The following is a 56,491-nucleotide window of genomic DNA, read 5'->3' as shown; positions in this document are numbered from 1 at the left end:
AGGCAAGCCCCAGGCTGTTGAGGAGAATGGGGTCATTCGGCGTGATTTTCTCTGCTTCGATGAACTCGATAAGGGCGCGGGTCGTATCGTGTTCGCCCAGATGGGACAACCCCATCTGATAGTGGTAGGACGCCTGGTTGCGGGAGGCGTCATTCGCGGCGCAGGCGGCCACGAGTAAGCAGAGAACCATGGGGAGTATGTGCGTGAATCTCACAGGCAACCTCGGAACCGTCAGTGAGTGTCCAAACGGGGCCGGTGCATCGCCAAAAGGCGCTCCACACGGCCCCGCACACCCTGAACCCTACCAGAGTCGACGGTTATTGTCAACGCAGGCGCCGTCAGGCAGGAGCCAGAGCCCCCCCGCGCCCATCGGCGATCCCCTCGAAATGGGTCAGCGATTTGAAACTCCGGTACCGCTCCTCGATCTCGCGGTAACCAAGACCCTTCAGGCGATTCAGGCTGAAATCCTCCACATTGAACGATGCCATGACGCTTCCGAAGATGATGGCCTGGCGAAGGTCCGCCTCGGAGGTATCCCCGGTGTTGGCCAAGTATCCCATAAAGCCGCCCGCAAAAGTATCTCCGGCGCCGGTGGGATCGAACACCCCTTCCAGAGGATATGCGGGTGCGGCAAAGACCGAGTTGTCGCTGAACATGAGGACGCCATATTCTCCGCGCTTGATGATCAGCGTCTTGACCCCCATATCGAGGATCTGGCGCGCAGCCTTGACGAGATTCGCCTGCCCCGTGAACTGACGGGCTTCTCCCTCGTTGATGATGAAAATATCGACCTTCGCAACGACCCGCCGAAGCGCCTCGGGCTTGGAGGATATCCAAAAATTCATCGTGTCGCACGCCACGACGCGAGGACGTTCCACCTGGTTGAGCACCTCCATCTGCAGTTCGGGATCGATGTTGGCGAGGAACAGATACTCGGCATCACGGTATGCATCGGGAATACGGGGTCTGAAGCTCTCGAAGACGTTCAGATGTGTCTCCAGGGTCTGCGCCTCGTTCAGGTCGTAGCCATACGTTCCCTTCCAGTGAAAGGTCTTCCCCTGTTCGCGGGAAAGCCCGCGAAGATCCACGTTTCGCGACCGGAGAAACGCCACGTGCTCTTCCGGGAAATCCTCGCCCACTACCGCCACCAGGCTGACATCGGTGAAAAAGCTGGCCGAGGTCGAGAAGTAGGTGGCTGAGCCGCCCAGTACATGATCTCCCTTGCCGAAAGGGGTTTCAACCGAATCGAATGCAACCGAACCCACAACGAGAATGCCCATGTATCCCTCCCTAGACGTACGAGCCGATGATGAGATCGAGCCGCTCCCTCGTCTCGTCAGGAATCGCGGCCTTGTCGGTGATGATGGCATAGCGGAGCGCCGACGCACAGGGGCAATCCCGCTCCCGGCCAATCCGGCGGACCGCATTGCGGATGATCGACTTGGCCATGGCCACGTTCTGCTTGATGATGGCAATAATGGCATCCACGGACACGTCATCATGGGACTCGTGCCAGCAGTCGTAATCGGTGGCCAGGGCGATGACGCCGTAGCAGATCTCCGCCTCACGGGCAAGCTTTGCTTCGGGGATGTTGGTCATGCCGATGACCGATACGCCGAAAGAGCGGTAGAGGTTTGACTCCGCCCGGGTGGAAAAGGCCGGCCCTTCCATGCAGATATAGGTCCCGCCCCGGTGGACCGTTGCCCCTGCCTCCTGCGCCGCCGCATAGAGATCGGCGGAAAGGTCGGCGCAGACCGGGTCGGCAAATTGTATGTGCGCAACCACCCCGTTGCCGAAGAACGTACTTGCCCTGGTGGCATTGGTCCGGTCGATGAACTGGTCCGGGATCACGATATGCCCCGGCACGATCTCCTCCCGCATGCTGCCCACGGCGGAAACGGAAATGATCCGGGTGACGCCGAGCTTCTTCATGCCGTAGATGTTTGCCCGGTAGTTGACCTCAGTCGGCAGGAGCCGATGGCCCCGGCCGTGGCGCGGAAGGAACACCATGGGCACACCGTCCAGCACGCCGGTCACGAACTCATCCGAGGGTGCGCCGAAGGGGGTTTCAACGACAATGCTCCGAACGTCCTGAAGCCCTTCCATCTCGTAGAGCCCGCTTCCGCCGATAACGCCGATTACCTGTTCCATGTCATGTCACCTCGTTAGTGGAGTCTGCACCTTCTATCTGTCTGCCTGCGCCGGACGGCTTCATGGCGTCCAGCTTGCCCTTGAGCTGACCGCAGGCGGCCGAAATATCGGCACCACGGCTGGAGCGCGTTATGACCGTGAAATGCTTGTCCAGCAGATATTTGTGAAAACGGTCGATCGCATCCTGGCTGGGGCTCCGGTAGGAGCACCCCCCATGCTCGTTAAACGGGATCAGGTTGATCTTAGAGGGAATGTCGCTCAACAGCCTGACCAGCCGTTTGGCATCATCGAGGGTGTCGTTCACCCCGCCGAGCAGTACGTACTCGATCGTTATCTTCCGGCGGCCCGGCAGCGGGAACCTCCGGCAGGCGTCAAGGAGCACGGCAAGGGGATATTTCCGGTTGATCGGCATGATCCGGTCACGCAACTCGTCCGTGGTGGCATTGAGCGAAACCGCAAGGTTCACCGTTACCGATCGGCCGAGCCGCTCCATTTCCGGCACCAAACCGGCGGTCGAAACGGTTATGCGACGGCTTGAGAACTGAAGACCGTCATCGTGCAGCATGATCTGCAGCGCTCTGATCACGTTGTCGAGATTGGCCAGAGGTTCTCCCATGCCCATGAAGACGATATTGCGAACGGGCACATCCCTCTGAACCGCACAGACCTGGTTTACGATCTCGGCGGTGGTCAGGTTGCGCGTCAGCCGGAACGTTCCCGTGAGACAGAACTCACAGGCCATGGCACACCCCACCTGACTCGAAATACAGAGGGTATTCCTGTCCTCTTCGGGGATGAGCACCGACTCCACCGAGCACCCGTCATCGAGGCGGAAGAGGTATTTCCGCGTCCCATCCCGGGAAATCTCCAGGGCCTCGGGGGAAAGCGTGCTGATGCGTGCCGTCTCCTCCAGGTCCCGACGCAGTTCCTTTGCCAGGTCAGTCATCTCGGCAAAGGATGTGGCACCCCGTTGATACAGCCACTTGAATATCTGGCGTGCCCGGTAACGCTCCTTTCCTTTTCCCATAAGGAAACGTTCCAGATCGTCGATGCTCAGTCCCTTGATGTCAATCATTGTATCCATGGCAACATGCTATAAAAAAAGCCCTTCACGGGAGAAGGGCTTTGCTGGCACAGGCGCATTCAGCGTCAGAGCAGCTCGAGTTGGCTGAAGAAATACGGGATCTCGAAGGCGGCCGACTCGGGGGAGTCGGATCCGTGCACGGAATTCTCCTCAATGCTCAGGCCGAAATCCTTGCGAATGGTGCCTGCTTCGGCGTTGGCCGGGTTTGTGGCCCCCATCACTTCGCGCCAGGCGCTGATGGCGTTATCACGCTCAAGCACCATGACCACCACCGGGCTGCGCGACATGAACGAACAGAGATCATTGAAGAAAGGCCGCTCCTTGTGCACATAGTAGAAGCCTTCGGCCTCGCACGTGGAAAGCAGGATCTTCTTCATGCCCACAATCCGGAAGCCGGCTGTTTCCACCTTTTCAAGTATCTTTCCGATGATGTTCCGTTCGACCGCATCAGGCTTGATAATCGCAAACGTTCTTTCCATCTCTACCTCCACATACACGCGTAAATAAAAAGACCGTATCGTTTACCACGTACGGAATTTGAAGTCAACACCTTTCATCAGACAAAAAAAGACCCATGAACAGAGTCCATGGGTCTTTTGGAGGAGAAAAAAGTACTAATTACTTTTTCTCAGCCGGAGCAGCTTGGTCAGCCGGAGCCGGAGCTTGGGCCGAAGTCATGGGGGCCTGGGCCGGAGCCGGGGCCGGAGCAGCCTGCTCGGCCGGAGCCGGAGCCGGAGCTTCTTCTTTCTTCTTGCAGCCAGCAGCAAAAGCCACGGCCATAGCAAGGCACAGTGTCAGAGAAAGCAGTTTTTTCATTGACGTTTTCACCTCTTTTCCTTTGGAGTTGCCATTCTCGCGCGGGGCGCATGGTTACTTAACACAACGGATGAGGAATATACTCGCTTTAGAGATAAAGTCAAGATTTTTTTATACTACATACGATTTTGTTTTTTCAGAAATTCAACAAGTTAGCGATATAGAACTTAAATCCATTCTTATTTTCACAGGTTCAGGCACACAAATTTTATGTTTGTCATCTCCTCCATGGCGTAGCGAATGCCCTCACGCCCGAGACCACTCTGCTTGTTGCCGCCATAGGGCATATGATCGACCCTGAACGTCGGGACATCATTAATGATCACCCCTCCCACATCGAGGCGGCGGATGGCCTGGAACGCTTTATTGATGTCTCTGGTGTAAACCCCGGCCTGCAGACCATAGATCGAGTCATCGGCCATGTCGAGGGCCTGGTCGAAGGTTTCATAGGGGATCACGGATACTATCGGCGCAAACACCTCGGAGCAAACCACCTTCATGTCAGGAGTTACACCGCTCAGAATTGCCGGGGTGAGACAGTTGCCGACAACCGTACCCCCGGTTTCAAGCCTCGCCCCCAGAGACGTGGCCTCCTCCAGCCACTCCACGGCACGCTGCAGTTCATCGCGGGAAATCATCGGTCCGATATCGCAGTCACGGTCCATGGGATCACCGACCTTGAGCTTTTGGGTCGCGGCTACGAACTTGTCGACAAATTCGCGATAACGCCGCTGGTGTACAAAAATACGCTGAACAGAGATACAGACCTGCCCCGAGTTGGCGAAACTGCCCACTACACAGCGGGCGACCGCCGCATCCACGTCACCATCGTCTTCAATAATGGTGGGCGAATTGGACCCGAGCTCGAGCGTTACCCTCTTGAGCCCGCTCCGCTCCTTGATTTGAACGCCAACAGGCGGGCTTCCGGTGAACGTCACCATTGCCAGGCGATCATCCTCTACCAGGCGGTTGCCAACCGTCCGCCCGCTCCCGATGACCAGATTGAGCGCGCCGGCAGGGAGCCCCGCTTCCACCATGAGCTCCGCAAGCTTTATGGACGAAAGGGGGGTCTTTGTGGCGGGTTTCAGCACGAGCGCGTTGCCGGCCGCTATGGCGGGCGCCACCTTGTGCGCTACCAGATTAAGAGGAAAGTTGAAGGGTGCGATGGCTCCGATCACGCCGATGGGGGTTCGGATGTAGAACCCGAAGCGACCCGCCGACACAGGAGACGCGTCCATGGGGACAAGCTCACCATGGGCATTGCGCGCCTCCAGTGAGGCGAAGCGGAAGGTTTCCGCGCTTCTATCCGCTTCCGCAAGGGCAAATTTCCACGACTTGCCCGCTTCGCGCGCTATTATTTCGGCGATCTCCTCCCGGTCTCGCGTGATCAGCTCCGAAGTACGCTCAAGTATGTCGGAACGTCGATGCGCCGGAAGAGCGGCCATTTCGGCGAAGCCCGCCTGTGCTGCATGTATGGCGCGATCCACATCCTCGTTCGTCGCCTCGGGCACAACGCCTATGACCGAGCCGTCGTAGGGGTTTACGACCTCGATACCCGGCCGGTCGTCCCCTGTCCACTCACCACCAACAAGAACCTTATAGCGCTTTGCCATGGATACTCCCTCTCTAGCACGCAAATGCTCTTTTTCCTGAAGGACGTTCATAGTATAGTTCACAAGACGTCACTGCATGGGCAGGTTCGTTCGCAACCGTACCGCCATCAACCCGATGCTCCAACTGAAGGAGAGACATGCCGAAACTAAGCGACGACGACAAGAAACTCTTACTCGCACTAGCCAGGGAAGCCATAGTTACCTATGTCAGGGAGGGTGTTATTCCGACCTCGGAGCTCTCCGTACCAAGTCTGCGCGATCACTATGGTTGTTTTGTCTGCATCAAAAAAGACGGGAAATTGCGCGGCTGCATCGGCAATTTCACGTCCAGCCAGCCACTGTACCAACTGGTCAGGGAGATGGCTGTGTCCGCCGCAACCCGTGATCCGCGCTTTTATCCGATGACCAGCAAAGACATCGCAAATTTTTCTCTGGAAATTTCCGTTTTGAGCCCCTTGGAAAAAATAACCTCACCAGAACAGATTATAGTGGGAACCCACGGCATCTACATCGAGAAAAATGTCTGTCGGGGGATACTCCTGCCCCAGGTCGCCACGGAATACGGCTGGGACCGCGATACGTTCCTCATGCAAACCTGTGTTAAGGCCGGTCTCAAGCCTGACGATTGGCGGGATGGGGCTGACATTTACATTTTCAGCGCAGAGGTGTTCAACTGATCTCGACAGCCGAGACACCTGAAGCGGGAACGTTTAGAAAAAATGGGGAGATGCGGTGACATCTCCCCATTTTCTATTTACTTGCAGCAAAGGTGCCGGGGACGTCATCCCCGGCACCTGTACGGCTAAAACTTGCGGCCGCCTTCTTCAGCCCACTTCTCGAGCATCGGAGTGGTGACGGACTTGGGACGCTCGATGGCGTAACCGAGGCCACGGTCCCACGTGATGTTCGCCATGCAGCCGAGCGCACGGCCCACACCGAAGAGAACGGTGTAGAAGTCCCACTCTTTGACGCCGTAGTACCACTGAATGACACCGGACTGGGCATCGACGTTGGGCCAGGGGTTCTTGGCCTTGCCGTGCTCCATGAGTACGCCCGGGGCGACTTCGAAGATCATGGCAACCAGCTTGAACAGCGGATCATCCTTGAGCCCCGGAGTCTTGAGACAGAACTCGCGCTGCGAGGTGTACCGCGGGTCGGTCTTGCGGAGAACGGCGTGGCCGTAGCCCGGAATGACCTGACCGGAGTTGAGCGTATCCCACAGGGCCTTGGTGACCAGTTCCTTGGTGGGCTCAACATCCTTGCAGTACTTCTCCTGGAACTTGATGGTCCAGTCGAGAACTTCCTGGTTGGCAAGGCCGTGCAGCGGACCGGCGAGGCCGTTCAGACCGGCGGAGTAGGCATAGTAGGGGTCGGACAGGGCCGAGTGCACCAAGTGGGTGGTGTGGGCCGACACGTTGCCGGACTCGTGGTCGGAGTGAAGGATGAAGTACATCCGGGCAACATCCTCGTACTCCTTGCACTGACCGATCATGCGGGCGAAGTTCGCGCCGCAGTCAGCGCCCTTGTCGATGCCAATCTGCTTGTCACCCCTGTACTTGAGGTTGTAGATGAATGCGGCAATGACCGGGATACGGGCGACGAGATCATAGGCATCTTCGTAGACGTATTCCCAGGCGTTCATTTTGTTGAATTTGCCCGAATTGTAGAACCCGCAGAACTTGGAGTCCTTCTGGAGGGCAAGGATGCCGACGGAGAGCATGACCATGGGGTGGCTTTCCTTCGGCAGGGCACGGATGGCGTCAAACACGTACTGGGGAACTTCCTGGCGGACCTTCCACTCGGCAACCACTTCGTCAACCTGGGCCTGGGTCGGAACTTCTCCGGTCAGGAGGAAGTACCAGAAGGATTCAACGGTCGGATAGTCTGAACCGGGAGCCTTGGGGAGGGCCTCAAAGGTCTCGGGAATGGTCTTGCCGCGGAACCGGATCCCTTCCTGGGGGTCGAGATAGGAGATGTCGGTTACCAGGCAGCGGATGTCACGGGCACCGCCGATGCATTGATCAATGGTCACCTGGTCGATGATGACCTTGCCGAACTCTTTCACGAGCCGGGTGGTGCGGGGACGGTGCTCCTCAATTTTCTGCTTAAGGGTTTCCTTGAGTGCCATGTTACGTGCTCTCCTTTCCAAGCTGTGATGTTTTAATAAACAAAAACAAACTATCAACCTCGCCTGCCTTCTTCCCCCCTCCTTTCCGCTGGTGGTGTCACGGTACTGGAAATTTCAGTCGGTTATACCTCCGATACCACAAAATACGGCATAAAATCGAGGTACCGATCATCGTGAAAACGGCAGAAATCTCTTTTTAGTATACTGTATACAATTTTACTGTAAAGCCTTATACCATTCAATCTGATTAAACTCAACAAAATTTTACATGATAACGGGCAACAAGGGGCGCGGCGGCCGGCGTGAATCCGGAGGTGTGGAGCGGGACGTTTCACCTCGGTCAAGGCGACGTCCCGCCGGAGGGGTGAGTGGCTGCGGTCAGAGAATGACCAGTTCCTGGTCCGAGAATGTCAGTTGCTTGAGCCCTTCATAGTTTGAGATGTAAAAGGTATTTTCGATCCCGATGGCCCCTTCGCCCGGGAAGACGACCTTCGGCTCGAACGCGAACACCATGCCCGGCTCAAGGACCATCTCGGTGAAGCCGCGCGCAATGAACGGATACTCGTCGATCTCGATGCCGATGCCGTGGCCGATAAAGGAAACCTGGGCGCCGCGGGCGCCCATGAAACTGTCGGCGTATCCCAGTTCTTCGGCCAGGGCACGGCATCCCTCATAGACATCGCCCCACGGCGTGCCGGGAAGAGCCAGTTCGGTCATCCGCTCCTGAACCCTGATCATGTCGTCATAGGCACGACGCAACCGATCGGAAATCCCCCCGATGGCCAGGACGCGTGTCTGGTCCACCAGGTAGCCGTCAACGCAACCCGCGAAATCGACGATGATCGGCTCGTTGCGCTCGATCCGCTTGAGCCCGGCTCCCTGACCGAACGAGGGATTGAGCCCCAGGCCCCCAAGGGGGGTATCCACATAGGCAGGGACCGCCGTATCGGCTCCGGAGAAGATATGGGCATAAAACAGCTCGGAGTTGAAGGAGCGCATCCGGACGAGCCCCTGGTGGCCTTCCTTCCGGGCAGTGAACTCCAACTCCGCCGCCAGCGCCAGGTCGGTCATTCCCTCACGGATGACCGACCTGGCGCGGCGGTGGACCTTGTCGACCTGGACTGCGGCATCCTGAAGGAGATGGATCTCGTACTTGCTCTTGATCATCCTGACCCGCCGGATGAGAGGCGTTGCATCGCTGAAGTCGGCGGCGGGAAAGACGGCGCGGTAGCGCTCGAAGAAGGCTACCGGCACCACATCGAGCTCCATGCCGATCCGGGCGGGCAGAGAATAGCCGTGGTCCGCCAGGATTCCGGGGATGTTCTTCATGGAGGAAAACGGGACGACCAACTTGAGCCCCGACTCCATCCGCGCCCGGGAATGCTCTTTGCGGACCATGTAGATGGGGTCGCCCTCAATGGGCACATAGAGGTTGCCGCTCTGGATGGTGCCGGTGAAATAAAACAAGTCGGCATTCTGAACGATGATGACCGCATCGAGGCCGGCCCCGGCCATGTATGTCTGAAGCCGGGAAATGCGGTGGTCCAGCTCTTCCCTCGGAGTGATGCGCATGGAAACCTCTCTTTGTGTACGTGACCCGGGCGTCATTCTCCGCCGGATTGACGGCGAAGCCGCGCCTCCTTTTCCAGGCGCCGACGCTTGCGGCCCCCCAGGAAAGCCTCTTCGATGAAGATCGCCGCGAAACAGACGACGAACAACACCATGAGAACGCCGAGAATCTTTTCCCTCATGCCAGTGCTCCGGTCAGGCGGTTTCCCCCGGCCCTTCGAGGCCGAGTTCCTTGATGGCCATTTCCCGCAGCTTGAACTTCTGGATCTTGCCCGAGGCGGTCATGGGGTAGGAATCTACGAATTTGACATACTTGGGAATCTTGTAGTTGGCAATCTTGCCCCTGCAGAAATTCCGCACATCTTCCTCGGTCATGATCTCGCCCTTCTTGAGAATGACCGCGGCCATGACCTGCTCCCCGTACTTGCGGTCGGGGACGCCATAGATCTGAACATCCGATATTTTCGGGTGAGTATAGAGAAACTCCTCTATCTCGCGAGGATAGACATTCTCGCCGCCGCGAATGATCATGTTTTTGATCCGGCCGGTGATCTTGCAGTAGCCGTTCTCATCCATTACGGCCAGGTCACCCGTGTGGAGCCAGCCGTCGGCATCGATTGCCCGTGCGGTCTCCTCGGGCATCTTGTAGTACCCCTTCATGACCAGGTAGCCGCGGGTGCACAGCTCGCCCTGCTTGCCCGGCGGCAGCTCGGCACCGGTTTCGATGTCGACGATCTTGACCTCCACGTCGGGAAGCGCCCGGCCCACCGTGGCCACCCGAAGCTCGATGGCATCGTCGGTGCGGGTCTGGGTGATCACCGGCGACGATTCGGTCTGGCCGTAGGCGATGGTGATCTCGCTGGCGTGCATCTGGCTGATGACCTTTTTCATGACCTCGATGGGACAGTTGGAGCCGGCCATGATCCCGGTGCGGAGGCTCGTGAGATCGAACTTCGGGAAATCCGGGTGCTCCAGTTCCGCGATGAACATGGTGGGAACGCCGTGGACCGCGGTACAGCGCTCCTTCTCGATGGTGCGCAGCACCGCGAGGGGGTCGAAAATCTCAACCGGCACCATGGTCGTGCCATGGGTGACGCAGGCCATGACGGCGAGCACGCAACCGAAGCAGTGGAAAAAGGGGACTGGGATACAGAGACGGTCCTTCTCGGTGAACTTCATGCATTCGCCGATATTGAAGCCGTTGTTGACAATGTTGGAGTGGGTCAGCATGACCCCCTTGGGAAAGCCGGTGGTGCCCGAGGTGTACTGCATGTTGATGACGTCGTGGCGATCAAGGGTCCCCTCCACTGCCGCCAGTTCGTCGTCGGAGACATGCTCGCCCATGGCGGCGATGGCCTCGAAGTTGAGCATGCCGGCCGGAGTCTCGCTGCCGATGAAGACGACATTCCTGAGGAAGGGAAGTTTCGCGCTGGAAAGGGCGCCGGCTTCCGATCCGGCCAGTTCGGGCACCACCTCGTTCACGGTGGCCACATAATCGGTATCCTTGAACGACTTTACCAGAAAGAGCGTCGAGGAGTCGGACTGGTTGAGGATGTACTCCAGCTCCGCCGATTTGTAGTTGGTGTTGACCGTTACGAGCACCGCGCCGATCTTGGCCGTGGCGAACTGGAGGACCACCCATTCGGGCACATTGTATGCCCAGATGGCAACATGATCGCCCTTCTTTACCCCGAGCCGCAGCAGCCCCTTGGCCACCTTGCGGCAGACTTCGTTGAACTGGCGATAGGAGTAACGGAGACCGCGATCCACATAGACGAGAGCGTCATTGTCGGGATAGCGGGCCGCAATGTGATCGAGCAGTCCTCCCACCGTAAATTCAAGCAGTTGCGCCATGGACTCCCCCTGTGTGTTCCGTCAATTCAAACATGCGTTTCAGCTCGTTAACTCATTGAATCGATGAAGATTTACTGAACTAGCACGCCGCTCGGTACAAGTCAAGATGTTAGAACATGGTATGATTGGAGCGTGAGCAGGGCTGGTGCCGCGGCATGAACGTCATGGCCGGCATGAAACACGTCTGTTGCGAGACACGCACCGCAACGCGCGGTTATGCGACCCTGCTGACGATATAGTGATTTCAGCACGTTCCGACCTGCCCATTTCTTGGGCAATTTGCTATTTACATTTGTTTTAATATGCCTTTGCAAACGTGTTACGATCTTATCCACAAGGGTATCCACAATTTGTGTGGAAACGAGTTTCGCTGCCCGTTTTTACAGGTATTTTTCACAGTTGTAACATAAATGCAATAGTGTGACGCTACCCTCGCACGAGGGAGAGAATTTCATGAAAACGATTCTTATCATTGAAGACGAGCGTGACCTGGCCGATCTGGTGGCCTTCAACCTTGAGAAGGAGGGGTACCGGACCCTCACGGCACTGGATGGCGCGAACGGCCTGGAATTGGCCCGTAGCCAACCCCCCGACCTGATCCTGCTGGACCTGATGCTGCCGGGAATGATGGGGATGGAGGTCTGCAAAATCCTCAAGAAGTCGGAAAAGACCGCCCACATCCCGGTCATCATGCTGACGGCGCGCGGCGAGGAGATCGACCGTGTGGTCGGTTTCGAGGTCGGGGCCGACGATTACGTGGTAAAACCCTTCTCCACCCGCGAGTTGCTGCTCAGGGTGAAAGCGGTGCTACGCCGCTCCCTCCCCGACAAGCCGGAAGGAAAGGTCATCAATGTCGGGCCGGTGACGATCGACACGGAGCGGCACATGGTGGCCGTGGAGGGAGATGATGTCACCCTGACCACGACCGAGTTCAAGCTGCTGCTGAACCTTGCCGAACGGCTCGGCCGGGTCCAGAGCCGCGACCTCCTCCTCAAGAATGTGTGGGGGTATAATTACGTGGGAGACACCCGCACGGTGGATACCCACATCACCCGCCTGCGGACGAAGCTTGGACCGGCCGGAGAGTTGATCAAGACCGTTCGCGGCTTCGGCTACAAGATGGAGGAATAGTGAAGCTCACCATCCAGTGGAAGCTGATGGCTTCCTATCTATGCTTGCTCCTCTTTATCGGGGGAGCTTTTTTCGTCTACCTCAACCATACTCTCACCACGCACCTGGCCCACGAGATCCAGGAGAATCTCAAGAGCGAATCGCGGCTGGCGCGGATGGTTGCCGCCAGGGAGATTCGTGATATGCGGCGGGATGCGCCCGCAGCGGCAGCGGCCATTTCGCGCGAGACCCGGGCACGCGTGACCGTGGTCCTTGAGGGGGGCGAGGTGGTGGCCGACTCGGATATCGCCCCCCAGTACCTGGGGACCCTGGAAAACCACGCGAACCGCCCCGAAGTCCGGCAGGCGCTGGAACAGGGAGGGGGCGCCGCGGTCCGCTATTCAGCTACCATCAAGACCCCCATGCTCTACGTGGCAACCGTGCTCAACACCACGGAGGGAGAACGCGGCGTGCTGCGCCTGTCTCTCCCCCTCACTGCGGTGGAAAAGGCAAAACAGAGCATCCGGACCCTGCTGGGGGCATCTCTTGTGGTATCGCTGGTGGTGGCGCTGCTCCTGAGCTATCTGCTCTCGCGGTTCACGTCCCGTTCGCTGCGCACCATCACGACCCTGGCCACCCAACTGGGCCGGGGAGACTACGGCCGGCGGATCCCGGTCATCACCCGCGATGAAGTCGGCGAGCTCGCCCGCGTCATGAACGAGATGGCTTCGCAGATCGAACGGAACCTGGCGCGGATCTCGGCTGAGAAAAACCGGCTCGACACCATTCTGCGCGGAATGGGTGAGGGGCTCATGGTGAGCGATGCCGGTGGGACCGTGACGCTCGTGAATCCGGCCTTTCTTGAGCTCTTCGGTCTCACCCAGAGCGTGGAAGGGAGACAGATCATCGAAATCGCCCGGTTCCCCGAGCTGAACGAAACCTTCAGGGCCGTGGTGTCGTCCCGCAGCGAACACGTGGAGGAGATGACGCTCCCCCTGGGGGAGGGAAAAGAGGTGCTGACCCACTGGGTGCCGCTCATGGAAGAGGATGAACTGCGCGGCGTGGTGGCGGTGTTCCACGACATTTCGGACCTGAAACGCCTGGAGGTTGTCCGCCGGGACTTCGTGGCCAATGTATCCCATGAGCTCAGGACGCCGGTCACGGTCATCAAGGGATATGCCGAGGCCCTGGCCGGCGGGCTCGTGAAAGAAGACCCGGAACGGGCCGGACGGTTCCTGGAGATCATTTACAGCCACTCGGAACGGCTCGCTGATCTGATCCGCGATCTCCTCACCCTTTCGCAACTGGAATCGGGAGGACTCCAGCTGGAGCTGGCCCAGATCCATCTGGACCGTGCGGTCGCCCATGCGGCGGGACTGCTGGAGCAGAAGGCCGCAAAGAAGGAGATCGCCATCGACATGTCGGCCCTGGCTGGCGCCCCACCGGTGCTGGCCGACCCGGGGCGGCTGGAACAGGTCCTCATCAACCTCATGGACAATGCCCTCAAGTACACGCCGCCCGGAGGCGCCATCACCCTCAGCGCCGATGAAGCGGGCGGAATGGTGAGGGTGTCGGTTCACGACACCGGCATCGGCATCCCCCCCAGGGACCTGCCGCGCATCTTCGAGCGGTTCTACCGGGTGGATGCCGCCCGCAGCCGCGACGAGGGGGGGACTGGCCTCGGCCTTTCCATCGTGAAGCACATCATCCAGCTCCACGGCGGCGGCATCACTGTCGAGAGCGAGCACGGCAGAGGCACGACGTTCCGGTTCACCCTGCGCAAGGCCTGATCGATACGCACTACCAACCAAGGGGGGCGGTCAACGACCGTCCCCCTTGGTTGTGCGCGGATCACCCCGGTTAGTCCTGAAGCGTTCTGCAAAAGAGAAAGTTTCCTTCCCCTTACCTCCCCTTAACACACCTGTAGCCTTCCCATCCTATCCTCTTCCCGTAATCAGCACACAGAACGGGAGGTTCCATGTGGAAAGAGGATGTCATAGACCTGAAGCTCACGAAGTTTTTCGAGGTGTCGGCGCGGGTTCTTCTCAGCCTGCTCATCGTGGCCGTACTGCTGGCGATCCTGGGAGGGATCATCCGGACCTTCTACGACATGAGGCTGGTGGTTTTTCACGATTTCCACGAGGCGTTCAGGACCATCCTGGTGGATGTCCTGACCGTACTCGCCGTTGTGGAGGTACTGCGTACCGCCCTGGCCTATTTCTCTGAAGGACGCGTGAAAGTGACCTACATCATCGATACGGTGCTCGTCACGGTCCTCACCGAGATCATGGCATTCTGGTACCGGGACATGTCCTGGGACAAGGTGGCCATGGTGATCGCTCTGGTTCTGGCCCTGGCTGGCGTCAGGGTCGTGGCGGTGCGCTTTTCGCCCCGCCGCAGCCGCGAAGAGCTGTAACCGCCCGGGAATGTTACAGCAGGGGCACAGGCACATCGTCCTGCGCCCATGGATCCAATGTTCAGCGGATCTTTGCACAGCCGTAACTCGGACGTAACAAACCACTTCTATGATGACACCATGCGTTTGCAGGGCACAGATCACCAACTATCAAGGAGAATCAGCATGAAAAAACTCACGTTGGGCGGAAAGATCGGCCGGATTACCCCTGCCTTAGCTGCTGCCGTCATGGGCCTCACGATTGCGGCGAGTCCGGTCCTTGCGGCGGACAAGCTCGTGAAGATCGACGGATCAAGCACCGTCTACCCCATTACCGAGGCGGTTGCCGAGGAGTTCCAGAAGGCCAAGAGAGGCGCCGTCAAGGTAACGGTCGGCATCTCCGGCACCGGCGGCGGGTTCAAGAAGTTCTGCCGTGGCGAAATCGACCTGTCCGGAGCCTCCCGTCCCATCCTCAAGAAAGAGATGGAAGCGTGCAAGCAGGCGGGCATCCAGTACATCGAGCTGCCCGTGGCCTATGACGCCCTCACCGTGGTGGTGAACCCCCAGAACACCTGGGTCAAGAGCATGACCGTGGACGAGCTCAAGAAAATCTGGGAACCCGCAGCCCAAGGGAAGATCACAAAGTGGAACCAGGTCAACCCCGCCTGGCCGAACCAGCCCCTCAAGCTCTTCGGGCCGGGCGCGGACTCGGGCACCTTCGACTACTTCACCGAGGCGGTGGTGGGCAAGGCCAAATCCAGCCGCGGCGACTTCACCGCCAGCGAGGACGACAACGTGCTGGTGCAGGGCGTGTCCCGCGACAGGGGCGGCCTGGGCTACTTCGGCTATGCCTACTACGCCGAGAACAGCAAGAAGCTCAAGGCGGTTCCCATCGTGGAGAAGGCCGGCAAGCCGGCGGTCTCCCCGTCCGTTGACACCGTCAAGAACGGCAGCTACCAGCCCCTGTCCCGTCCCATCTTCATCTACGTGAACGCCAAGTCGGTGGACAAACCCGAGGTGAAGGAATTCGTGGACTTCTACCTGAATCAGGCGCCGAAACTCACCAAGGCGGTCAAGTACGTGCCGCTGCCCGACAAGGCCTATGCCCTTGCCAAGTCGAACTTCGCCAAGAAGAAGACCGGCACCGGCTTCGGCGGCGAGCCCGAGGTGGGCGTCTCGGTGGAGGAACTCCTCCAGCGTGAAGGGAAGCACTGATCCGACGGCCTGAGCTCCATCCGGGGGAGAGGCGCCGGGGCGGGGCCTCTCCCCTTTTATGTGCCCGGGCAATTGTTACAACCGTCAAACGGTTGCACCATCCGTATCGCGGTGGACCGAACCATGGATAACAAACACATGAACACTTCATCTCCCGACACGACCCTCAGCCTGACGGAGTGCGTCTCCTCCGCCGAGGCATCCAGACGACTCGCCCACAAGCGGAGCCGTCACCTGAAGGAGCGGCTGGTAGAGTTCATCCTCTTCCTGGCGGCCTTTTCCTCGGTGGCGACCACCTTCGCCATCGTGGCGATCCTGGTCTACGAGTCGATCCCGCTCTTCAAGCATGTCTCACTGGTGGAGTTTCTCACCGATCCCCAATGGACGCCGCTGTTCGACGATGCCCACTTCGGCATCATGCCGCTGGTTTCGGGCACCCTGGTGACGACCGGCGTGGCCCTGTCGGTCTGTATCCCCATGGGGACCATCATCGCCATCTACCTGAGCGAGTTCGCGCCCCACAAGGTCCGCGAGACGGTAAAGCCCTTTCTGGAACTCCTGGGAGCGGTACCGACGGTGGTCTTCGGTTACTTCGCCCTGATCGTGGTGACCCCCCTGCTCCAGAAGGTGATGCCCGACCTGCCCGGCTTCAACATGCTCTCGGCGGGCCTCGTCATGGGGATCATGATCATCCCCTACGTGAGCTCCGTGAGCGAGGATGCCATGCGGGCGGTGCCGATGCACCTGCGGGAAGGTTCCTACGCCATGGGGGCCACCCGGTTCCAGACCGCAGTGAGGGTGGTGGTGCCGAGCGCCTTCTCCGGCATAGCCGCGGCCTATATCCTGGGTATCTCCCGGGCCGTGGGCGAGACCATGATCGTGGCCATTGCCGCGGGCATGCAGCCGACCCTCACCTGGAAACCGACCGAGTCCGCCTCCACCATCAGCTCCTATATCGTGCAGGTGGCCCTGGGCGATCTTCCCCACGGCAGCATCGGCTACCAGTCGATCTTCGCCGCCGGACTCACCCTGATGGTGATGACCCTGGTCTTCAACATCATTGGCTACTGGCTCAAGAAGCGGTTCCGGGAGGTCTACTGATGCAGCAGTCCGTTACGGAAATAAGACGGCTCATCGCCCGCCACAAGTTCTGGGATTACGTGTTCGCCATCGTGGGCCTCATCTGCCTGCTGGTGGGGATTCTCACCCTCATGGGGCTGTTCGCCCAACTGGTGGCGGACGGCGCGCCGCGGCTGAAGCCCCACTTCTTCACCTCCTTTCCCTCGCGCTTTCCCGAAGAGGCGGGGATCCTCTCGGCCTGGGTCGGCACTATCCTGGTCATGCTGGTGACCGCCTTCGTGGCGGTGCCGCTGGGAGTCGCCGCCGGCGTCTACCTGGAAGAGTACGCTCCCAAGAACTGGCTCACGGCCATCATCGAGATCAACGTGACGAACCTGGCCGGGGTCCCCTCCATCGTCTTCGGCCTGCTGGCCCTCGGCCTCTTCGTCTATCAGTTGAACTTCGGCCAGAGCATCCTGTCCGCCGGACTCACCCTGGCGCTGCTGATCCTGCCGATCGTGATCGTGGCCACCCGGGAATCGCTGCGCGCCGTGCCCGGCAGCATCCGCGAGGCGGCCTACGCCCTGGGCGCAACCCGCTGGCAGATGGTTTCCAACCATGTGCTCCCCTACTCATCCTCCGGCATCCTCACCGGCGTGATCATCGGCCTGTCGCGGGCCATCGGCGAGACGGCGCCGGTCATCACCATCGGGGCGCTGACCTTCATCGCGTTCCTGCCCCATTCACCGGTTTCCGGCCAGTTTCCCTTCATCAGCTTCGAATGGCTCAAGGACCCGTTCACGGTCATGCCGATCCAGATGTTCAACTGGACCTCCCGACCGGAGGAGGAGTTCCAGCTCAACGCGGCGGCAGCCGGCGTGGTGCTCCTGGCCATGACCCTGGCCATGAACGCGGTGGCGATCTTTCTCCGCTACCATATCCGCAAGAAGGTCAAGTGGTGAACGGCCGGGACCGCCCAGAGCGCCTTTACCGTACTATAGATACCCAAGGAGCAACGATGTCAGCATCTGTACAGCCTGTGCTCAAGGCCGAATCGAAAAATCTGAACTTCTACTACGGCGACTTCAAGGCCCTGACGGGAATCTCCCTTCCGGTCCACGACAAGAAAATCACTGCCCTGATCGGTCCGTCCGGGTGCGGCAAGTCGACGTTTCTGCGGTGCTTCAACCGGATGCACGATCTCTACCCCGGCAACCGCTACGACGGTGAAATCACCCTCAACCCCGACGGGGTGAACATCCTCTCCCCCAAGGTGGACCCCATCGAGGTCAGGATGCGGATCAGCATGGTGTTCCAGAAGCCGAACCCGTTCCCCAAGTCGATCTTCGAGAACGTGGCCTACGGCCTGCGGGTGCGCGGCATCTCCAAGCGGAGCGTGCTGGAGGAGAAGGTGGAGGAGGCCCTCACCAACGCCGCCATCTGGAACGAGGTGAAGGACCGGCTGAACGACCTGGCCTTCAACCTTTCGGGGGGCCAGCAGCAGCGGCTCTGCATCGCCCGGGCACTGGCCATCGACCCGGAGATCATGCTGTTCGACGAGCCCACCTCGGCGCTGGACCCCATTGCCACGGCAAATATCGAAGAATTGATGGCCGAGCTCAAGAAGCGGTTCACGATCCTCATCGTGACCCACAACATGCAGCAGGCCGCCCGGGTATCCGATTACACCGCATTTCTGTACCTGGGAGAAGTCGTGGAATTCAACGACACGAAGAAGATCTTCACCACCCCCGACAATCCCCGCACCGAGGATTACATTACCGGACGGTTCGGATAGAGGGAACGACAGCTCACCAATGGGGATTTCAATGGAAAAAGAACATATCTTCAAGCAGTACGATGCAGAACTGAACGAGATCCGCACCCGCCTCCTGGAGATGGGGGGCAAGGTGGAGAAGATGATCACCGACGCCATGAAGGCCCTGGTGGACCGGGATTCCGACCTGGCGCGCCGGATCATCGTCATGGATCACGAGATCAATCACCTGGAAATGGACATCGACGAGAAGTGCCTCCAGGTCCTTGCCCGGCGCCAGCCGGCCGGCCGCGATCTCCGCTTCCTCACCCTGGCGCTCAAGATCGTCACGGACCTGGAGCGAATCGGCGACCAGTGCACCAACGTGGCCAAGCGGGCCGTGGAATTGAACGAGGAGCCGCCCCTCAAGCCCTACATCGACCTGCCCCGCATGGCCAACTGGGCCGGGGTGATGGTGAAGGAGTCGCTGGACGCCTTCGTGACCGGCGATGAAAAGCTGGCCATCAAGGTCTGCCGCGACGACGAATTCGTGGACGGCCTCAACGACCAAATCCAGCGGGAACTGCTCACCTTCATGATCGAGGATCCGACAACCATCAGCCGGGCCCTGAAGATCAGCCACATCTCCAGGTACCTGGAACGGATCGCCGACCACGCCACCAACGTGGCCGAGATGGTCATCTTCATGATCAAGGGGAAGGACATCCGCCACACGACGCCTCCCACGGCCCCCCAGTGACAGCAATCAAACCGGGGGGCTGCCCGGCCCCCCATACCCGCTTCCGTTTTCACCCTCAATTCACCCCCCTGTAACCCCTCGGCAATACTGGACTGCTACCATCCTGGCATAGACGAGTGACTGGCACTCCGGGAATCCCCCCGGTGGCCGTCTCGCCCACAGGAGGCAGCCCATGTCCCGATTCAATCTGCCGATCCCAGGCCTGGGAGAACTCGACCGCCAGATAGCCAAGATCAGGGAGCTGCGCGATGCGCTCCAGCGCCTGAACACGCCCGCTGCCGGACCTGCCCGCGGCGCAGCCTGAAACCTGGACGTATCACCGGAGGAACGAACCATGCTCACCAGCACCGTCATTCCCCTTGCTCAGCGAACTGTTGCCAGACACCCCGCGCTCCTCTCGGTGGCCTCTGCGGCCACGGGGCTCCTGCGGCACATGGCGATCAAACCCCACACCCCGTCATCCCGGCCGCGCGAGCTGGCCCTGCGCCGGCGCCTGCCCAGCGTTCACGCGGTGCGCAGCCAGATCTTCCGGGAAAAGGGAACGGGCACCCAGCCCACCATCGTGATCGGCGGGTTCGTCCCGGACGCCACTGAAGCGGTGGAGTTCCAGCGGGAACTGTTCCGCCGGCACGGTTCGGTCTACTATCTGAATTACGCGCGGCACGGCTTTTCCGTTGAGATGTTCTTTGCCCAACTGGCCGACCTGGTGGAAGATCTGAACCGGCGGGGCGAGAAACCGGTCATCTTTGCCATCAGCTTCGGCTGCTCGCTCCTCTCCCGGTTCCTGCGGGAGCGCTACTCCGACGAGGGCCTGACCGTGGGCGGCATCGTAATGACGAGCCCGGTCCTCTGCACCCAGGACTTGGTACGGCCCGAGCGGGAAAAGGGGGGCGGCGTCCGGATGCTGGAGAGCAGCCTCAGGCGCATCCTCAGGGCAGAGGCCACGAAGGAGGATGAACTCGAGCGCCAGATCGAGCGGGCCCGGCGCTGCTTCCAAGCCCTGTTCGAAGCCGGCGCCGTGAACCGCATCCTCTCCCACCGGCACCTTTCCATCCGCAAAAAAATCATGTCGGTGCTGCAGACCACGTCATGTCTCGGGGGATACGAGCGGGTGCTGGCGCTCAAGGATGCCGCGTTCACCGCGGTCGGGCCGCTGTTCGCCGGGCCGGCGCTGGTCATGCTCGCCGAGGACGAGGAGAACGTCCTGGCCCCCTCCTCCCCCACCCTGGCGGCCCTGCGCGACACCGGCGTCCGGGGAGAGCTCTTCCCCCGGGGCAAGGTCAGGACGGTGGCCTCGCCCATGAGCGGCGACACGGTTCCCCATGCCTCGCTCATCTTTCACCACCACTGCTACAACCCCCTGATCGAGGCATGGTACGACCGTCTGGCGTCCCCCCTGCTCATCGCGGTGGTTTCATGATCAGGTCAAGCATCGACCTGATGCTCAAGGCAGGGGCCGCGGCCCTGGCAAAGAACTTCGAAAGCAGGGACCCGATTGCCAGCCAGCGGGAAATCCTCGCCCGACTCGTGGTAACGGCCGCCGTCACCCGCTTCGGCCGCGACCATGGCTTCGCGGAACTGGCAGGAGAGCCCTTCGACCGTCTCTATGCGGAATTCCGGCGCCGGGTGCCGATCCGCACCTATGCCGACTTCTGGCGCGACTATTTCTCGGCGTGGCAGAGCGATGCCAACGGCAGCCAACGGCTCCTGCTGGAGGACGTGACCTGGCCCGGCCGGATTCCCTTTTTCTGCGAGACCTCCGGCACCACGGCACCCACCAAGTACATCCCCTTTTCCCGGGAGATGTTCGCCGCCAACAAGCGGGCCGCCCTGGATCTCACCGCCTGCTACCTGCACCGCACCCCCCGCAGCCGCCTGTTCCAGGGAAAGCTCCTCTACATGGCCGGCAATACCCGGCTCACCGATCTGGGCAACGGGGTGCAAAGCGGCGACATGAGCGGCATCACCCTGCGCCATCGCCCCTTTTACCTGCGCCCCTTCGTGGCGCCGGGCATGGCGGTGTCGGCCCTGCCCTGGGAAGAAAAAGTGGTGGAACTGGCGGGGCTTCTGTTGTCGGACCGCTCCATCCGGGGCATCTCCGGCGTTCCTCCCTGGATCATCCTCCTCCTGCAGCGGGTGGAAGAGATGGGGCACCGCCCCATTGCCGAGCTCCTTCCCAACCTGGAACTGATCATCCACGGGGGAACGAGCATGAAACCGTACCGCCGCGAATTCGACGGCCTCTTTCCCCGACGCCGGCCCCATTTCCTGGAGGTGCTCCCCTCCTCCGAGGCGTTCATGGCCTTCCAACTGCCGGGCGAGGACCGGATGCGGCTCGTGCCCCACTACGGCGCCTTCTTCGAGTTCATCCCCATCGAGGACCTCGACGAGGGGGGGACACCGGCTCCCGACGCGCCGGCGGTTCCCCTGGAGGCAGTGGAGACCGGCCGGCGCTACGCCGTGCTCCTCACCACCTGTGCGGGACTGTGGCGTTACCACATCGGCGACACCCTGCGTTTCACCGCCCTGTCCCCCCACTTCATCGAATTCACGGGACGGGACCGGTTTCTGGACCGGTTCGAGGAAAAGGTGACCCAGGGGGAGGTGGAGGAAGCGGTGGCCCGGCTCAACCAACTGGACGGGATCGAGGTAAGGGAGTTCATGGTGGGCCCCGATATCGGGGAGCGGCGCCACCTGTGGGTACTGGCGGTGGGCGAAATGAACGAGCGGAGCGACGACGTCCTGGGGAGACACCTGGACGCCACGCTCCGCTCGCTGAATGCCGATTACGCCACGTTCCGGAGCCAGGGACGGATCGCCGGGCCCCGGGTCGTGACGGTGAGCGGGGATGTCATTTACCGTTGGTCCAAAGAGGTGCGCGGCAAGCTGGGGGGACAGAGCAAGATCCCCCACGTGGACCCCACGGCGGAAGGTGAGATGGTGGCAAGCCTTGCGGCCTTTGCCGACGGTTTCAGGCCTGCTGGATTGCCGACAGCTTCCAGGAATTCGGCCCCACGGGACGGGTAAAGGTCCAGAACTCCTCGAACTTCACCGGCTCCCGGTCGCTGCCGGAGACAACCCGTCCCTCTTCGTCCGTGGTGTAGTCGAGAAGATTCGCCAGGAAACGGACCGTGATGAAATCACAGCCCTCCTCTTGCCAGGCCTCCACGATCTCCACCTGGCGCACGGCGATATTCTCCAGCCGATTCACCCGGCCCTGCGCCTTGAGTTCAGCCACGTCGTTCTGGAGCGCCCGCTCCATCTCGGAGGCGAGAACCTCCCGCGCCGACGAGAGGTCGCGCCGCGTCCACGCCCCCTGGACCCGAAAAAAGACATCCTGGGCCAGTTGACGGAACTGCTCCTCGCTGAACGATCCGTCCATCTGGCGGACGTGGGCCAGCCCCGAGTCGGCCCCGGCTGCGGGGACGGGTTCCGCGGGGTGCCCGTAGCGGTACTGCTGGGGCGCCACAGGCTCCTCACGCCCCCAATCGGGTGCGCGGCCAAGCGTGGCTGCGGCTTCACGGCGCCGGGACGCCACGAAACGATAGATCAGATAGAGAACGCCGCCGATCAGCAGGATATCGAAGAGCCCCACGCCGCCCGTACCGGGGCCCGCGAAACCGAGACTGCGGAAGAGCATCCCGCCGAGCAGGCCCCCCACGATACCGCCGGCCATGCTGCGGAGGAAACTGCCGCCCTGCCGCTGCTGGGGAAAAGTCTGGGGAACAGCGGGAGCCGGCTGGGGCCGGGAGGCGGGAGCCGGGTCCACCGTCCGGGCCGGAGGACGGTAGGTGCGCGTGCCGCGGCTGCCGAAGGAACGGCCGCCGCCCGCCCGTGCCTCGGCCTCGTAACAGGCAGCCGCCACCAGCGACAGGGCAAAGGCCACCGTAACCACTCGAACCATCATGCGTGAAATCATCATTGCCACCTTTTCTGGTATTGAATATGCCGGCCACTGTACTCCAAACCGGCGCCGTTTCCCAGAGGCGCGGAAAAAACCCAGCCACGGAGCCGGGTTGACCGGCATCGAGCGTTCCGTATCCCGGACACGAAACAGCCGGCTCCCCTCTCCGGGAAACCGGCAGTCATGGCACCCGGGGACCGGGTTCGGGCTCCGCTACCCCCGCCTGCGCAGATAGGCCAGAAACTCATCCCGCGACAGTTCTTTCTTCCTCACCAGGTGGTCCATCTGGCGGGACAGGGCCAGCCGTTCCCCCTCCTTCATGGCATCTTTCACAAGCACGAAGAACGGAACGTTGCGGACCTGCGGATAGAGCCGGAAGCGCTCGAGCAGCTCGAAGGCGTGCATATCCGGCAGCGTGACCGAACAAAAGATCATATAGGCGCGGCCCGTGGTGGCAAGGGCCACGGCCTCCTTGCCCGTGTAGGCGTTGACCACCTCGAAGCCGAGGGAGGTGATGGCCTTGGCAACGTTCTCCTCCCCCTTCTTGGAGACCACCATCACCTGGAGGTCCCAGGTATCCGCCTCATCGGTCAGCCCCAGGACCGTGAGCTTCTTCATGATGTAATCAGTCTCGATGGGGAGGGTGAAAAAGCCGGCGGCCGGGAAAACGCCCCCGATCTTCCCCTCCTGGCTCAGGTAGACCGGCAGGACCGGCACATCGCGGGTGGCCGGGTTGTTCTTGATATCCAGCAGGATCCCCCAGCCGTCGTGGGAGAACGGAGATACGTCGAGGACCACGCCAAGGGGCTTGGCGTCGCCGAAATCGTCCCTCCCCCTGCACACTACCGAGTAGCCCGCATGCCTGAGATAGTCGAGCACCGTGGCCGCGCGCTCTTCCTCACATCCCAATCCCATCAGCCAGAGTTCCGGCTGCTTCGCTGAATCACTCATGGCATCCCCCGATCTGTGGCGGCTGTTTTATTAATTAACAACATAACAAAATTTATCCCGACCGCAAGGAAAAGTTAGCAATAACTGGCTGTTGACGTTGAAAATGCCGCGCCCCTGTGCTAGCGTCCATCTCACCAACATTCACTACAAAGGAGATGCGTCATGCCGAGCACCGTTTACTTCAGCGACATGCGGGCGGGACACAAGGAAAACCTCTTCGCCAAGATCGGCAAGCTCATGATCCTGGCTGGCGCCAGGGAACGGATCGCCACGGGCGACCTGGTGGCGGTAAAGGTCCACTTCGGCGAGCGGGGAAATCATGCGTTCATCCGCCCCATTTTTATCCGGCGCGTGGTGGACGACATCAAGGGGTGCGGCGGAAAGCCCTTTCTCACCGACTCCTCCACCCTCTATCCGGGCGAGCGCAAGGAAGCGGTCTCCGCGCTGATCTGTGCCATCGAGAACGGCTTCGACTTTGCGGTTGCCGGCGCTCCCCTCGTCATGTGCGACGGACTCCGGGGCAACTCGGCCACTGTCGTTGAGGTGAACGGCGAACTGCTGAAAAAGGTCCCCATCGGCTCCGCCATCGTCGAGGCCGACGCACTGGTGGCCGTCTCCCACTTCAAGTGCCATGAGCTGACCGGCTTCGGCGGCGCCCTGAAGAACCTGGGCATGGGCTGCTCAAGCCGCGAGGGAAAGCTGACCCAGCACTCCACCGTGGCGCCAAAGGTGGCTGAAAAATACTGCACCGGCTGCGGGCTCTGCCTGAAGGCCTGTGCCCATGACGCCATCGCCATCATCGAGGGGAAGGCCAAAATCGACCCGAAGGCGTGCGCCGGCTGTAGCCGCTGCATCACCGTCTGCCCCACCAAGGCCATCACCATCCAGTGGAACGAGGCCGCCGACCTGGTCATGAAGAAGATGGCAGAATTCGCCAAGGGAGCCGTAACGGGCAAGCAGCACAAGACCCTCTTCCTCAACTTCATCACCCAGGTCTCCCCGGCCTGTGATTGCTACGGCCACGCCGACGCCCCCATCGTGAACGACATCGGCATCTGCGCCTCCACCGACCCCGTCGCCCTGGACCAGGCCTGTGCCGACCTGGTCAATGACGCCGTGGGGAACCAAAATACGGCATTGGCCACCGGCCATGAGCCGGGGGGCGACAAGTTCCGCGGGGTTCACCCGGATATCGATTGGGAAATCCAACTGGAGCATGCCGAGAAGATCGGCGTGGGGACACGCGAGTACGATCTGGTGAGAATCTGAGGTTTCGTTACAGCCGTCCTGACCGGATGATCGCCACGACCCACCAGAGGCCGATGAAGCCGGCAATGGTGTAGCCCATGAAGGCGAACACCGGGAAATCGAGAAACTTCGGCCCCTTGTCGGTCTGCATGACAATGGACGAGCCAACGATCAGGGCGGCAATGATCAGGCTGGAGGAAAGGCGGTTCACGGACTTGTCGAACTCCCGCATGGCCCGGTCGAGGCCCCGGTGTTCCAGGTCGATCTTGAATTTGTTCCGGTTGATCCGGTTGAGGAGCTCCTTCAGGTCCCGCGGCAGGTTGCGGGCCAGGGTGAAGTAGGAGAGAAGGTTCGAATTCATCTCCCGGATCAACTGGCGGGGAGAGAAGCGGTCGCGCACGGCCTGCTTCATGAAGGGGCGCAGGTGCTCCACCATGTCGAAGGTGGGATCCAGCTCCCGCCCCATCCCCTCGATGGCCACCAGGGCCTTGGCCAGCAGCATGAGGTCGGGCTGGAACTTGATGTGATAGGTGGTAATGACCTCCAGAAACTCCAGCAGCACCCGCCCCACCTCGATCTCCTGGAGCGGGGTCTCGTAGTAGTTGTCGATCAGGCCGGTCAGGTCCCGCTTGAGGGCCCGGGTATCCAGGGTGTCGGCGATCTCCCCTGAGTAGAGCAGCAGCGAAATCACCTCGTCCACGTCCCGCTGGACGATGGCCAGCAGGATGTCGGTGAGGTACCCCTTGAGCTGGGCGTCGAGCCGCCCCACCATGCCGTAGTCCAGCAGGCAGATGACGTTGTCCGGCAGGATGAGGACATTGCCCGGATGGGGATCGCCATGGAAGAAGCCGTGGGTGAGGACCATCTTGAGGAAGGCATCGGCCCCGCGCCGGGCGATGAGCCGGCGGTCCATGCCCGCGCGTTCCAGGGCCGCCGTGTCCGACACCTTGATCCCGTTGATGAACTCCATGGTAAGGAGTCCCCGGGCGGTACAGTCCCAGTGGACCGTGGGGAAGTAAAGGGTCGGGTCCCCCGCGAAGTTCTCGGCAAAGCGCTCGATGGTATGCCCTTCCCGCGCGAAGTCCATCTCGCGGCGGATCGTCCGGGCGAACTCCTTCACGAGCCCCACCGGGTCGTAGATGTCGCTGCGGGGAAGGTGACGCTCGGCCAGGACCGCCAGCCCCATCATGGCGTCGATGTCGGTCTCCACGGCCTCCACCACGCCGGGACGGCGGACCTTGATCACCACCTCCTGGCCGGAAACGAGCCGGGCACGGTGCACCTGGGCGATGGAGGCTGCCGCCAGGGGCTCGGGGTCGATGAAGGAGAAACGCTCCTCCGGGTCGCGACCAAGCTCGCGGCTGATCTGGTCCAGGGCGTCCTCGAAGGGGAACGATGGCACCTGATCCTGGAGCCGGGCGAACTCCAGCACGAAGCTGCGGGGGATCACGTCCGGGCGGGTGGAAAGGATCTGGCCCAGCTTGACGAAGGTGGGGCCCAATTCTTCCAGGGCAAGCCTCATCCGCTCCGCGGGCGAAAGCCGGGTCAGCTCCGGTTCGGGCTTGCGGAAGAGCCGGCGTCCCCGGGCAACGAACCGGGAAAGCCCCATGAGCGACAGGGCGTGCTCGAAGCCGTACTTGACCAGTACCCGCACGATCTGCCGGTAGCGGCGCAGGCTCCGGATGTTGCGGTTGAACTGGAAAACGCTCAGCATTCGGTGCTCGGGTCTCCGATGCCGGCTTTTGCCTCAAGGGCCTCAACCCGCTTGGCAAGCCGGTCGTACTCCTCGCGGGGGACGAGCCCAAGACGGTCAATGGCCCGTTTGACCTCCACGTCGGCCATCTCCTCGATGCGCTCCCTGACATCCTTGGCCATGGTCTGGATCTTCTCCAGGATCGCCTTCCCTTCGTCCTCACCCACCTTGTATTTTTCCTTCAGATCAACGAGACACTCCTCCACCTTTTTCTGGGACAGGGACACGACCCCCAGGCCGGTCAGAAATACCTTCTCGAACAGTTCGATCATGGGGTGCTCCTCCTTTCATGGACATCACACGGAACAAAAGTACCAGAAATCACGTAAAAAACAAGCGGCCCGCCACCCGCGCCTCACATCTCCAGGTCCAGGTCGGGCTGGAACAGCCGCCCGTCTCGGAGGTCGAAGGGGATGGTGATGAGCCTGCCGGTGCCGCAACGGACGAGAAATGCCTCCAGAAACCGCTGGTTCCCGCGCCGCTCCCCTGCCACGGTGGCCAGTACCACCGGCTCGGCCAGGGTCAGGGCATCAGCCTCGCGAAAAACAATGGGAGCCACCGCGGCGGGACTTCCGGCGGAACGGCCGAACGCGGGAGCACGGAGCGTCAAGAGCCGCCCCGCCCGCAGGATGGATGCCGGCCTGGCGGCAAAAGCGGGCACGAAGACGAACGGCGGCTTCTCCGCCCGGGCAGGGTCAGGCGTCATGATGGCGCCCGTCAGGGACAGGTAGTCGCGCAGGGTTGCCGCCTCGCCGCCGGCGTTCACGGCACGGAACGGGAAGACCCAGAACGGGAGCCGCGCCATGGTGCGCCGCGCCCCGGGCGGAGCATCCAGGTCGGCCCCGGCCGCGTGAACGACCTGGCGCAGGACCAGGGTTTCCCCCTCCAGTTCCCGGAACGTGCCGCACCCCTGGCAGGGGAAGATGACGTCCGCTCCCGTGGCTGAAAGGCCAGCGCCGCAATCGGGGCAGCGGAGCGGGATTACCCGCAGATCGTGCCGGTCAGCCAAGCTCCACCTCCCCTCTCTGTTCCACCAGGCCGAAGAACCAGATGGCCAGACGTTCGATCGACAACCCGCCGTTGGCGGCGTGCCAGGCCAGGAAAGCGCCGGCGGCCATAAACCCGACCAGCGGATGGAGCGTGAAGGCATAGATCAGGAGCGTGACCGTCGCCAGGGGGCGCAGCACCGTAATCCGCACGGCGGACGGAAGGCGCCCGGCGAGGACGCGGCCGTTGACCCCGTCCACGGTCACGTGATAGAGCCGCTCGCCGCGGGAAAACGTGAGGTTCCAGACCGGATACGAAATAAGGGCGAGGCGCTCCCCGCAGAGGGCGAGACGGCCGGCCGAGCGGAGCACTCCCTTTCCTCCGCCCCGGGACCGGGCCTGGGCCAGTGCTTCCCGCCGCACCTGCTCCGGCGTCGTGACCGGGTCAAAGACCGTGCCCCGGCGGGAGACCTCGGCGAAATCCATCCCCGCAAGCGGCAGGACCGCGCTTGCCACGGCGATGCCCCGCAGGCCGAAGCGTGACGTATCGCAGGCGGGAGAGCTGTAGTCCACGGCAATCATGACCGCCTCGGTGCCGCTTTCCGCGGGCCCGCGCACCTCCCGAACCGTGCGCATACCGTTCCCGTCGTACTCTTCCTGCCGAACCCGAGTCTCCCGCTCGGCCCAGAGCCAGCCGGCCGCATGGCCCCGCAGCCGCCAGAAGGGGAGGAAGCAGAGCTCGCTCCCTTCGAACCGGAGCAGTTCCACCACCTTCGGGTCGCCATCGGCAGCCGCCGCGGCCTTGCGGGCTGCAGCGCGGGCCTGGGCACTATCAATCCGCTCATCAATAACAAATCGGGGAATGCCCGCCTCGCCGGAAACCGCCAGAGAGGTTCCGCAGGAGGGACAGGGAGCATTGCGGTTTCCTTCGCTGAACGAAAAGGGGCTTGCACACTGGGGACAGGATATGGTGACCGTCTGCGGCGCGCCCATTCACTCCCTCCGCCGGAGCAATGCGGTGCAGGCCGGCCAGGCAACGGCCAGCACGGCAGCGAAGACGGCGGCCCTGAAAAGGTGGCTCTTCACGGCCGGGCCGGCGACAATCAGCACGAGGGCGAAACCGGACACCAGCGCCGCGTGGCGAAACGGCACCGGCACGGACCGGGCCGGCAGGGGCGTCAGGAGCGCAACTCGCCGGTCCACCGCCGAGACCAGTGCCCGGCAGTCGTGGCCGGCAAGACGGAAGGAAAGGAGATAGAGAGGGAGATAGACGAGGCTGAGGGAGGTGCCGCCACGGCCGGCCCCTTCCCCCAACGCTTCGTCGACCGGGATGTCCGGCAGGATGAAGTCGTTCTCCGACGGGACGAAGAGGAGGTCGCCGCCGGGCAGGACCGGGACCGGCCCCTGAAGCCAGGGATGGCGCAGGGCCGGCACGAGCCGCGTCCCCCCGTTTTCCGGCCGCGAGAGCCAGAAGGGCGCAACCAGATACTCGCAGCCGGTCCGCTCCACGGCCTGTCCGGAACCATCCCGCTCAAGGGAGGCGGCCAGGGCGCTCCACGCCACCCGATCGTCCCGCTCGTGGGCCAGGTGATATTCGGCAATGCCGATGCCCCGCTCCGCCATGAAGGATGAACCGCAGAAGGCACAGCCGTGGAAGCGGGTATCGGTGCGGGCCTCCGCCGGAGCGCCGCACTGGGGGCAGGCGACGGTCACCGCCTATGCTCCGGCCTGTCGTCCGCAGCCAGGACAGAAACGGGCCTCCGCCGGCAGCGGCTTGCCGCAGCCGGAGCAAAAGCCGGATTCGACCGGGGCGCCGCACTGATGGCAGAACTTTCCACCCGCCACCAACGGCGCCATGCAGCGGGAACAGTTGCCCGTGCCAACAGGAGTGGGCGCACCAGCACCCTGTGCCATGGCATTCGCCACCATGCCGGGGAGGATCATGCCGAGACCGGCGCCGACCCCGATTCCCATCCCCTGGGCGGCCTCGCCGCCCCCCTCGGCCGAGGCCGCCGCTTCCAGACTCCGGGCCGCCTTGAACTTCAGGTAGCGGTCCACATCGCCGGCCGCCTCCATGGAGGTGCGCTCGTCGATGGCCTTCTGGACCTCCGGCGGAGGAGTGATCGCATTCACGTAGAGTTCGGCCAGCTCCACGCCGAATCCGCCGAAGTCTCCGGCCAGACGCGCCTTGAGCGCCGCGGAGGTCTCATCGTAGCGGGCTGGCAGATCCAGAACCGAGTCGATGGTTTCGCCCAGATAGTCGTTGAGCCGCGCCACGATGATGTCGCGGAACAGCTCCTCCAGCTCGCTGCTGGTGTAAAGCCCCCGGGTTCCCACCAGAGCGTTCACCAGGAGCTGCGGGTCGACCACTCGCAGGGTGTAGGTGCCGAAGGCCCGCAGCCGCACCATGCCAAAGCGGCTGTCCTGGAACGCCACGGGTTCCTTGGTGCCCCAGCGCAGATCGGTGAAGGTCTGCATCCCCACGAAACAGACTTCACAGCGGAAGGGAGAGGTGCCCCCCCAGGGGAGCGACAGGAGCTTGGTCAGGATCGGCAGGTTGGCGCTGGTCAGGGTATGCCGGCCGGGGCCAAAGCAGTCGGCGACCGTGCCGTCCCTGAAAAAGACCGCCCGCTGACTCTCCCGCACCACCAGTTGGGCGCCGAACTTGATCTCGGCGGAACCCGCGGGCGGAATGCGGCGCACCACCTCCCGGCCGCTGTCGTCAAACCACTCGATTACCTCGAGAACTACCGCGTTCATGCTGTTGATCGCCACGGGGCCCTCCGTTCGCGTGATGACACTCCCGACAACGACCGTTTTTCGATCGAAGCAAGTTGTAGCATTTATCGGTCTTCAGAGGCAAAACTTAAGGAATTTCAGCAGGAACGGCTTATTTTCTCAGCAGCCAGAGGATGAGGGAGAGCACCAGGGATATGAGAATGCTGGTGGCAAGGGGGAAATAAAAGGTGAAATTGTCCCGTTTCACGTAGATATCACCGGGCAGGCGGCCGATCCACGGAATTTTGCCGGCAACGGTGAGGAGCACGCCCACGGCCGCAATGACCAGCCCCATGACGATGAGCGACTTGCCGAAGCCCTGCATCATTTTTTCCCCTGCCGGGGATGGTAACGGTCCTTTTCGCTGTAGATGCAGCCACAGTACTGCTGGCGGTAGAGCCCCATCTCCTTGGAGACGCGGATGCCGTCCTGCCAGCCCCGGCGATAGTCGTCGTAGGCAAAGGTGACGCCGTGGCGCGCTGCGGCCCGCTCGGCAGCGATCCTGATGTCGTCGTGCTTCTGGTAGCGGCTGTAGAGGAGCGATGAGGTGAACCCGTCGAAGCCGCCCGCCGCCGCTGCGGCCGCTGCCGCATCCAGGCGCGAGAAATAGCAGTACCAGCAGCGCTCCGCCGGATTGCCGGCCACGGCGGCCAGAAATTCCTCCAGGCGATACTCGTCCCGCACCTCCAGCGGCAACTCGATCCGGTCCGCATATTCCAGGACCGTGTCGAGCCGGCGGCGGTACTCCTGGTAGGGGTGTATGTTGTGGTTGAAAAAGAAACCGGTGACATCCGCCCCGCTGTCGCGGAGCCGGCTTACCGGATAGATGGCGCAGGGGGCACAGCAGATGTGAAGCAGTAGTTTCATGGGGCAACGACCTCCTGATCGGCATACCAGTTTAGTCGTTATGGAGCGTCAGCTCAACCACCTTTTTGGCAGATGCCTGCCGAAGAAGGCCGGTACGCCGTCACTGCCCGCGGCCTGCACCGCAACGAAAAGAGGGGAACGCACCCCGCGCTCCCCCCTGTCCTTCCAACAGTCGGTCATTCTTTTCCGGCTAGCCGCGCTTCATCCGGTAGAGTCCAAGACCTGCGATTCCGATCCCCAGCAGCAGGATCGTACCGGGTTCGGGCACCGGAGCATGATTGCCGTCCTCCGATTTGCCGGCCAGGAACAGGCTGCCGCCGTTGATGTCATTGGAAAGCCCCATCAACCGGACAGCGGTCAGTTCCACGAACGACTGAAGGTCCGCGAGCGAGAATGCCAGAAAATCGACTGCGGAGGAGTTGAAGTCCATGTAAAACACGTCACTTTGGCCGGCTTTCACGCCGGAGGAATTGATGGACCGCCCGTCGCCCTCGGTGGCCGCGAACTCAAACACGTACTTGTTGTCGATCACGGGAGTGAACTCATCACCGTTCTGGGGAGGAGGGAGGGTACTGAGTTTCTTTTCGAAGGCCACCCACTTGAGAGAGTCCTGATCGTCGCTGAAGGCGCCCCGGGACGGATTGTAGATCGCGGTGGGGAGAACACCCGAGAACGTGAACGCAAAGGCCGTTGCCGTGCTGCCCGCCCCTATTACCGACGCCGGCGCCGCGGTGTACCTGATCCCCAGGGTGTTGGCGTCCTCCACGTAGGCGGTCATGGTTCCCCAGGAAGCGCCGCCGAGATAATCCTTGTCGGAGTAGGTGTACGTGAGGCTTATCGCATGGGCCGTGGTTACGGTCAGCATGACGATCAGCAAGGAGAGTATGAACATATGTTGCGTTTTCATGGCTGTCCCCTCTCTTTGTGATGGGTGGTAGTGCTTCATACTAGCTTATTGCAATTAGCAGGCCAGCCATATAACTATTGAATCTACAAAGAAATAGGCCTCAATCCCGGAAAAAGTACGCCATAAAACCGTAAACAATTCCGACGGTTTTTCCGCCCCAGGGACAACCTTGCCGGTAACACGTTAAAATCATTATTCAATTTTGTCGCAAAAACTTACATTTCGCTGTCGTGGCAAGCAAATGAAACCTTACAGGAGACTACCGGGGCAGGCGGTGGAAGACAAAACCTAGAGAAACGCCAGTGCCTCGCGCGCCAGCCGCAGGGTAATCTTCCGCTTGGCGCTGAAGGCGTAGCGGGTGATCGCGTCCAGCGCCGCAACGAGGGACGGCACGTCGCGGCGCACATGCACCAGGAGGTAGTCGACCACGTCGGCGGGAAGGATGATTTGACGGTCATCGGCCAGCTTCTGCATGATGCGGCGACGGGAATCGTCGTCCGAGATGTCGGTTTTGGCCACGAGACCCCAGAGCAGGCGCGAAGTCAGGTGACCATCGAGGGTGGGAAGTTCGTTGGGGGGATGGAGTCCGGTGATGGCTATGGGCCTGCCTGCCTGATAGAAATCGTTGAACAACTGCCAGAGCTCCACCCGGACACTCTGCTGGTCGGGAATCAGGTGAAGATCGTCCACAAGCAGGGCCGGTGCGCCGCGAAAACGTTCGGCCAGCCTGGAAACGTCCTCAACCGGGTACTCGCCGTGGTAGATCTCGTCAACATCCTTGAAAGAGATGCATGGCACCGCCGCAAGCCCCGCCCGGCCCGCGAAGCAGGCCCCCATTGCCATGAGCAGATGAGTCTTGCCCGAACCGGAGGGCCCATGGAGGTAGAGGAGATTTTCCGAGCCGCTTTCGTCCGTCAGGCGCCGGGCGAAACGGCAGGCAGTCTCATTGCCGGCACAGATCACGAAATTGTCAAACGAGTATTTGGGGGTGACGGGAAAGTCAAAGACGAGTTGCATGACGGGAAACGGCCTAGAAGAGCGCGCCTTGCCCGGGCGCGGGCGCAATGCGGCCGAAGTGCTCATAGGCGGACTTCGTGGCCACGCGGCCCCGGGGGGTGCGGTTGATGAAGCCGTGCTGGATCAAAAACGGCTCGTAGACATCCTCGATAGTATCGCGCTCCTCGCCGATGGCGGCGGCTATGGTGTCGAGCCCCACGGGCCCGCCGCCGAACTTGTCGATGATGGTCAGCATGATGGTGCGGTCCATCTGATCGAACCCCTTTTCGTCGATCTCCAGGAGCTTGAGGGATTCGTCCACCACCTGAGCGGAGATGACGCCATCGGCCCGGACCTGGGCAAAGTCCCTGACCCGGCGCAGGAGACGGTTGGCGATCCGGGGCGTTCCCCGGCTGCGGCGGGCCAGCTCCCGGGCACCGGCGGGTTCGATCTGGATATCGAGGATGTGCGCCGACCGGGTGACAATGGTGGAGAGCTCCGCATCGGTGTAGAACTCCAGGCGCGAGATGACTCCAAAACGATCCCGCAGCGGCGACGAGAGGAGGCCTGCGCGGGTGGTGGCCCCCACCAGGGTGAACCGGGGAAGGTCCAGCTTGATGGTGCGGGCACTGGGGCCCTGGCCGATGATGATGTCGAGCTGGAAATCCTCCATGGCCGGGTAGAGGATCTCCTCCACCACGTGGGAGAGGCGGTGGATCTCATCGATGAAGAGGACGTCGTGGGGCTCCAGGTTGGTGAGGATGGCGGCCAGATCGCCCGGGCGCTCGATGACCGGCCCTGACGTGGACTTGATGTTCACCCCCATCTCGCAGGCAATGATGTTGGCGAGCGTGGTCTTGCCCAACCCCGGCGGACCATAGAGCAGCACATGATCCAGGGCCTCGCCGCGCTTTCGGGCCGCGTCGATGAAGATCCGCAGGTTCCCCTTGGCCTTTTCCTGGCCGATGTAGTCGTCCAGAGCGCGGGGGCGCAGTGATGATTCGACGTAGTCGTCGTCGGTCTTTTCAGGGCTTATCGTTCGAGTCGTCATGGGCTATTTCATCAGTACCCTGAGGGCCTGCCGGAGCACCGCTTCGGTGGAGGCATGGGGCTCGACGCTCATCTCGGCCAGCACCTTCCGCACCACCGCCTCCTTGTAACCGAGGTTCACGAGGGCCGAGGCCACGTCGTCGGCCACCTCGGCGGGGGCTTCGCTGGAGGGCGCCTCCTGGGCCGACGGCGCCATTCCCATCTTCCGGACCTTTTCCTTGAGTTCCAGCACCAGCCGCTCGGCGGTCTTTTTGCCGATGCCGGGTATGGACGAAAGCCTCACGAGATTCCCCTGCACAATGGCGGCGGCCAGTTCCTCAGGCTGGATGTTGGACAGAATGTCGCGGGCCATTTTGGGGCCGATGCCGGACACCGAGATGAGCCGTTGAAAGAACTCTTTCTCGGCAATGGTTCGGAAGCCGAAGAGGCTGATGGAATCTTCCTTCACATGGGTATGAATCGAGAGGGAAACGGTCTTTCCCTCCTCGGGAAGCTCGTAATAGGTCGAAAAGGGAATCTGGACCCGGTAGCCGACGCCGTTCACGTCGATAATGATGGCGTCGGGGGATTTGTGGGCAAGCCTGCCGGTAAGAAGGGCAATCATCGGATGCTCCGCAGCACGGATTTCATTACTGCTGAATTGGCGTGGCAGACCGCCACGGCCAGGGCGTCGGAGGCATCGGCCTGGGCGATCTCGGGGAGGTTGAGGAGCGATTTGACCATCTGCTGCACCTGCTCCTTGCGGGCGTGGCCATAACCGACCACTGCCTGCTTCACCTGCATGGCCGTGTACTCGCTGACCGGCAATCCCGCGTTCACCCCGGCCACGATGGCGGCCCCGCGGGCCTGGCCCAGCTTCAGGGCGCTCTGGGCGTTATGGGCGAGGAACACCTGCTCCACAGCCATGGCATCGGGCCGGTACTCTGCGATGACGCAGCGCAGCCCCTCGTAGATCGCGTGGAGACGGAGCGCGAACTCCCTGTGGCTGTCGGTATGGATGGCGCCGTTATCCACGTGCACGAGGCGGTTGCCGATCTTCTCGATGATGCCGTAGCCGGTGATGCGCGAGCCGGGGTCGATGCCGAGAACTCTCATGGGGAGACATTCTGCCACAGAGGGCGCGGAGAGCACAGCAGAAAAAAAAACGCGCGAAAGGAAAGGCCCGGCTTCCGACTTCCGCGCTTGAACCAACCGGGGTGGCAGGGCCCGCCTACATGAGCTTTTCCATCTCCTCAGTGGAGATGTCGAAGTTGGCATAGACGTTCTGGACGTCGTCGTTGTCCTCGAGGCGGTCCATGAGCTTGAGCATGTTCTCGGCGTTCTTGCCGTCGAGTTTCACCATGGTCTGGGGAATCATGGTGATCTCGGCGGATTCGAAGGGGAAGCCGGCCTGCTCGAGCGCCTCGCGCACGTCAATGAACGCTGCCGGGTCGGTGAGCACCTCGTACTGCTCCTCTTCGTCCGCCACGTCGTCCGCGCCGGCCTCCAGGGCCGTCTCGAAGAGCTTTTCGAAGTCAACGTCCCTGGACAGGACAATGAGCCCCTTCTTGTCGAACATCCAGGAGACGCATCCCGCCTCGCCCATGTTGCCGTTGCACTTGGTGAAGGTGCTCCGCACCTCGCCCACCGTGCGGTTGCGGTTGTCGGTCATGCACTCCACCAGCACCGCCACGCCGCCGGGGCCGTATCCCTCGTAGATGATCTCTTCGTAGCTGACCCCTTCGAGCTCGCCGGTCCCCTTCTTGATGGCCCGCTCGATGTTGTCCTTGGGCATGTTCTCGGCCTTGGCCTTGTCGATGGCGGCACGCAGGCGCGGGTTGCCGTTCGCGTCGCCGCCGCCGATTTTGGCGGCAACGGTGATCTCCTTGATCAGCTTGGTGAATACCTTGCCGCGCTTGGCATCGGCCGCCCCCTTCTTGTGCCTGATGGTGCTCCATTTATTATGTCCCGACATGCGGTTGGTCCTCCTGTCCCTAAAAGTCAGCCACCGGCCTTAAACCGGGAAATACTATCACGGGAAATTCCGGGTTGTAAAGGCCCAAACTTCATGTAAAATAGCGGTGCCGGCACCGCTACGGAGCGTCGGAATCCCATCCATTCCCAACGAGGTATCGCATGCCAACCAGCACCCCTCTGGCCCCCCTCGCCCGCCTTGCACGACGCGTCTTCCTGGCCGGCACGGCAGCGGCGCTCCTCGCCGCATGCGCCACCACTCCCCAGATAGCCGACGAAGCAGACCGGGACCTTCCGCCCATCCTGGCCCAGGACGAGATTTTTCGCCCCTACGTGAAGATTGGCACCGTTGAAGTGAACCTCAAACGCTATGGCCGCATTGAGGAACTTCAACAGGAAGCCGAAGAGTGGGCCCGTGACGCCCTGAGCATCGAAGCGTCCAAAATCGGCGCAGACGCCGTCATCCTCCCCGAAGTCCGCATCGAGAAGGACACCTACATCATCTTTCCCGTCATGTACGTCAAGGGAAAGGGGACCGCCGTCAAATTCCAGTGAAGCCCCGCCCGCACCCCGCACTTCTGAACCGGGCGGCCGGGTTTGCGACCGGAGGATGATGCGGTGAGACCGGCCTCCCCCCAAGAATGCAACAACCGGATGCGAGACGCCCCCTGCGCTACCGACCGATTCAAACTCAGCCAACGCAACGGTCCGGCACTACGCCGGGCCGCCCCCAACCAACAACCTCGTTCGTAACCACGTCTCAAAGGCCGCCCAACAGCATAATGCCCCGCCCGTATTTTCCTCGCTTGATTTTTCAATAAACCATGTTCTACTTATCAACAGAACGTTTATTCGCTCTCGTTTTTCAACCTGTTTATCACCTATAATATTGAATTTACAGGGATTGTTTTTAGATAAACTTTTCAAAACAAAATTATATTGACGGAATTAAAACGCCGTGTTAGTTTTCCAACAAAATATAACGCTGTTTTTCAAACACCCCGATCACCACGGCGTGACAGGAAAGGGAATGATGACGAGGGAGAAAAGCTCATACGCGGTACAGACCGTTGAAAAGGCCCTCGATATCCTCGAAACGCTCACGGACGAGAGCCGTCACGCCACCCTTCCCTATCTGGCCGAAAAGCTCGACCTGTCCCGCAACAAAGCGTTCCGGCTCCTGGCAACCCTGGAGAGCAAGGGGCTGGTTGAACGGGACGAGACGAGCGGTGTTTATCGCCTGGGCATCTCATCGGTCGAACTGGCCCAGAGGCTGCTGAACAGCACGAGCCTCATCCGCCACGCCCACCCGATCATGGAAAAATTGGCGCGCAAGCATGACGAGGCCGTCTATATCGCGGTCCTCAAGGGGGACGAGGTCCTTTTCCTGGACATGGTGGACTGCGAGCAGGCCATCAAGACCGCCCCCCTGGTGGGACGGCGTTTTCCCTTTTTCAGCAATGCCGCCGGCAAGGCCATCCGGGCACTGGAGTCGACCGACCTGCTGGACCGCTTCCTCAAGAAGCGGGGGCGGAACGGCGGTTCCTTCGACCCAGCGGTACTTCAGCAGGAGTTGAAGGCCGTGCGCGAGCGCGGCGTTGCCGTTGATTTCGACGGCCTGGGCGAGGGGATCGTGAGCGTTGCCGTGGCGGTACGCGACTATGCGGGCAAAGTCATCGGCGCTCTGACCCTGCTGGGACCCTCATTCCGCATGATGGCATCCCGCATGGAAAACGAGATTATCCCTTCGCTGCGCGAAGGGGCGGAAATACTCTCCATGAAGTTTGGCTACGCAAAGCTGTGACCGGAGAACTGCCAGAACAAACCATGGGCGAAAGGGGGGAGGAGACGTAGAGGATTGCGACGAAAGGCAACGGGAGCGGGACGCTGCTCCCTGGGAATGCAAATTCACGACGAAAGGAGTAACGAACCATGGCAGAAAAACAGTACGATTGGGCGTCAATAGCCAAAAACCCCAAGTTCGTCGAGCTCCACCGGAAGAAGACCACCTTCCTGGTCGGCTGGTGGGTGTTTTCGACCGTCTTCTACTTCCTCCTCCCCATCGGTGCGGCCTATGCACCCGGCCTCTTCAAGATCAAGATCCTGGGACGGATCAACTTCGGCTACCTGTTCGCCCTTTCCCAGTTCTTCGTCTCCTGGGGGATCGCCATGTACTATGCCCATGTGGCCAACAAAGACTTCGACCGGCTCACCCGCGAGCTGGTGGATGAGCTCAAATAGGAAGGAGGTCTGTGATGAAAAAACTGATTGCCGGTATCACTCTGGCCCTTTCCCTGGGCTCGTTCGCCTTCGCTGAAGAGCCGGCCAAGGCCCCGGCCGCCCCCGGCGCTCCGGCTGCAGCAACCGCTCCGGCCGCAACGACTCCGGCTCCGGCGGCAACCGATGCCGCCAAAGCGGCAACGCCGGCCCCGGCTCCCGAAGCGAAGCACACCGTGAAGGCCAACCCGATGGTCACCATCCCCATCTTCCTGATCATTATCGGGGTCACCATGGCCGTTGTGGTCTGGTCGGCCAAGAGGACCAAGTCGGCCGCCGACTTCTACACCGCCGGCGGCGGCATCACCGGCACCCAGAACGGATGGGCCATTGCGGGCGACTACATGTCCGCCGCCTCGTTCCTGGGGATTTCGGGCATGATCTCCCTCTACGGCTACGACGGGTTCATGTACTCGGTGGGCTGGCTCGTGGCCTACATCACGGTGCTCCTGATCGTGGCCGAGCCCTGCCGTAACGCGGGCAAGTACACCCTGGGCGACATCCTCTCCTTCCGCACCGAGCCCAAGGTCGTCCGGGCCGTCTGCGCCATCTCCGTCGTTGCCGTCTCCACCTTCTACCTGACCGCCCAGATGGTCGGCGCAGGCAAGCTCATGCAGCTCCTGCTCGGCATCCCCTACAAGTTCGCCATCATCGGCGTCGGCATCCTCATGGTCGGCTACGTCGTGTTCGGCGGCATGACCGCCACCACCTGGGTCCAGATCATCAAGGCCGGCCTCCTCATGACCGGCGCGGGCCTCCTCTCCGTCCTGGTCGGTCTCAAGGCCGGCATGAACCCGTTCACGTTCTTCAACGACATCGCCACCAACCCCAACATCATCGAGCACGTGCAAAAGGTCGTTCTCAAAGACCCCGTTGCCGTGGCAGGCTTCGATTACGGGCAGCGCTTCCTTGAGCCGGGCCTCTTCCTGAAGAACCCGCTCGACCAGATTTCCCTCGGCATGGCGCTGGTGCTCGGCACCGCCGGCATGCCCCACATCCTGATGCGCTTCTTCACCGTGCCCACGGCCCAGGCCGCCCGCAAGTCCGTTATCGTGGCCATGTTCATCATCGGCTCCTTCTACATCCTGACCACGCTCCTTGGCTTCGGCGCCGCCATCCACGTGACCCCGCAAGGGATCACCGCAGTCGACAAAGGCGGGAACATGGCCGCCATGATGCTGGCCCAGCAACTGGGCGGCGACATCTCCCCCTTCCTGGGCGACCTGCTCCTGGCGTTCCTGTGCGCCGTTGCCTTCGCCACCATCCTGGCCGTGGTGTCGGGTCTGGTTCTGGCCGCTTCCGCTGCCATCGCCCACGACATCTACGTAAACGTCATCAAGGACGGCCACGCCGACCAGCACGAGCAGGTCATGGCCGCCCGGATCACCTCCCTGTGCGTCGGCGCCGCCGGCATCCTGATCGGCATCGCGGCCGAGAAGCAGAACGTGGCCCACCTGGTGGCCCTGGCCTTCGCCGTTGCCTCCTCGGGCAACCTGCCGGTGGTGGTCATGTCCCTCTTCTGGCGCAAGTTCAACACCGCCGGCGTCGTGTCGGGCCTCGTGGTCGGCACCGTGGCATCCATCGCCCTGGTGATGGTCTCCCCCAACATGACCTACCCGAAGGTCGTTGCCGCCGACGCCCAAAAGGTCGTCAAGAAGCTGGAAGAGAAGCAGGCCGGCGGTGCGGTCCTTTCCGAGAAGGAGATGAAGGATCTCGACAAGGCCAAGGGCGACTACGAGAAGAACAAGGACGGCAAATCGTTCCTCGGTCTCGACAAGCCGCTCATCACCCTGAAAAACCCGGGCATCATCTCGATCCCGCTGGGCTTCATCGCCGCCATCATCGGCTGTCTGGCCTTCCCGAGCCGCCGTTCCGAGGAGATGTTCGACGAGATCTACGTCCGCCAGAACACCGGCATCGGCATGGCAAAGGCCATCGACCACTAAACGGCACGCCGATCATCGGCACACCCGCAGGTCACGGGGGAAGGGAAACCTTCCCCCTTTTTTCATATGTTTTCATACCCACGTTTGATATCAACCGGAATTACTTCATAAAATACCATTAGCAAAATCCCCTCACCCAGCGTGGCGCCATTCGTTTCAAAACGAATACCAGGTATCCGCGCACCACGATAGCACCCATACCCACCTTGAAAATAAACAGACTGTTTGCTGCCATTCTATTTATTATTATTTAATTTCAATAACTTACAACCGGTTTCTTGTCCAAATAAAAAACTATTGCAAAAAAATATACAGCCGTTATATTAGGAACGCATTTCAGGTCAATAAAATGACGTTATTTCAGAGTGTTTACACCGCATTTCCGATGTCACACCAGTTGTACCCCCCGGCACCATTGTCATTAACAGCCCACCGGTCTCTATGCCGGAGCCCTGCCCCAGGCGGGGAGACATAACCGGCCCATACCCGCATGCCCACAATGAAAGGAGGACACGAAACCGAAACCGAGGACGTCACAAGCGCTTCGGTACAGGGCGGGACGCCGCTCTCGACGCGCTTACCACACATGAAAGGAGTAACTGAACCATGGCAGAAAAGCAGTATAACTGGAGCGCCATCGCGAAGAACCCCAAGTTCGTCGAGCTCCACCGGAAAAAGACCACCTTCCTGGTCGGGTGGTGGGTCTTTTCGACCGTTTTCTATTTCCTCCTCCCCATCGGCGCAGCCTATGCACCCGGCCTCTTCAAGATCAAGATCCTGGGACGGATCAACTTAGGCTACCTGTTCGCCCTTTCCCAGTTCTTCGTCTCCTGGGGGATCGCCATGTACTACGCCCATGTGGCCAACAAAGACTTCGACCGGCTCACCCGCGAGCTGGTGGATGAGCTGAAGTAAGGAGGAATGAATCCGATGAAGAGACTCATTGCAGCGTTTTCCCTCGCCCTCTCGCTGGGCACATTCGCCTGGGCCAACGAGCCGGCCAAAGCACCGGCCGCACCCCAGGAGCAGACCGTTGCGGCCCCTGCCCAGTCAGCAGCGGCCCCGGCCGCGCCCGCTGCTGAAAAAGCCGCCGTGCCGGCAGCACCGGCCGAGCAGAAGCATGAAGTGAAGGCCAACCCGATGGTCACCATCCCCATCTTCCTGATCATCATCGGCGCCACCATGGCCGTTGTGGTCTGGTCGGCCAAGCAGACCAAGTCGGCCGCCGACTTCTACACCGCCGGCGGCGGCATCACCGGTACCCAGAACGGATGGGCCATTGCGGGCGACTACATGTCCGCCGCTTCGTTCCTGGGGATTTCCGGCATCATTTCCCTCTACGGCTATGACGGGTTCATGTACTCGGTGGGTTGGCTCGTGGCCTACATCACGGTGCTCCTGATCGTGGCCGAGCCCTGCCGCAACGCCGGCAAATTCACCCTGGGCGACATCCTCTCCTTCCGCACCGAGCCCAAGTCGGTTCGGGCTGCCGCGGCCATCTCCACCGTTGCCGTCTCCACCTTCTACCTGACCGCCCAGATGGTCGGCGCAGGCAAGCTCATGCAGCTCCTGCTCGGCATCCCCTACAAGACCGCAGTCATCGGCGTCGGCATCCTCATGGTCGGCTACGTCGTGTTCGGCGGCATGACCGCCACCACCTGGGTCCAGATCATCAAGGCCGGCCTCCTCATGTCCGGCGCTGCTCTGCTCTCCGTCCTGGTGGGCCTCAAGTCGGGCATGAACCCGTTCACGTTCTTCAACGACATCGCCACCAGCTCCAACATCATCGAGCACGTGCAAAAGGTCGTCCTCAAAGACCCCGTTGCCGTGGCAGGCTTCGATTACGGGCAGCGCTTCCTTGAGCCGGGCCTCTTCCTGAAGAACCCGCTCGACCAGATTTCCCTCGGCATGGCGCTGGTGCTCGGCACCGCCGGCATGCCCCACATCCTGATGCGCTTCTTCACCGTGCCCACGGCCCAGGCCGCCCGCAAGTCGGTCATCATCGCCATGTTCATCATCGGCTCCTTCTACATCCTGACCACGCTCCTCGGCTTCGGCGCCGCCATCCACGTGACCCCGCAATCCATCATGAATGTGGACAAAGGCGGAAACATGGCCGCCATGATGCTGGCCCAGCAACTGGGCGGCGACATCCACCCCTTCCTGGGCGACCTGCTCCTGGCGTTCCTGTGCGCCGTTGCCTTCGCCACCATCCTGGCCGTGGTGTCGGGTCTGGTTCTGGCCGCTTCCGCTGCCATCGCCCACGACATCTATGTGAACGTCATCAAGGGAGGCCATGCCGACCAGCATGAGCAGGTAAAGGCTGCCCGGATCACCTCCTTCGTGGTCGGTGCCTGCGGCATCGTCATCGGCATCGCGGCCGAGAAGCAGAACGTGGCCCACCTGGTGGCCCTGGCCTTCGCCGTTGCCGCCTCGGGCAACCTGCCGGTCGTGGTGCTCTCCCTGTTCTGGAAAAAGTTCAACACCGCCGGTGTCATAGCGGGACTGGTGACCGGCACCATCGTCTCCATCGCCCTGGTGATGGTCTCCCCCAACATGACCTATCCGAAGAAAGTGGCTGAAGATGCACAGAAAGTTGTGGTCAAGCTGGAGGGGAAACAGGCGAGCGGTGCGGTTCTTACCGAGAAGGAAGTGGCGGACCTGGGCAAGGCCAGGGCCGACTACGAGACGAACAAGGACGGCACATCGTTCCTCGGTCTCGACAAGCCCCTCTTCGGGCTCAAGAATCCGGGCGTGGTGTCCATCCCGCTGGGCTTCATCGTGGCGATCATCGCCGCCCTTGCCTTCCCGAGCCGCCGTTCCGAGGAAATGTTCGACGAACTGTACGTCCGCCAGAACACCGGCATCGGCATCGCCAAAGCGGTGGACCACTAACGGGCTGTCAACGAATCAAACATTGTGTTAAACTTTGGGGGAAGGTCAGCCTTCCCCCTTTTTTTACCTTCGGAGCGCCTGGAAGATGCCCCATAGCGTCGAACAGCACATAACCGCCATCACTGATCGGATCAAGGATTTCGTCCGGTTTCTGGACCGGGAGGAAGTGACGCCGGTGCTGGCGGAATTGCGGGAGATGTTCGCCCGCGAGCTGCGGGCGACGGAGGGGTTCGCCTCCCACGAGCGCGAACTCCACGGCCGGATTCATCACGAATCCGATTACGAACAGTTGCGTGCCATCCATGACGAACTGAACACGCTGGAAATGGAGCGGTTCCTCGCCATCAGCTCCGTGGCGGCTCTCCACGCTAACTGCACGGAATACCGGGACATCCTGGCCGACCGGGCCCTCGTCCTGGCCGAAGGCGAAATGGAGCGCAACGGCCGCGGCCGGGCGCCATGCCGCTATGCCCTCTGCAGCATGGGGAGCGACGGCCGCGAGGAGCAGACCCTCATCACGGATCAGGATTATCTGATTGTCTATGGGGACGGGGGCGGAGAGGCGGCCGATGAATGGTTCCGGGAGTTCTCGGAGCTGATCGTGGAGCGGCTGGCACAGATCGGGTTCAAGAAGTGCACCGGCGACATCATGCCGTCGAACCCCACCTGGCGCGGCTCGCTCTCCCAGTGGCGACGCAAGCTTCTGGCCATCGTCCGTTACGAATACGAGGACTACGCCAAGAACCTCATGGACCTGATCGTGATCTCCGACGCGCGGCACGTGGCCGGTGACCGGAGCCTGGCGGAAACGCTCACCTCAACCATCAGGGCGTTGGAAAAGGATTATTTCCAGGTATTGTGGGGCATGGCCAAGGCAGCCACGGAAATGAAACTGGCTCTGGGATTTCTCAAACGGCTCTGGACCGAGGGATCCGGGGAACACAAGGGGGAGTTCAACCTGAAGCTGCTGGCCTGGGCGCCGCTGGTGATGAACGTCCGCATCCTCGCCATCAACCAGGGGGTGCCGGCCACCAATACCGTGAAGCGGATCGAGCACCTGGCCCGGGAGGGGAGCTTCTCGCCCCCGTTCGCCCACGGGCTCGTGGAAGCCTACGAGGTGCTCACCCGCCACCGGATTCTTCTTCAGATCAAGGTCATAAAGGGAATTCAGAAGAGCTCCTACTACCTGAACCCGTACACCCTGCCCGCTGAAGAGCGTGAAGCGATCCGTCAGGCCCTGCTCCGGATCGAGGACCTGCAGCGGACCATCCACACCAACTTCTCGATCATGTAGCCCGCACTGCGTGAGAGTTCCCCGCTTTACACCCTTTACCCCCTGTGTTACAAGCTGATATACATTATTTTCCACAGAGGTTCGCCATGCCCATCGCCACGAAAATCGCCGGCCACATTTCCAAGTCGTCATGGATTCGCAAAATGTTCGAGGAGGGGGAGCGGCTGCGGCAGATCCACGGCGCCGACAACGTGTACGACTTCACCATCGGCAATCCCGATACGGAGCCGCCCCAGCAGTTCCGGGAAGAGCTCCTCAACCTGGCCCGGCATCCCGTGCCCGGCATGCACCGCTACATGAGCAACGCGGGCTATGCGGAAACCCGCGGTGCCGTGGCCGAAGTCCTTTCGGAGGCAGCAGGGCTGGAGGTGAAGGCCGACCATGTCATCATGACCTGCGGGGCCGGCGGCGCCCTCAACGTGGTCCTGAAGACCATTCTGAACCCCGGGGAAGAGGTGATCATCCTGGCCCCCTACTTCGTGGAATACAAGTTCTACATCGACAACCACGGCGGGGTACCGCGGGAAGTCTGGACCGACCGCGGGACCTTCCAGCTCGACGTGGCGGCCATCGAGGCGGCCGTGACCGCCAAGACCCGGGCGATCATCATCTGCTCGCCCAACAACCCCACCGGCGTCATGTATCCCGAAGAGAGCCTGGCGGCCCTGGGCGAGATGGTGGCGCGGATGGAGCGGCGCTTCGACCGCCAGATCTACGTCATCTCCGACGAGCCCTATGCCCGGATCAGCTACGACGGCAAGCAGGTGCCGAACATCTTCCGGTTCGTGCAGAGTTCCGTCATCGTCACCTCCCACAGCAAGGACCTGGCCCTGCCCGGCGAGCGGATCGGCTATCTGGCAGCCAATCCCCGTGCGCGCGGCGTGGAGCAGTTCATGGAAGGGGCGGTCTTCTCCAACCGGGTCCTCGGCTTTGTCAATGCGCCGGCCCTCATGCAGCGGCTCGTGGCCAAGCTGCAGCGGGCCTCCGTGGACATCGGCGAGTACCAGGCCAAACGGGACCTGTTCTACGACAACCTCACCGCAATGGGATTCAGGATGGTGAAGCCCGACGGCGCCTTCTACCTCTTTCCCCAATCACCCCTGGCGGATGACGTGGCATTCGTCACCATGGCCCAGAAGCACCGCATCCTGCTCGTCCCCGGTGCGGGCTTCGGCGCGCCCGGCTTCTTCAGGATCGCCTACTGCGTGGATCGGGGGGTCATTGAACGGAGCCTGCCCGCATGGCGGGAGCTGGCCCGGGACGCGGGGCTTTCGGGGGGATGCAGGTAGCCGGAAACCCAAAGCAATTTCATTATGAACCCTGCATCACAATATCCCCTGACTTGACTTTGCGGATTGAAATACGCTAAGGTCATGTCACTTTTGACATAGCATCAACACCTGCCGCAGATACACGACAATACTAAACCATCCGCGAGGATGGGACGGAAAGCCCACAGGGTCTCCCCGAGACAGCCGGGTCGCCGAACTATCGATACCGATATTCAGGCGGCCCGGTTTTTTGTTGTGGTGGCGAACAAGGAGACAACAGTATGACCATGGGGAAAAAAATACAGGAAATGGCGGTATGGATAGAATTTCTGGTTGGATCGGGTCTTGCGATCTTTTTCCACCTGGTGCTCCACTACGAGCAGGCCGCCTACGTGATCTTCGGCATCGGCATCCTGCTGGCCCTGGGCACCTACCTGATCCGGGAGGACATCGAAAAAAACCGTGCCCACTTGGTGGAGCAGTATCATCAGTCCCATGAGATACCCTTTGCCCTGGCCAGCATCACCGATCCCGAGTGTCTGGCAAAGGCCCATGAGTTGATTGCCGGTGCCAAGCGGAGCATCACGCTCCTCCAGCAGGGGTACATACCGCTCGACGAGAACGAATTCTATCTGGAAGGGGCACGGCTGTCCGACCAGGCGGTGCGCGAAATACGGGCCGTGGATCCGCTCACGGCAGGCTACTGGACCCGGGGGGCCCTGGTCAACTTCTACCAGGCAAACCTGCGCGCCCTGGACCGGGGGGTGAGGATCAGAAGGATCTTTGTCCTCAACCGGGAAGAGCTGGCCGAGCCCGAGATCCAGAAGGTGCTCCTGGGCCAATACCGCGACGACATCGACATCAGGATCGTCTATCGGGACGAATTGCCGGCAACGGGCGACGCCATCGGCAGAGACACCAACAGCTCGTTCGACTTCGCCCTCTACGACGACCGGGTGGCCACCGACGTTTTCGCCCATCCGGGCAAGTACTACGGCAGAAAGACGGGACATCCCGTTGAAGTGGCCAAGTACCGGCACCTCTACGACCTGATCGAGCACAGCGCCCATGCGGTCTGCGAGGAAGGGGACCGGATCGCGCCGTCAGCCGGGGCCATGCCGTTGGCATCATGACCTGGTTGAAAAAAGGCCGTAACCCCCAGGAGGGTTACGGCCCTGTCACAGGGTAGCGGATCAGCCTATCCCCTGCCCAACGCCTCCAGCATGGCGACGCCCATCCGCGTGGGGCTGGTGGCCACCACCACCCCGCATTCGGTGAGGGTCCGGATTTTGTCCTCGGCCTTTCCCTTGCCGCCGGTAATGATGGCGCCGGCATGCCCCATCCGCTTGCCCGGAGGAGCGGTGACGCCGGCGATGAAGGATGCCACCGGTTTTTTCATGTGTTCCGTGATCCAGTAGGCCGCATCCTCCTCGGAGGTGCCGCCGATCTCGCCGATCATGAAGACCGCCTCGGTATCCTTGTCCTCGTTGAAGAGCTTGAGCACGTCGATGAAGTTCATGCCGATGATCGGGTCGCCGCCGATGCCGACGCAGGTGGACTGGCCGAGCCCCGCCTCGGTGATCTGCTTGACCGCCTCGTAGGTGAGGGTGCCGCTGCGGGAAACCACGCCGATCCTGCCGGGCTTGTGGATATAGCCGGGCATGATTCCCACCTTGCACTCGCCCGGAGTGATGACCCCGGGGCAGTTCGGTCCCACGAGCCGGGTCCGGCTCTCCTGGAGGATGCGCTTCACCGGCACCATGTCGCGCACCGGAATCCCCTCGGTGATGCAGACCGCCAGCTCCAGTCCCGCGTCGGCCGCCTCAAGGATGGCGTCGGCCGCGGCCGGCGGCGGGACAAAGATCATGGACGCGTTGGCTCCGGTGCACCTGACCGCTTCCTCGACGGTGTTGAAGACCGGAATCCCTTCGATGTGGATTCCCCCTTTGCCGGGGGTGACGCCGGCAACGATCTTGGTGCCGTAGTCCCGGCACTGCTGGGTGTGGAAGAGTCCGCTGCGGCCGGTTATGCCCTGAACGACTATTTTCGAATCGCTGTTGATGAGTATGGACATGTATGTTCTCCGTTTATCCCGAAAATGGAGGGCGGGGATATCCCGCGCCCGCACGCGTCAGCCGAGCATCCCCACGATCCGTTCCGCACCCTCGCCCAGGGAGTCGGCGGTCTGGACGTTGAGCCCCGATTCGACCAGCAGTTGCTTCCCTTCTGCCACCTTGCTGCCGTCCATCCGGACCACGATCGGCAGGGTGCAGTGCACCTCGCTGGCAGCCTCGATGATCCCCTGGGCGATCACGTCGCAGCGCATGATGCCGCCGAAGATGTTGACGAAGACCCCCTTCACGTCCGCATCCTCCAGGATGATCTTGAAGGCCTCGGCCACCTTCTCGCGGGTGGCGCCGCCGCCGACGTCCAGGAAGTTGGCCGGCTCGCCGCCGAACTCCTTGAGCACGTCGAGGGTGGCCATGGCGAGCCCCGCGCCGTTGACCATGCAGCCGATAGTGCCGGAGAGCTTGATGTAGGAGAGGTCATACTTGCCGGCATTGATCTCCAGGGTGTCGAGCTGGGAGTAATCCACCATGTCCGGGTATTCCCGGTGCCGGAAGATGGCGTTGTCGTCGAAGTTGATCTTGGCGTCCATGGCCATGAGCCAGCCGGCACGGGTGACCACCAAGGGGTTGATCTCGACCAGTGAGCAGTCCTTTTCCAGAACCACCTTGTAGAGATTGAGCATCAGCTCCACGCAGTCTTCGCAGAGGGTGCCGGAAAGCCCCAGGGCCAGGGCGATGCGGCGGGCCTGGAACGGGCGAAGTCCCGTGTAGGGGTCGATGGTGAGCACATGGATCTTGTCCGGGGACTTCTGGGCCACCTCCTCGATGTCCACGCCCCCTTCGGCCGAAGCGATGAGGCAGTAGCGGGAGGTGGAACGGTCGAGGGTAATGGAGAGATAGAACTCGCGGGCGATCTCCACGGCCTCCTCCACCAGGATGCGGCGGACCTTGAGCCCTTCGGGTCCGGTCTGCGGGGTGACGAGGCGGCGGCCGAACAAGTCCTTGCCGTAATCCTGGGCCTGTTCCGGATGATGGACCAGCTTGACGCCCCCGGCCTTGCCGCGCCCGCCGGCATAGATCTGGGCCTTGATGACGCAATGCCCTCCCATCTCCTTGGCCGCCCGCTCCACCTGGTCTGAGGTGAGGGCCACCCGACCCCGGGGAACCGGGATGCCGTAGGCGCTCAGTATTTCCTTTGCCTGGTACTCATGAATGTTCATGCCGCCCCCTTTAGTATTAATAAAACGGTTTTACGTATACCATACGCACGACAAGAGTGGTAAGACAAACTCACAGAGCCAACCTTAACTGTTTACTCCTGTCGTCAACGACTTATAATGATACCAGACTATGTCCAGGGAGGAAGCCGTGCCCGGAACCGATCTTCAGGAACTTGTCGCCCGCGGGATGAAGGCCGCCGACAGCGGCAGGACCGCTGCAGCACTCGAATGTTTCGAGCGGGTGGTAAGATTGCAGAGCACCCCTGCCAACTGGTCCTATCTCGCCTTCTGCCTTGCCCGTGAGCGGCGGCAGTTTGAGCATGCGACCCGGCTCTGCGAGGAAGCGGTCCGCCGCGAGCCCCACAGCTCGGTTCTCTATCTGAACCTGGGAAAGGTCCATCTCCTTGCCGGCCGCAAGGACGACGCCATCAGAACCTTTCGCCAGGGACTCCTCTACGAGCGCAATGCCTTGATCGAATCGGAACTGCGCAGGCTCGGGCTGAGGAAACCACCGGTCCTGAGCTTTCTTGCCAGGGAACATCCTGTCAACAAATATCTCGGCATAGTGCTGAAAAAGTTGAAGATACGATGAGCCACCCGGGGCGATTGAAAGGAGGGGCGCCATGATCAGGCACCTGGAATTCAAGAGCAGAGCGCGAACCGACATGATCGACATCACGTCCGCGGTACAGGAGCAGGTGCGGTCTGCCGGAGTCCGGAACGGCGTGTGCCATCTCTTCGTGCTTCACACCACGGCGGGAATCACCATCAACGAGGGGGCCGACCCGGCGGTCCAGCGCGACATGGTCAGCTTCCTCGACCGGCTTGTCCCCATCGATCCCTACTTCACCCACGCGGAAGGGAATTCGGACGCGCACATCAAATCAACCCTCACGGGAACCTCACTCACCATTTTCATCGTGGAGGGGAAATTGCTGCTCGGCAATTGGCAGTCGGTCTACCTCTGCGAATTCGACGGGCCACGTCATCGGCGGGTAGCCCTCAAGGTGGTGAACGATCCCTGACGCATCCACGGCTCAGTCACGGATCCCGTTCCTCAAGTTTCCCGTTGTTTTGCCGATAGGAATACTCATGAAAGAGTACATACTCGATAGCACTCCGCCCCGGACAGGGGGACGGCCATGATCGGAGCCGCCGGATCTCTCGTGGCGGCCGGCCTGCTGCTGGGGATGATCGCGGGATTTGTCATGCACCGCTCCGATTTCTGCATGGCGGGCGCCTTCCGCGACCTGTTCCTCTTCGGCAGCCTCACCATGCTTCGGCCCGTGCTGCTCATGTCAGCGGCAGCCATGGTCCTGTTCGAGGCCGGACGCTTATGTGGCCTGGTATCGCTGTCCCCTTTCCCCCTTTTCGAGATCCCCTCCGCATCGAACCTCGCGGGAGGCGCCATTTTCGGCCTCGGCATGGTGCTGGCGGGAGGATGTGTGGTGGGGACCCTCTACCGGGTCGGGGCAGGAAACGTCGCCGCCATGGTTACGCTGGCGGGACTCGTGGCGGGGAGCGGGCTCTACGCGGAGATCCACCCCGCCTGGAAGCGCCTGGCCGATGCCACCGCCATGCCGGCCCTGGGAACGACGGTCCCGGCGTACCTGGGGATCGAATCCTATTGGCTCACGGTGCCGCTGGCCACCGGCGCCGCCCTGGTCTTCCTCCGCTGGCGGCGCCAGGGCAGGCTGACCCGCCAGGCACAGGTGGAAGGCTACCTCCAGCCGTGGCTGACCGCGCTGGTGCTGGCGGGAGTCAGCCTTCTGTCCGTGATGGCCACCACCATGCCGCTGGGGGTGACCACGTCCTACACAAAGGCGGGAGTATGGCTTCTCGACCGGCTCGCTCCCGGACACCTGGCCGAGCTCTCCTACGTCCGGACACTGCCGCTCAACCTAGCGGCGACAACGCCCCTCGGCGGCATTCCCCTCATCGGCGGGCCCGCTCCGGTAATGGACGCGATCACGCTTGTCCAGGTACCGGTCATCGCCGGAATCATCGCGGGCAGCGCGCTTTCCGCGCTCCTGCTGGGGGAGTTCGGCCTCCGCTACCGCATCCCGGCCCGCCAGTACCTGGCAGCCCTGGCTGGCGGGATTCTCATGGGCCTTGCCGCACGGATGGCCCCCTCCTGCAACATCTGGCACCTGGCCGGAGGACTGCCGATTCTGGCGTGGCAGAGCATTATCTTTACGGCAGGACTCCTGGCCGGCGCCTGGCTGGGGAGCAGAGCCATCGCCCGATGCCTTGCATGACCGGCCCCTGACGGGCTTCCGGACCATCCCGCGACAGAGGTGTATGCCATGACAACCATTGAATTCGACATCCGCGGCCAGATATGTCCCTCCACGCTGCTGACGGCGCTGAAGGAAATCAACCACCACCGCACCGGTCTCAAAAACGGGAACTGCATGCTCGTGTTCCTGACCGACAACCGGGATGCAACCATCACGATCCCGGAAACGGTGCGCAACATGGGATATGGGGGCCAGGTGGAAAAGCGCGACGGATACTACGTACTGACGATCTCACGGGCGGGCTGAAGCAATGGGCATCATTGATACCTTGAAATCATTTCTCGGCAACCTGTCCGGCAGGGACGAGATCCGCCGGCTCCACAGGGAAAACGAGAAGTTGGCCGAGCGGGAGCGCAAGGCGATCGCCTATATCCGGGAGAAGACGAACCACCTGCTGACCACCATGGGCACCCTCCCCCTGCGCCACGAAGAGCTCGACGACCGCAGCCTGCTGGAAGTGGATCCCATCGGCATCGTCTGCAACTCCTTCGAGCAGATTCTCGAACACATGAAAGAGGTGAATGCCGAGCTGAAGCTGGCCCATGACGAGATTCAGGGGATCTTCGACTGCTCCGACGCCGCTATTTTCGTGCTGGACACCTCGAGGAACATCCAGGCGAGCAATTCCCAGGCCCGGAAAATATTCGCCTACGACGGCAACCCCGTCGGGAAGACCTGCGATGAGATGATCTGCCGCATGGAGCACCCCGACGACTGCATTTTCGCGAGCATCATGGCCTCGAAGCGCGCCGAGCGGCGCAGCGAGTGCGGCCGCGTCGGAAGATGGTTCAACGTCCACGGCGCCCCCATCAAGGACCGTTTCGGCGACATCACCCACGTGGTTCTCTTCTACACGGACATAACCGAGGAAAAGCGGGTGCTCGACACGCTCCGCGAACGGGAGGGGATGTACGACCTGATCCTCGACAACGCCAGCGACCTGTTCCAGAGCATAGCCATCGACGGCTCCATCAACTACGTGAACCGGGCTTGGCGCACCACCCTGGGCTACACGGACGAAGACCTCGCCACGCTCTCCATCTTCGACGTCATCCATCCGAAGTCCGTGGACCACTGCCGGGAAATCTTCTTGAGACTGCTGGCCGGCGCGCGTTCGGGGCCGGTCTCCTTCTCCTTCGTGACAAAACACGGCCGGACCGTGCCGGTCACCGGCTCCGTATCGTGCAATTTCCGGGACGGGAAACCCTATGCCACCTGTGGCATTTTCCACATCATGTCCGGCATCGGCCAGGACAGCGCCGCCCCCTGCCCCGGCACGGAGGACCGGGCCGACAGCCAGCGCGCCGGCTGATCCGCGGCCATGGCCAGCACTGCTTCCGGTTCCTGTTTCACCCATTCCCCCGACACCCTCATTCACTATCGTACCCACGGCTGCGGCCCGGTGCACGTGGTCTTCATCCACGGCTTTGCCGCGGCCCTGACCACCTGGGACGACCTGGCCCCGCTCTTCCCCCCCGACCGCTTCACCCTCTACCTGATTGACCTGAAGGGGTTCGGCTTTTCGTCCAAGCCGCGGTGCGGATCGTATTCCCTTGAAGAGCAGGCCGCCGTGGTCACGGCCTTCATAAAGGCACAGGGGCTTCGGCAGGTAGTGCTCGCTGGGCATTCCCTCGGCGGCGGCATCGCGTTGCTGGTTGCCCTCCGGGCGGGTGAGCGGGGTGACGACGGACTGATCGGCCGGCTGGTGCTCCTGGACTGTGCCGCTTACCCCCAGCGGCTTCCCCGCTTCATGCGGCTGCTCCGGGTACCGGTGCTCGCCCGGCTCGGCATGGCCCTGATCCCGGTACGCCTGATCGTCAAGGCCACCCTCCGCGCGGTGTTCGAGGACCCAGCCGCCATCACGGCGGAACGCATCCTGCGGTATGAAACCTGTTTCGGCAGAAGGGGGATAGCGCGGGTGCTGATCCGGACCGTGCGGGAGCTTTCCCGGACCGATGCCTCAACCGTCATTCAGCGGTATGGGGCGATAGACATTCCCGCCCTCATCATCTGGGGAGAAAACGACCGCATCGTCCGGCCGGCCCAGGGCCGCCGCCTGGCTGAGGACCTGCCGTCGGCGCGACTGGCCGTCATCGGCACCTGCGGTCACAATCCCCACGAGGAGCAGCCACTCAGGACCTACGAACTGATGCGGGAATTCATCGAACAAGAAGAGGAGAAGGGCGAGGGTGCGGGCACCGCACAACGCGGCAGATGGCCTGCGCAGTAGTTCTGCATCAGATGAGTATGGCTAAGGGGTGCGGCGGAGTCCGTCGACAAAGCGCCGGTAGCGCTCCTCGCCGGCTATGAACCGGATGATCCTGACTCCCATGCCGCTCTTCCTGACGAGATGAATGACCTGGGGAGGAACCTTTTTGGACCACCTGACCATCCCTTCCAGGAAGACCGGATCGCCATCGGGCAATTCCAGTTCGATCTGAATGAGGGTACCCGGCGGGCAGAGGTTGGTGGTCTTGACGAAAAGGCCGCGGGCCGAGACATCTTCGGTAAAAGCGAGCCGGCTGGGGGTATCGGTTCCGAACCTGAGCGACAGGCGCCTTTTGACTCTTCCCGCCTTCCGTTTCTCGGCCATGACCGCATCCTTTCCGTTTCAACCCTGATCTGGGGTTCTGGTGAGAGTTACGGGCAGCGACTGACCAAACGAGACACTGCCACGACCGCCCGATTCGCACACATAAAATGTATGCGGTCATGGGGACCGGCGGGCGGTGTCTCCCGTGGACGCGGAACCGCCGGTTACGGCAGGGTGAAGGTGAAGGTGGCCCCGTGGCCCTGCACGCCATGGGCGGTTACGGTGCCGCCGTGCCGCTCGATGACCCGCTGTACGGTGGCGAGCCCCACGCCGGTGCCCGGGAACAGTCCCTCGTCGTGGAGCCGCTGGAACACCTCGAAGATCCGTCCCACCGCTCCCATGTCAAAACCGGCGCCGTTGTCGCGGAGATAAAAGACGCGTTCGCCGTTGCGGTCGATGGAGCCGAATTCGATCCGTCCGCCATCCACGTTACGGGTGAATTTCCAGGCATTGGACAGCAGATTCTGCAAGGCCACGCGGAGCAGGGAGGGATCTCCCTCGGCCGTCAGCTCGGGGGAAATGACGAAATCGACCCGGCGGGCCGGGTCTGACCGGCGCAGGTCCAGGGCGAGCTGGCTGACCATGGCGCCCATGTCCACCGTCTCGCGACGGAGCTCCTTGCGCGAAACCCGGCTCAGAACCAGCAGGGCATCCATGAGGTCCTCCATCTGGGCCCCTCCCTCGCTGATGCATGACAACAGAAACCGCCCCTCGTCGCCCATCCGCTCACCGTATAATTCCCGAAGCGCCTCCACGGCACAGGATATCTTGGTGAGCGGAGCGCTCAGGTCGTGGGAGAGGGAATGGCTGAACGCCTCCAGCTCCCGGTTGTTGGCCGCCAGGTCCCTGGCGCGGCGCTCCAGGGTGGCATTGAGGGACCTGATTTCCTCCTCGTTGTGCCTGCGTTCGGTCACGTCGCGCACCACTTCGACGCCGGCGACAATTTCGCCGGAGGCATTGCGCACGGGAGAGAAGGTGATCTCCAGGAAACGTGTCTCCCCCCTGCTGGTGAGCCGGCGGGTCCCCGCACGCACTTCGCCCGTCTCCATGGTGCGGGCCATGGGGCAGTCGCCGCAGGTGTCCGGGTCTTCGCCGTATGCCTCGGAGCAGAGCTCCCCCCCATGCTCGCCGATGAGGCGCTCATGGGCCCGGTTCTGGTAGACGATGCGGAAATCCCGGTCAAGCATGCAGACCCCGTCGCCCACCGCGGCAATGACGGCATCGGTCCTGGCCTTTTCGTCCAGGGCAGCGGCTGCCGCCGCTTCCAGCTCCCGGACCAGCAGCCGGCGCTCCCTGAACAGCCTGCGGACGAAGATAATGAGCAGCAGTTGGGCAATGAGGGGGATCAGGTGGAACAGGGAGGCAAGCAAGGCCGGCACGTGAAGGTGGCCACACTCGCATTCCACCTGGGGGATGACGGCATCGATCACCGCATCGACGAACCAGAAGGCCGTAAGCGCCATCAGGGCCGTGACAATGATCGATTCGGTACCGTTTTTCAGCGGGACATTCATTGTTTTCACGGACAAGACCTCGCGTCCCTGCGGGGAGTCATCTCTCAAACAGCATCGACATTCCACCAGTTGCGCCACTGTACAACCAAAGATCACAATACGTTGATTTTTTGATGCAAGGACAATACCCATAACGCGAGGCGTGATACACTTCCCTGTAGAAGGCCATGGGAGACCTATGATGCCACCACTCTTCCACCCCCATCTCG

The 56,491-nt window shown here is 61.7% G+C and carries 57 protein-coding genes, 1 pseudogene and 1 riboswitch (1 of these 59 cut by a window edge); of the genes and pseudogenes, 28 read left to right on the top strand and 30 right to left on the bottom strand.

The genetic code is table 11. From position 1 onward, the window contains the following. From AC6CDK_RS08130 to AC6CDK_RS08105, 6 genes are all read right to left on the bottom strand, one after another. Positions 1-214: the start of a tetratricopeptide repeat protein gene (locus tag AC6CDK_RS08130; RefSeq protein WP_192905914.1), read on the bottom strand. 530 nt of this gene lie to the left of the window's left edge; 214 of the gene's 744 nt are visible here — the first part of the coding sequence; its start codon is at positions 212-214; its stop codon lies off the left edge, out of view. 124 nt (positions 215-338) lie between these two features. After that, positions 339-1,280: a carbohydrate kinase family protein gene (locus AC6CDK_RS08125; protein WP_192905915.1), complete on the bottom strand. Its 942-nt coding sequence runs from the start codon at positions 1,278-1,280 to the stop codon at positions 339-341. A 10-nt stretch (positions 1,281-1,290) separates the two neighbouring features. After that, positions 1,291-2,151: an S-methyl-5'-thioadenosine phosphorylase gene (mtnP, locus tag AC6CDK_RS08120; RefSeq protein ID WP_192905916.1), complete on the bottom strand. Its 861-nt coding sequence runs from the start codon at positions 2,149-2,151 to the stop codon at positions 1,291-1,293. A gap of 1 nt (position 2,152) precedes the next feature. Further along, the gene (gene rlmN / locus AC6CDK_RS08115) at positions 2,153-3,235 is read right to left on the bottom strand and encodes a dual-specificity RNA methyltransferase RlmN (RefSeq protein WP_039645756.1); all 1,083 of its coding nucleotides are present in this window, start codon (positions 3,233-3,235) and stop codon (positions 2,153-2,155) included. A gap of 65 nt (positions 3,236-3,300) precedes the next feature. Continuing rightward, positions 3,301-3,714, bottom strand: a complete 414-nt coding sequence (ndk, locus tag AC6CDK_RS08110; RefSeq protein WP_039645758.1) for a nucleoside-diphosphate kinase — start codon at positions 3,712-3,714, stop codon at positions 3,301-3,303. Positions 3,715-4,236: 522 nt separating this feature from the next. Next, positions 4,237-5,664, bottom strand: a complete 1,428-nt coding sequence (locus AC6CDK_RS08105) for an aldehyde dehydrogenase family protein (RefSeq protein WP_192905917.1) — start codon at positions 5,662-5,664, stop codon at positions 4,237-4,239. 137 nt (positions 5,665-5,801) lie between these two features. On the opposite strand from AC6CDK_RS08105, the gene amrA reads away from it, so the two are divergent. Further along, complete coding sequence (gene amrA, locus AC6CDK_RS08100) at positions 5,802-6,341, top strand: AmmeMemoRadiSam system protein A (protein ID WP_039645762.1); 540 nt, start codon at positions 5,802-5,804, stop codon at positions 6,339-6,341. Between the two features lie 125 nt (positions 6,342-6,466). Here the strand turns inward: amrA and AC6CDK_RS08095 are convergent, their stop codons facing one another. The 4 genes and pseudogenes from AC6CDK_RS08095 to AC6CDK_RS08080 all read right to left on the bottom strand — a co-directional run. Beyond that, positions 6,467-7,792 (bottom strand): citrate (Si)-synthase, encoded by a 1,326-nt coding sequence (locus AC6CDK_RS08095; protein ID WP_039645764.1) that lies wholly within the window; start codon positions 7,790-7,792, stop codon positions 6,467-6,469. Positions 7,793-8,170: 378 nt separating this feature from the next. Next, positions 8,171-9,364, bottom strand: coding sequence for a M24 family metallopeptidase (locus AC6CDK_RS08090; protein WP_039645766.1), 1,194 nt, complete (start codon positions 9,362-9,364; stop codon positions 8,171-8,173). 32 nt (positions 9,365-9,396) lie between these two features. Then, positions 9,397-9,543, bottom strand: coding sequence for a hypothetical protein (locus tag AC6CDK_RS08085; RefSeq protein WP_052269428.1), 147 nt, complete (start codon positions 9,541-9,543; stop codon positions 9,397-9,399). Between the two features lie 13 nt (positions 9,544-9,556). Continuing rightward, positions 9,557-11,218 (bottom strand): annotated as a pseudogene (locus tag AC6CDK_RS08080) (AMP-binding protein); the annotation flags it as partial. Between the two features lie 450 nt (positions 11,219-11,668). On the opposite strand from AC6CDK_RS08080, the gene AC6CDK_RS08075 reads away from it, so the two are divergent. From AC6CDK_RS08075 to AC6CDK_RS08025, 11 genes are all read left to right on the top strand, one after another. Continuing rightward, positions 11,669-12,346, top strand: a complete 678-nt coding sequence (locus tag AC6CDK_RS08075; protein ID WP_039645770.1) for a response regulator — start codon at positions 11,669-11,671, stop codon at positions 12,344-12,346. Then, positions 12,346-14,115 (top strand): two-component system histidine kinase PnpS, encoded by a 1,770-nt coding sequence (gene pnpS / locus AC6CDK_RS08070; RefSeq protein WP_066357685.1) that lies wholly within the window; start codon positions 12,346-12,348, stop codon positions 14,113-14,115. Before AC6CDK_RS08075 ends, pnpS begins: the two co-directional genes overlap by 1 nt. Positions 14,116-14,303: 188 nt before the next feature. Further along, complete coding sequence (locus AC6CDK_RS08065; RefSeq protein ID WP_039645774.1) at positions 14,304-14,741, top strand: phosphate-starvation-inducible PsiE family protein; 438 nt, start codon at positions 14,304-14,306, stop codon at positions 14,739-14,741. A 165-nt stretch (positions 14,742-14,906) separates the two neighbouring features. Then, positions 14,907-15,935, top strand: coding sequence for a PstS family phosphate ABC transporter substrate-binding protein (locus AC6CDK_RS08060; protein ID WP_039645776.1), 1,029 nt, complete (start codon positions 14,907-14,909; stop codon positions 15,933-15,935). A gap of 123 nt (positions 15,936-16,058) precedes the next feature. Then, positions 16,059-17,036, top strand: coding sequence for a phosphate ABC transporter permease subunit PstC (pstC, locus tag AC6CDK_RS08055; RefSeq protein ID WP_066357687.1), 978 nt, complete (start codon positions 16,059-16,061; stop codon positions 17,034-17,036). Next, positions 17,036-17,956 (top strand): phosphate ABC transporter permease PstA, encoded by a 921-nt coding sequence (pstA, locus tag AC6CDK_RS08050; RefSeq protein WP_039645779.1) that lies wholly within the window; start codon positions 17,036-17,038, stop codon positions 17,954-17,956. The genes pstC and pstA overlap by 1 nt, the downstream gene beginning before the upstream one ends. A 56-nt stretch (positions 17,957-18,012) precedes the next feature. Continuing rightward, positions 18,013-18,792 (top strand): phosphate ABC transporter ATP-binding protein PstB, encoded by a 780-nt coding sequence (pstB, locus tag AC6CDK_RS08045; protein ID WP_039645781.1) that lies wholly within the window; start codon positions 18,013-18,015, stop codon positions 18,790-18,792. Positions 18,793-18,823: 31 nt separating this feature from the next. Then, positions 18,824-19,510, top strand: a complete 687-nt coding sequence (gene phoU, locus AC6CDK_RS08040) for a phosphate signaling complex protein PhoU (protein ID WP_039648298.1) — start codon at positions 18,824-18,826, stop codon at positions 19,508-19,510. Between the two features lie 172 nt (positions 19,511-19,682). Continuing rightward, positions 19,683-19,814 carry a hypothetical protein gene (locus tag AC6CDK_RS08035; RefSeq protein WP_082833147.1) on the top strand — a complete coding sequence of 44 codons (132 nt, stop codon included), beginning with the start codon at positions 19,683-19,685 and terminating at the stop codon, positions 19,812-19,814. A gap of 30 nt (positions 19,815-19,844) precedes the next feature. After that, a complete protein-coding gene (locus AC6CDK_RS08030; RefSeq protein ID WP_192905918.1) occupies positions 19,845-20,930 on the top strand; it encodes an alpha/beta hydrolase in 1,086 nt (361 codons plus the stop codon). Then, the gene (locus AC6CDK_RS08025; RefSeq protein WP_192905919.1) at positions 20,927-22,537 is read left to right on the top strand and encodes a GH3 family acyl-acid amido synthetase; all 1,611 of its coding nucleotides are present in this window, start codon (positions 20,927-20,929) and stop codon (positions 22,535-22,537) included. Before AC6CDK_RS08030 ends, AC6CDK_RS08025 begins: the two co-directional genes overlap by 4 nt. Here AC6CDK_RS08025 and AC6CDK_RS08020 read toward each other — a convergent pair. Both AC6CDK_RS08020 and AC6CDK_RS08015 read right to left on the bottom strand, forming a co-directional pair. Beyond that, positions 22,482-23,429 carry a Tim44 domain-containing protein gene (locus tag AC6CDK_RS08020; protein ID WP_039645787.1) on the bottom strand — a complete coding sequence of 316 codons (948 nt, stop codon included), beginning with the start codon at positions 23,427-23,429 and terminating at the stop codon, positions 22,482-22,484. The two genes, AC6CDK_RS08025 and AC6CDK_RS08020, sit on opposite strands and share 56 nt — an antisense overlap. Before the next feature lie 198 nt (positions 23,430-23,627). After that, positions 23,628-24,365 carry a response regulator gene (locus AC6CDK_RS08015; RefSeq protein ID WP_039645789.1) on the bottom strand — a complete coding sequence of 246 codons (738 nt, stop codon included), beginning with the start codon at positions 24,363-24,365 and terminating at the stop codon, positions 23,628-23,630. A 162-nt stretch (positions 24,366-24,527) separates the two neighbouring features. On the opposite strand from AC6CDK_RS08015, the gene AC6CDK_RS08010 reads away from it, so the two are divergent. Next, on the top strand, positions 24,528-25,634 hold the full coding sequence (locus AC6CDK_RS08010; RefSeq protein ID WP_039645791.1) for a DUF362 domain-containing protein: 1,107 nt from the start codon (positions 24,528-24,530) through the stop codon (positions 25,632-25,634). 7 nt (positions 25,635-25,641) lie between these two features. On the opposite strand, the gene AC6CDK_RS08005 is transcribed toward AC6CDK_RS08010, so the two are convergent. From AC6CDK_RS08005 to AC6CDK_RS07940, 14 genes are all read right to left on the bottom strand, one after another. Beyond that, a complete protein-coding gene (locus AC6CDK_RS08005; RefSeq protein ID WP_192905920.1) occupies positions 25,642-27,327 on the bottom strand; it encodes an ABC1 kinase family protein in 1,686 nt (561 codons plus the stop codon). Continuing rightward, positions 27,321-27,638 (bottom strand): phasin family protein, encoded by a 318-nt coding sequence (locus AC6CDK_RS08000; RefSeq protein ID WP_039645795.1) that lies wholly within the window; start codon positions 27,636-27,638, stop codon positions 27,321-27,323. The genes AC6CDK_RS08005 and AC6CDK_RS08000 overlap by 7 nt, the downstream gene beginning before the upstream one ends. 83 nt (positions 27,639-27,721) lie before the next feature. Further along, positions 27,722-28,375, bottom strand: a complete 654-nt coding sequence (locus tag AC6CDK_RS07995; RefSeq protein ID WP_192905921.1) for a hypothetical protein — start codon at positions 28,373-28,375, stop codon at positions 27,722-27,724. Beyond that, positions 28,368-29,345 (bottom strand): hypothetical protein, encoded by a 978-nt coding sequence (locus tag AC6CDK_RS07990; protein WP_192905922.1) that lies wholly within the window; start codon positions 29,343-29,345, stop codon positions 28,368-28,370. The genes AC6CDK_RS07995 and AC6CDK_RS07990 overlap by 8 nt, the downstream gene beginning before the upstream one ends. After that, positions 29,346-30,065 carry a hypothetical protein gene (locus AC6CDK_RS07985; RefSeq protein WP_192905923.1) on the bottom strand — a complete coding sequence of 240 codons (720 nt, stop codon included), beginning with the start codon at positions 30,063-30,065 and terminating at the stop codon, positions 29,346-29,348. Between the two features lie 3 nt (positions 30,066-30,068). Further along, a complete protein-coding gene (locus AC6CDK_RS07980) occupies positions 30,069-31,127 on the bottom strand; it encodes an SPFH domain-containing protein (RefSeq protein ID WP_039645803.1) in 1,059 nt (352 codons plus the stop codon). A 115-nt stretch (positions 31,128-31,242) separates the two neighbouring features. Further along, positions 31,243-31,455 (bottom strand): DUF2905 domain-containing protein, encoded by a 213-nt coding sequence (locus AC6CDK_RS07975; protein ID WP_039645805.1) that lies wholly within the window; start codon positions 31,453-31,455, stop codon positions 31,243-31,245. After that, positions 31,455-31,997 carry an epoxyqueuosine reductase QueH gene (locus AC6CDK_RS07970; RefSeq protein WP_039645807.1) on the bottom strand — a complete coding sequence of 181 codons (543 nt, stop codon included), beginning with the start codon at positions 31,995-31,997 and terminating at the stop codon, positions 31,455-31,457. Before AC6CDK_RS07970 ends, AC6CDK_RS07975 begins: the two co-directional genes overlap by 1 nt. A gap of 190 nt (positions 31,998-32,187) precedes the next feature. Then, positions 32,188-32,904 carry a PEP-CTERM sorting domain-containing protein gene (locus tag AC6CDK_RS07965; protein ID WP_039645809.1) on the bottom strand — a complete coding sequence of 239 codons (717 nt, stop codon included), beginning with the start codon at positions 32,902-32,904 and terminating at the stop codon, positions 32,188-32,190. 288 nt (positions 32,905-33,192) lie between these two features. Further along, complete coding sequence (locus tag AC6CDK_RS07960; protein ID WP_039645811.1) at positions 33,193-33,921, bottom strand: DnaA/Hda family protein; 729 nt, start codon at positions 33,919-33,921, stop codon at positions 33,193-33,195. 13 nt (positions 33,922-33,934) lie between these two features. Beyond that, positions 33,935-34,951 carry a Holliday junction branch migration DNA helicase RuvB gene (gene ruvB / locus AC6CDK_RS07955; protein WP_039645812.1) on the bottom strand — a complete coding sequence of 339 codons (1,017 nt, stop codon included), beginning with the start codon at positions 34,949-34,951 and terminating at the stop codon, positions 33,935-33,937. A 3-nt stretch (positions 34,952-34,954) separates the two neighbouring features. Next, complete coding sequence (gene ruvA, locus AC6CDK_RS07950; protein WP_039645813.1) at positions 34,955-35,554, bottom strand: Holliday junction branch migration protein RuvA; 600 nt, start codon at positions 35,552-35,554, stop codon at positions 34,955-34,957. Further along, the gene (gene ruvC, locus AC6CDK_RS07945) at positions 35,551-36,045 is read right to left on the bottom strand and encodes a crossover junction endodeoxyribonuclease RuvC (RefSeq protein WP_039645814.1); all 495 of its coding nucleotides are present in this window, start codon (positions 36,043-36,045) and stop codon (positions 35,551-35,553) included. Before ruvC ends, ruvA begins: the two co-directional genes overlap by 4 nt. A gap of 115 nt (positions 36,046-36,160) precedes the next feature. Next, complete coding sequence (locus tag AC6CDK_RS07940) at positions 36,161-36,904, bottom strand: YebC/PmpR family DNA-binding transcriptional regulator (protein WP_039645815.1); 744 nt, start codon at positions 36,902-36,904, stop codon at positions 36,161-36,163. 161 nt (positions 36,905-37,065) lie between these two features. Between AC6CDK_RS07940 and AC6CDK_RS07935 the strand changes: the two genes are divergently transcribed. The 9 genes from AC6CDK_RS07935 to AC6CDK_RS07895 all read left to right on the top strand — a co-directional run bounded on the left by AC6CDK_RS07935 (position 37,066) and on the right by AC6CDK_RS07895 (position 47,719). Then, a complete protein-coding gene (locus AC6CDK_RS07935; RefSeq protein ID WP_039645817.1) occupies positions 37,066-37,458 on the top strand; it encodes a YbjQ family protein in 393 nt (130 codons plus the stop codon). A 478-nt stretch (positions 37,459-37,936) separates the two neighbouring features. Beyond that, complete coding sequence (locus AC6CDK_RS07930; protein ID WP_039648300.1) at positions 37,937-38,707, top strand: IclR family transcriptional regulator; 771 nt, start codon at positions 37,937-37,939, stop codon at positions 38,705-38,707. Positions 38,708-38,835: 128 nt separating this feature from the next. Further along, on the top strand, positions 38,836-39,144 hold the full coding sequence (locus tag AC6CDK_RS07925) for a DUF485 domain-containing protein (protein ID WP_039645819.1): 309 nt from the start codon (positions 38,836-38,838) through the stop codon (positions 39,142-39,144). Between the two features lie 14 nt (positions 39,145-39,158). After that, positions 39,159-41,126, top strand: a complete 1,968-nt coding sequence (locus AC6CDK_RS07920; RefSeq protein ID WP_039645821.1) for a solute symporter family protein — start codon at positions 39,159-39,161, stop codon at positions 41,124-41,126. Between the two features lie 606 nt (positions 41,127-41,732). Continuing rightward, a complete protein-coding gene (locus tag AC6CDK_RS07915; RefSeq protein ID WP_039645823.1) occupies positions 41,733-42,041 on the top strand; it encodes a DUF485 domain-containing protein in 309 nt (102 codons plus the stop codon). A gap of 15 nt (positions 42,042-42,056) precedes the next feature. Then, positions 42,057-44,021 carry a solute symporter family protein gene (locus tag AC6CDK_RS07910; protein WP_039645824.1) on the top strand — a complete coding sequence of 655 codons (1,965 nt, stop codon included), beginning with the start codon at positions 42,057-42,059 and terminating at the stop codon, positions 44,019-44,021. A gap of 85 nt (positions 44,022-44,106) precedes the next feature. Continuing rightward, on the top strand, positions 44,107-45,315 hold the full coding sequence (locus AC6CDK_RS07905) for a putative nucleotidyltransferase substrate binding domain-containing protein (protein WP_039645827.1): 1,209 nt from the start codon (positions 44,107-44,109) through the stop codon (positions 45,313-45,315). Between the two features lie 86 nt (positions 45,316-45,401). Beyond that, a complete protein-coding gene (locus AC6CDK_RS07900) occupies positions 45,402-46,604 on the top strand; it encodes a pyridoxal phosphate-dependent aminotransferase (RefSeq protein ID WP_039645838.1) in 1,203 nt (400 codons plus the stop codon). Positions 46,605-46,726: 122 nt separating this feature from the next. Beyond that, positions 46,727-46,803: riboswitch (cyclic di-GMP riboswitch) on the top strand. Between the two features lie 64 nt (positions 46,804-46,867). Beyond that, on the top strand, positions 46,868-47,719 hold the full coding sequence (locus AC6CDK_RS07895; protein WP_039645840.1) for a hypothetical protein: 852 nt from the start codon (positions 46,868-46,870) through the stop codon (positions 47,717-47,719). A gap of 65 nt (positions 47,720-47,784) precedes the next feature. On the opposite strand, the gene sucD is transcribed toward AC6CDK_RS07895, so the two are convergent. Then, positions 47,785-48,660: a succinate--CoA ligase subunit alpha gene (sucD, locus tag AC6CDK_RS07890; protein ID WP_039645841.1), complete on the bottom strand. Its 876-nt coding sequence runs from the start codon at positions 48,658-48,660 to the stop codon at positions 47,785-47,787. Between the two features lie 57 nt (positions 48,661-48,717). Then, complete coding sequence (sucC, locus tag AC6CDK_RS07885; RefSeq protein WP_039645842.1) at positions 48,718-49,875, bottom strand: ADP-forming succinate--CoA ligase subunit beta; 1,158 nt, start codon at positions 49,873-49,875, stop codon at positions 48,718-48,720. Between the two features lie 148 nt (positions 49,876-50,023). On the opposite strand from sucC, the gene AC6CDK_RS07880 reads away from it, so the two are divergent. The 6 genes from AC6CDK_RS07880 (at position 50,024) to AC6CDK_RS07855 (ending at position 54,405) form a co-directional block, all read left to right on the top strand. Beyond that, positions 50,024-50,467, top strand: coding sequence for a tetratricopeptide repeat protein (locus AC6CDK_RS07880; protein WP_039648304.1), 444 nt, complete (start codon positions 50,024-50,026; stop codon positions 50,465-50,467). Between the two features lie 31 nt (positions 50,468-50,498). Beyond that, entirely contained in the window at positions 50,499-50,900 is a 402-nt protein-coding gene (locus tag AC6CDK_RS07875; protein ID WP_039645844.1) for a secondary thiamine-phosphate synthase enzyme YjbQ, read from the top strand. A 117-nt stretch (positions 50,901-51,017) separates the two neighbouring features. Beyond that, entirely contained in the window at positions 51,018-52,133 is a 1,116-nt protein-coding gene (locus tag AC6CDK_RS07870; RefSeq protein ID WP_039645846.1) for a YeeE/YedE family protein, read from the top strand. 48 nt (positions 52,134-52,181) lie between these two features. Continuing rightward, the gene (locus AC6CDK_RS07865) at positions 52,182-52,421 is read left to right on the top strand and encodes a sulfurtransferase TusA family protein (RefSeq protein WP_039645847.1); all 240 of its coding nucleotides are present in this window, start codon (positions 52,182-52,184) and stop codon (positions 52,419-52,421) included. A gap of 4 nt (positions 52,422-52,425) precedes the next feature. After that, a complete protein-coding gene (locus AC6CDK_RS07860; RefSeq protein WP_039645849.1) occupies positions 52,426-53,487 on the top strand; it encodes a PAS domain-containing protein in 1,062 nt (353 codons plus the stop codon). 9 nt (positions 53,488-53,496) lie between these two features. Beyond that, entirely contained in the window at positions 53,497-54,405 is a 909-nt protein-coding gene (locus AC6CDK_RS07855) for an alpha/beta fold hydrolase (RefSeq protein ID WP_039645851.1), read from the top strand. A gap of 21 nt (positions 54,406-54,426) precedes the next feature. Here the strand turns inward: AC6CDK_RS07855 and AC6CDK_RS07850 are convergent, their stop codons facing one another. Further along, the gene (locus tag AC6CDK_RS07850) at positions 54,427-54,768 is read right to left on the bottom strand and encodes a PilZ domain-containing protein (protein WP_039645853.1); all 342 of its coding nucleotides are present in this window, start codon (positions 54,766-54,768) and stop codon (positions 54,427-54,429) included. Positions 54,769-54,932: 164 nt separating this feature from the next. Beyond that, complete coding sequence (locus AC6CDK_RS07845) at positions 54,933-56,282, bottom strand: sensor histidine kinase (RefSeq protein WP_226048538.1); 1,350 nt, start codon at positions 56,280-56,282, stop codon at positions 54,933-54,935. Between the last annotated feature and the right edge of the window lie 209 nt (positions 56,283-56,491).

It is taken from the genome of Geobacter sp. PheSNFMC (genome assembly GCF_059620965.1).
This window is presented reverse-complemented; position numbering and strand designations above follow the sequence as displayed.

Bases quoted from the DNA above. Each gene is read 5' to 3' on its own strand.
- AC6CDK_RS08020 (WP_039645787.1), bottom strand. From the start codon at position 23,429: ATGATTTCACGCATGATGGTTCGAGTGGTTACGGTGGCCTTTGCCCTG.
- AC6CDK_RS08085 (WP_052269428.1), bottom strand. From the start codon at position 9,543: ATGAGGGAAAAGATTCTCGGCGTTCTCATGGTGTTGTTCGTCGTCTGT.
- AC6CDK_RS08030 (WP_192905918.1), top strand. From the start codon at position 19,845: ATGCTCACCAGCACCGTCATTCCCCTTGCTCAGCGAACTGTTGCCAGA.
- mtnP (WP_192905916.1), bottom strand. From the start codon at position 2,151: ATGGAACAGGTAATCGGCGTTATCGGCGGAAGCGGGCTCTACGAGATG.
- AC6CDK_RS07970 (WP_039645807.1), bottom strand. From the start codon at position 31,997: ATGAAACTACTGCTTCACATCTGCTGTGCCCCCTGCGCCATCTATCCG.
- AC6CDK_RS07975 (WP_039645805.1), bottom strand. From the start codon at position 31,455: ATGCAGGGCTTCGGCAAGTCGCTCATCGTCATGGGGCTGGTCATTGCG.
- AC6CDK_RS07845 (WP_226048538.1), bottom strand. From the start codon at position 56,282: ATGAATGTCCCGCTGAAAAACGGTACCGAATCGATCATTGTCACGGCC.
- ruvC (WP_039645814.1), bottom strand. From the start codon at position 36,045: ATGAGAGTTCTCGGCATCGACCCCGGCTCGCGCATCACCGGCTACGGC.
- pstB (WP_039645781.1), top strand. From the start codon at position 18,013: ATGTCAGCATCTGTACAGCCTGTGCTCAAGGCCGAATCGAAAAATCTG.
- AC6CDK_RS07925 (WP_039645819.1), top strand. From the start codon at position 38,836: ATGGCAGAAAAACAGTACGATTGGGCGTCAATAGCCAAAAACCCCAAG.
- ndk (WP_039645758.1), bottom strand. From the start codon at position 3,714: ATGGAAAGAACGTTTGCGATTATCAAGCCTGATGCGGTCGAACGGAAC.
- AC6CDK_RS07935 (WP_039645817.1), top strand. From the start codon at position 37,066: ATGCCAACCAGCACCCCTCTGGCCCCCCTCGCCCGCCTTGCACGACGC.
- AC6CDK_RS07860 (WP_039645849.1), top strand. From the start codon at position 52,426: ATGGGCATCATTGATACCTTGAAATCATTTCTCGGCAACCTGTCCGGC.
- AC6CDK_RS08025 (WP_192905919.1), top strand. From the start codon at position 20,927: ATGATCAGGTCAAGCATCGACCTGATGCTCAAGGCAGGGGCCGCGGCC.
- pstA (WP_039645779.1), top strand. From the start codon at position 17,036: ATGCAGCAGTCCGTTACGGAAATAAGACGGCTCATCGCCCGCCACAAG.
- rlmN (WP_039645756.1), bottom strand. From the start codon at position 3,235: ATGGATACAATGATTGACATCAAGGGACTGAGCATCGACGATCTGGAA.
- AC6CDK_RS08000 (WP_039645795.1), bottom strand. From the start codon at position 27,638: ATGATCGAACTGTTCGAGAAGGTATTTCTGACCGGCCTGGGGGTCGTG.
- AC6CDK_RS08105 (WP_192905917.1), bottom strand. From the start codon at position 5,664: ATGGCAAAGCGCTATAAGGTTCTTGTTGGTGGTGAGTGGACAGGGGAC.
- AC6CDK_RS08015 (WP_039645789.1), bottom strand. From the start codon at position 24,365: ATGAGTGATTCAGCGAAGCAGCCGGAACTCTGGCTGATGGGATTGGGA.
- AC6CDK_RS07900 (WP_039645838.1), top strand. From the start codon at position 45,402: ATGCCCATCGCCACGAAAATCGCCGGCCACATTTCCAAGTCGTCATGG.
- AC6CDK_RS08125 (WP_192905915.1), bottom strand. From the start codon at position 1,280: ATGGGCATTCTCGTTGTGGGTTCGGTTGCATTCGATTCGGTTGAAACC.
- AC6CDK_RS07930 (WP_039648300.1), top strand. From the start codon at position 37,937: ATGACGAGGGAGAAAAGCTCATACGCGGTACAGACCGTTGAAAAGGCC.
- pstC (WP_066357687.1), top strand. From the start codon at position 16,059: ATGGATAACAAACACATGAACACTTCATCTCCCGACACGACCCTCAGC.
- AC6CDK_RS07910 (WP_039645824.1), top strand. From the start codon at position 42,057: ATGAAGAGACTCATTGCAGCGTTTTCCCTCGCCCTCTCGCTGGGCACA.
- phoU (WP_039648298.1), top strand. From the start codon at position 18,824: ATGGAAAAAGAACATATCTTCAAGCAGTACGATGCAGAACTGAACGAG.
- AC6CDK_RS07990 (WP_192905922.1), bottom strand. From the start codon at position 29,345: ATGGGCGCGCCGCAGACGGTCACCATATCCTGTCCCCAGTGTGCAAGC.
- AC6CDK_RS07965 (WP_039645809.1), bottom strand. From the start codon at position 32,904: ATGAAAACGCAACATATGTTCATACTCTCCTTGCTGATCGTCATGCTG.
- amrA (WP_039645762.1), top strand. From the start codon at position 5,802: ATGCCGAAACTAAGCGACGACGACAAGAAACTCTTACTCGCACTAGCC.
- AC6CDK_RS07960 (WP_039645811.1), bottom strand. From the start codon at position 33,921: ATGCAACTCGTCTTTGACTTTCCCGTCACCCCCAAATACTCGTTTGAC.
- AC6CDK_RS08010 (WP_039645791.1), top strand. From the start codon at position 24,528: ATGCCGAGCACCGTTTACTTCAGCGACATGCGGGCGGGACACAAGGAA.
- sucC (WP_039645842.1), bottom strand. From the start codon at position 49,875: ATGAACATTCATGAGTACCAGGCAAAGGAAATACTGAGCGCCTACGGC.
- AC6CDK_RS08035 (WP_082833147.1), top strand. From the start codon at position 19,683: ATGTCCCGATTCAATCTGCCGATCCCAGGCCTGGGAGAACTCGACCGC.
- AC6CDK_RS08065 (WP_039645774.1), top strand. From the start codon at position 14,304: ATGTGGAAAGAGGATGTCATAGACCTGAAGCTCACGAAGTTTTTCGAG.
- AC6CDK_RS07870 (WP_039645846.1), top strand. From the start codon at position 51,018: ATGATCGGAGCCGCCGGATCTCTCGTGGCGGCCGGCCTGCTGCTGGGG.
- sucD (WP_039645841.1), bottom strand. From the start codon at position 48,660: ATGTCCATACTCATCAACAGCGATTCGAAAATAGTCGTTCAGGGCATA.
- AC6CDK_RS08075 (WP_039645770.1), top strand. From the start codon at position 11,669: ATGAAAACGATTCTTATCATTGAAGACGAGCGTGACCTGGCCGATCTG.
- AC6CDK_RS07875 (WP_039645844.1), top strand. From the start codon at position 50,499: ATGATCAGGCACCTGGAATTCAAGAGCAGAGCGCGAACCGACATGATC.
- AC6CDK_RS08060 (WP_039645776.1), top strand. From the start codon at position 14,907: ATGAAAAAACTCACGTTGGGCGGAAAGATCGGCCGGATTACCCCTGCC.
- AC6CDK_RS07915 (WP_039645823.1), top strand. From the start codon at position 41,733: ATGGCAGAAAAGCAGTATAACTGGAGCGCCATCGCGAAGAACCCCAAG.
- AC6CDK_RS07855 (WP_039645851.1), top strand. From the start codon at position 53,497: ATGGCCAGCACTGCTTCCGGTTCCTGTTTCACCCATTCCCCCGACACC.
- AC6CDK_RS07850 (WP_039645853.1), bottom strand. From the start codon at position 54,768: ATGGCCGAGAAACGGAAGGCGGGAAGAGTCAAAAGGCGCCTGTCGCTC.
- ruvA (WP_039645813.1), bottom strand. From the start codon at position 35,554: ATGATTGCCCTTCTTACCGGCAGGCTTGCCCACAAATCCCCCGACGCC.
- AC6CDK_RS08090 (WP_039645766.1), bottom strand. From the start codon at position 9,364: ATGCGCATCACTCCGAGGGAAGAGCTGGACCACCGCATTTCCCGGCTT.
- AC6CDK_RS08005 (WP_192905920.1), bottom strand. From the start codon at position 27,327: ATGCTGAGCGTTTTCCAGTTCAACCGCAACATCCGGAGCCTGCGCCGC.
- AC6CDK_RS07895 (WP_039645840.1), top strand. From the start codon at position 46,868: ATGACCATGGGGAAAAAAATACAGGAAATGGCGGTATGGATAGAATTT.
- AC6CDK_RS07920 (WP_039645821.1), top strand. From the start codon at position 39,159: ATGAAAAAACTGATTGCCGGTATCACTCTGGCCCTTTCCCTGGGCTCG.
- AC6CDK_RS08095 (WP_039645764.1), bottom strand. From the start codon at position 7,792: ATGGCACTCAAGGAAACCCTTAAGCAGAAAATTGAGGAGCACCGTCCC.
- ruvB (WP_039645812.1), bottom strand. From the start codon at position 34,951: ATGACGACTCGAACGATAAGCCCTGAAAAGACCGACGACGACTACGTC.
- AC6CDK_RS07865 (WP_039645847.1), top strand. From the start codon at position 52,182: ATGACAACCATTGAATTCGACATCCGCGGCCAGATATGTCCCTCCACG.
- AC6CDK_RS07940 (WP_039645815.1), bottom strand. From the start codon at position 36,904: ATGTCGGGACATAATAAATGGAGCACCATCAGGCACAAGAAGGGGGCG.
- AC6CDK_RS07905 (WP_039645827.1), top strand. From the start codon at position 44,107: ATGCCCCATAGCGTCGAACAGCACATAACCGCCATCACTGATCGGATC.